51 protein-coding genes (1 of these 51 running past the window's edge) are annotated in these 57671 nt (G+C 43.1%); 29 read left to right on the top strand and 22 right to left on the bottom strand.

Annotated features, from left to right (window positions below):
• Positions 1-13 carry the 3' portion of an ABC transporter substrate-binding protein gene (locus tag ACOSVQ_RS12690; protein ID WP_165313217.1) on the top strand. Its footprint begins 761 nt before the window's first position, so 13 of the gene's 774 nt are visible here — the last part of the coding sequence; the start codon falls outside the window, past its left edge; its stop codon occupies positions 11-13.
• A 67-nt stretch (positions 14-80) separates the two neighbouring features.
• On the opposite strand, the gene ACOSVQ_RS12685 is transcribed toward ACOSVQ_RS12690, so the two are convergent.
• Complete coding sequence (locus ACOSVQ_RS12685) at positions 81-1295, bottom strand: cation:proton antiporter (protein WP_491982915.1); 1215 nt, start codon at positions 1293-1295, stop codon at positions 81-83.
• A 237-nt stretch (positions 1296-1532) separates the two neighbouring features.
• On the opposite strand from ACOSVQ_RS12685, the gene slyA reads away from it, so the two are divergent.
• The 5 genes from slyA (at position 1533) to ACOSVQ_RS12660 (ending at position 7472) form a co-directional block, all read left to right on the top strand.
• Entirely contained in the window at positions 1533-2006 is a 474-nt protein-coding gene (slyA, locus tag ACOSVQ_RS12680) for a transcriptional regulator SlyA (protein WP_171137073.1), read from the top strand.
• Between the two features lie 17 nt (positions 2007-2023).
• On the top strand, positions 2024-3082 hold the full coding sequence (locus tag ACOSVQ_RS12675) for an HlyD family secretion protein (protein ID WP_491982914.1): 1059 nt from the start codon (positions 2024-2026) through the stop codon (positions 3080-3082).
• Between the two features lie 12 nt (positions 3083-3094).
• Positions 3095-4138 carry a DUF2955 domain-containing protein gene (locus ACOSVQ_RS12670; protein WP_392477279.1) on the top strand — a complete coding sequence of 348 codons (1044 nt, stop codon included), beginning with the start codon at positions 3095-3097 and terminating at the stop codon, positions 4136-4138.
• Between the two features lie 244 nt (positions 4139-4382).
• Positions 4383-5696: an alpha/beta fold hydrolase gene (locus ACOSVQ_RS12665; protein ID WP_491982913.1), complete on the top strand. Its 1314-nt coding sequence runs from the start codon at positions 4383-4385 to the stop codon at positions 5694-5696.
• 480 nt (positions 5697-6176) lie between these two features.
• The gene (locus tag ACOSVQ_RS12660) at positions 6177-7472 is read left to right on the top strand and encodes a dicarboxylate/amino acid:cation symporter (protein WP_491982912.1); all 1296 of its coding nucleotides are present in this window, start codon (positions 6177-6179) and stop codon (positions 7470-7472) included.
• 83 nt (positions 7473-7555) lie between these two features.
• On the opposite strand, the gene ACOSVQ_RS12655 is transcribed toward ACOSVQ_RS12660, so the two are convergent.
• Both ACOSVQ_RS12655 and ACOSVQ_RS12650 read right to left on the bottom strand, forming a co-directional pair.
• The gene (locus tag ACOSVQ_RS12655) at positions 7556-8233 is read right to left on the bottom strand and encodes a response regulator (protein ID WP_491982911.1); all 678 of its coding nucleotides are present in this window, start codon (positions 8231-8233) and stop codon (positions 7556-7558) included.
• Positions 8227-9819, bottom strand: a complete 1593-nt coding sequence (locus ACOSVQ_RS12650; RefSeq protein ID WP_491982910.1) for an ATP-binding protein — start codon at positions 9817-9819, stop codon at positions 8227-8229. Before ACOSVQ_RS12650 ends, ACOSVQ_RS12655 begins: the two co-directional genes overlap by 7 nt.
• Positions 9820-10076: 257 nt before the next feature.
• Between ACOSVQ_RS12650 and ACOSVQ_RS12645 the strand changes: the two genes are divergently transcribed.
• Both ACOSVQ_RS12645 and nhaD read left to right on the top strand, forming a co-directional pair.
• A complete protein-coding gene (locus ACOSVQ_RS12645) occupies positions 10077-11483 on the top strand; it encodes an anion permease (RefSeq protein ID WP_491982909.1) in 1407 nt (468 codons plus the stop codon).
• A gap of 238 nt (positions 11484-11721) precedes the next feature.
• Positions 11722-13173: a sodium:proton antiporter NhaD gene (gene nhaD, locus ACOSVQ_RS12640; protein WP_491983005.1), complete on the top strand. Its 1452-nt coding sequence runs from the start codon at positions 11722-11724 to the stop codon at positions 13171-13173.
• A gap of 53 nt (positions 13174-13226) precedes the next feature.
• On the opposite strand, the gene ACOSVQ_RS12635 is transcribed toward nhaD, so the two are convergent.
• On the bottom strand, positions 13227-13703 hold the full coding sequence (locus ACOSVQ_RS12635; RefSeq protein WP_491982908.1) for a methylated-DNA--[protein]-cysteine S-methyltransferase: 477 nt from the start codon (positions 13701-13703) through the stop codon (positions 13227-13229).
• 1 nt (position 13704) lies between these two features.
• On the bottom strand, positions 13705-15072 hold the full coding sequence (locus ACOSVQ_RS12630; RefSeq protein WP_491982907.1) for a DNA-3-methyladenine glycosylase 2 family protein: 1368 nt from the start codon (positions 15070-15072) through the stop codon (positions 13705-13707).
• Positions 15073-15325: 253 nt separating this feature from the next.
• Here ACOSVQ_RS12630 and ACOSVQ_RS12625 point away from each other — a divergent pair, with 253 nt between their 5' ends.
• Positions 15326-15763: a DoxX family protein gene (locus tag ACOSVQ_RS12625; protein WP_491982906.1), complete on the top strand. Its 438-nt coding sequence runs from the start codon at positions 15326-15328 to the stop codon at positions 15761-15763.
• A 114-nt stretch (positions 15764-15877) separates the two neighbouring features.
• On the opposite strand, the gene ACOSVQ_RS12620 is transcribed toward ACOSVQ_RS12625, so the two are convergent.
• Positions 15878-16765: a LysR family transcriptional regulator gene (locus ACOSVQ_RS12620; RefSeq protein ID WP_491982905.1), complete on the bottom strand. Its 888-nt coding sequence runs from the start codon at positions 16763-16765 to the stop codon at positions 15878-15880.
• A gap of 150 nt (positions 16766-16915) precedes the next feature.
• On the opposite strand from ACOSVQ_RS12620, the gene ACOSVQ_RS12615 reads away from it, so the two are divergent.
• The gene (locus ACOSVQ_RS12615; protein WP_491982904.1) at positions 16916-17284 is read left to right on the top strand and encodes a MaoP family protein; all 369 of its coding nucleotides are present in this window, start codon (positions 16916-16918) and stop codon (positions 17282-17284) included.
• Between the two features lie 270 nt (positions 17285-17554).
• On the opposite strand, the gene ACOSVQ_RS12610 is transcribed toward ACOSVQ_RS12615, so the two are convergent.
• On the bottom strand, positions 17555-17806 hold the full coding sequence (locus ACOSVQ_RS12610) for a DUF3081 domain-containing protein (protein WP_165313243.1): 252 nt from the start codon (positions 17804-17806) through the stop codon (positions 17555-17557).
• A gap of 387 nt (positions 17807-18193) precedes the next feature.
• On the opposite strand from ACOSVQ_RS12610, the gene nagB reads away from it, so the two are divergent.
• Positions 18194-18994 carry a glucosamine-6-phosphate deaminase gene (gene nagB, locus ACOSVQ_RS12605; RefSeq protein WP_491982903.1) on the top strand — a complete coding sequence of 267 codons (801 nt, stop codon included), beginning with the start codon at positions 18194-18196 and terminating at the stop codon, positions 18992-18994.
• 85 nt (positions 18995-19079) lie between these two features.
• On the opposite strand, the gene ACOSVQ_RS12600 is transcribed toward nagB, so the two are convergent.
• The gene (locus ACOSVQ_RS12600) at positions 19080-20282 is read right to left on the bottom strand and encodes a tetratricopeptide repeat protein (RefSeq protein WP_491982902.1); all 1203 of its coding nucleotides are present in this window, start codon (positions 20280-20282) and stop codon (positions 19080-19082) included.
• A gap of 332 nt (positions 20283-20614) precedes the next feature.
• On the bottom strand, positions 20615-21196 hold the full coding sequence (locus ACOSVQ_RS12595; protein WP_491982901.1) for a class I SAM-dependent DNA methyltransferase: 582 nt from the start codon (positions 21194-21196) through the stop codon (positions 20615-20617).
• Positions 21197-21453: 257 nt separating this feature from the next.
• On the opposite strand from ACOSVQ_RS12595, the gene ACOSVQ_RS12590 reads away from it, so the two are divergent.
• The gene (locus ACOSVQ_RS12590; protein ID WP_491982900.1) at positions 21454-22332 is read left to right on the top strand and encodes a LysR family transcriptional regulator; all 879 of its coding nucleotides are present in this window, start codon (positions 21454-21456) and stop codon (positions 22330-22332) included.
• 183 nt (positions 22333-22515) lie between these two features.
• Complete coding sequence (locus ACOSVQ_RS12585; protein WP_491982899.1) at positions 22516-23409, top strand: cation diffusion facilitator family transporter; 894 nt, start codon at positions 22516-22518, stop codon at positions 23407-23409.
• Positions 23410-23476: 67 nt separating this feature from the next.
• On the opposite strand, the gene yddG is transcribed toward ACOSVQ_RS12585, so the two are convergent.
• From yddG to ACOSVQ_RS12560, 5 genes are all read right to left on the bottom strand, one after another.
• On the bottom strand, positions 23477-24421 hold the full coding sequence (gene yddG / locus ACOSVQ_RS12580; RefSeq protein ID WP_491982898.1) for an aromatic amino acid DMT transporter YddG: 945 nt from the start codon (positions 24419-24421) through the stop codon (positions 23477-23479).
• A gap of 125 nt (positions 24422-24546) precedes the next feature.
• Positions 24547-25098, bottom strand: a complete 552-nt coding sequence (locus ACOSVQ_RS12575; RefSeq protein ID WP_491982897.1) for a sugar O-acetyltransferase — start codon at positions 25096-25098, stop codon at positions 24547-24549.
• Between the two features lie 97 nt (positions 25099-25195).
• Positions 25196-25813 carry a DUF1294 domain-containing protein gene (locus tag ACOSVQ_RS12570; protein ID WP_491982896.1) on the bottom strand — a complete coding sequence of 206 codons (618 nt, stop codon included), beginning with the start codon at positions 25811-25813 and terminating at the stop codon, positions 25196-25198.
• A gap of 125 nt (positions 25814-25938) precedes the next feature.
• Positions 25939-26343: an OsmC family protein gene (locus ACOSVQ_RS12565; RefSeq protein ID WP_491982895.1), complete on the bottom strand. Its 405-nt coding sequence runs from the start codon at positions 26341-26343 to the stop codon at positions 25939-25941.
• A gap of 36 nt (positions 26344-26379) precedes the next feature.
• Positions 26380-26958, bottom strand: a complete 579-nt coding sequence (locus tag ACOSVQ_RS12560; RefSeq protein ID WP_491982894.1) for an exopolysaccharide biosynthesis protein — start codon at positions 26956-26958, stop codon at positions 26380-26382.
• 926 nt (positions 26959-27884) lie between these two features.
• On the opposite strand from ACOSVQ_RS12560, the gene ACOSVQ_RS12555 reads away from it, so the two are divergent.
• The 5 genes from ACOSVQ_RS12555 (at position 27885) to ACOSVQ_RS12535 (ending at position 35937) form a co-directional block, all read left to right on the top strand.
• On the top strand, positions 27885-28355 hold the full coding sequence (locus ACOSVQ_RS12555; protein WP_491982893.1) for a dCMP deaminase family protein: 471 nt from the start codon (positions 27885-27887) through the stop codon (positions 28353-28355).
• A 196-nt stretch (positions 28356-28551) separates the two neighbouring features.
• Positions 28552-30375: a putative bifunctional diguanylate cyclase/phosphodiesterase gene (locus ACOSVQ_RS12550; protein WP_491982892.1), complete on the top strand. Its 1824-nt coding sequence runs from the start codon at positions 28552-28554 to the stop codon at positions 30373-30375.
• A 390-nt stretch (positions 30376-30765) separates the two neighbouring features.
• On the top strand, positions 30766-32202 hold the full coding sequence (locus ACOSVQ_RS12545) for a glyceraldehyde-3-phosphate dehydrogenase (protein WP_491982891.1): 1437 nt from the start codon (positions 30766-30768) through the stop codon (positions 32200-32202).
• 242 nt (positions 32203-32444) lie between these two features.
• Positions 32445-35579, top strand: a complete 3135-nt coding sequence (locus tag ACOSVQ_RS12540) for a DUF748 domain-containing protein (protein WP_491982890.1) — start codon at positions 32445-32447, stop codon at positions 35577-35579.
• Between the two features lie 136 nt (positions 35580-35715).
• Entirely contained in the window at positions 35716-35937 is a 222-nt protein-coding gene (locus ACOSVQ_RS12535; RefSeq protein ID WP_491982889.1) for an FxsA family protein, read from the top strand.
• 41 nt (positions 35938-35978) lie between these two features.
• On the opposite strand, the gene ACOSVQ_RS12530 is transcribed toward ACOSVQ_RS12535, so the two are convergent.
• Positions 35979-36440, bottom strand: coding sequence for a TetR family transcriptional regulator (locus tag ACOSVQ_RS12530; protein ID WP_491982888.1), 462 nt, complete (start codon positions 36438-36440; stop codon positions 35979-35981).
• 405 nt (positions 36441-36845) lie between these two features.
• Between ACOSVQ_RS12530 and ACOSVQ_RS12525 the strand changes: the two genes are divergently transcribed.
• Positions 36846-37148 (top strand): DUF406 family protein, encoded by a 303-nt coding sequence (locus tag ACOSVQ_RS12525; RefSeq protein ID WP_491982887.1) that lies wholly within the window; start codon positions 36846-36848, stop codon positions 37146-37148.
• Between the two features lie 142 nt (positions 37149-37290).
• On the top strand, positions 37291-37905 hold the full coding sequence (locus ACOSVQ_RS12520; RefSeq protein WP_491982886.1) for a leucine-rich repeat domain-containing protein: 615 nt from the start codon (positions 37291-37293) through the stop codon (positions 37903-37905).
• Between the two features lie 57 nt (positions 37906-37962).
• Here ACOSVQ_RS12520 and ACOSVQ_RS12515 read toward each other — a convergent pair whose 3' ends face one another.
• A complete protein-coding gene (locus ACOSVQ_RS12515; protein WP_491982885.1) occupies positions 37963-39066 on the bottom strand; it encodes a 1-acyl-sn-glycerol-3-phosphate acyltransferase in 1104 nt (367 codons plus the stop codon).
• A 202-nt stretch (positions 39067-39268) separates the two neighbouring features.
• Here ACOSVQ_RS12515 and ACOSVQ_RS12510 point away from each other — a divergent pair, with 202 nt between their 5' ends.
• Positions 39269-39877 (top strand): AraC family transcriptional regulator, encoded by a 609-nt coding sequence (locus ACOSVQ_RS12510; RefSeq protein ID WP_491982884.1) that lies wholly within the window; start codon positions 39269-39271, stop codon positions 39875-39877.
• A gap of 84 nt (positions 39878-39961) precedes the next feature.
• Here the strand turns inward: ACOSVQ_RS12510 and ACOSVQ_RS12505 are convergent, their stop codons facing one another.
• Complete coding sequence (locus tag ACOSVQ_RS12505; protein WP_491982883.1) at positions 39962-41782, bottom strand: MOSC N-terminal beta barrel domain-containing protein; 1821 nt, start codon at positions 41780-41782, stop codon at positions 39962-39964.
• 316 nt (positions 41783-42098) lie between these two features.
• On the opposite strand from ACOSVQ_RS12505, the gene pyrC reads away from it, so the two are divergent.
• On the top strand, positions 42099-43127 hold the full coding sequence (gene pyrC / locus ACOSVQ_RS12500) for a dihydroorotase (protein ID WP_491982882.1): 1029 nt from the start codon (positions 42099-42101) through the stop codon (positions 43125-43127).
• 79 nt (positions 43128-43206) lie between these two features.
• On the opposite strand, the gene ACOSVQ_RS12495 is transcribed toward pyrC, so the two are convergent.
• From ACOSVQ_RS12495 to ACOSVQ_RS12480, 4 genes are read right to left on the bottom strand one after another with little or no spacing between them, the layout of a single operon-like run.
• Entirely contained in the window at positions 43207-44121 is a 915-nt protein-coding gene (locus ACOSVQ_RS12495; RefSeq protein WP_491982881.1) for a L,D-transpeptidase family protein, read from the bottom strand.
• A complete protein-coding gene (gene phrB, locus ACOSVQ_RS12490) occupies positions 44111-45538 on the bottom strand; it encodes a deoxyribodipyrimidine photo-lyase (RefSeq protein ID WP_491982880.1) in 1428 nt (475 codons plus the stop codon). The genes ACOSVQ_RS12495 and phrB overlap by 11 nt, the downstream gene beginning before the upstream one ends.
• On the bottom strand, positions 45535-46341 hold the full coding sequence (locus ACOSVQ_RS12485; protein ID WP_491982879.1) for a MerR family transcriptional regulator: 807 nt from the start codon (positions 46339-46341) through the stop codon (positions 45535-45537). Before ACOSVQ_RS12485 ends, phrB begins: the two co-directional genes overlap by 4 nt.
• Positions 46331-47284 carry a YbgA family protein gene (locus tag ACOSVQ_RS12480; RefSeq protein ID WP_491982878.1) on the bottom strand — a complete coding sequence of 318 codons (954 nt, stop codon included), beginning with the start codon at positions 47282-47284 and terminating at the stop codon, positions 46331-46333. The genes ACOSVQ_RS12485 and ACOSVQ_RS12480 overlap by 11 nt, the downstream gene beginning before the upstream one ends.
• A gap of 329 nt (positions 47285-47613) precedes the next feature.
• Between ACOSVQ_RS12480 and deoD the strand changes: the two genes are divergently transcribed.
• From deoD to ACOSVQ_RS12450, 6 genes are all read left to right on the top strand, one after another.
• Positions 47614-48324, top strand: a complete 711-nt coding sequence (deoD, locus tag ACOSVQ_RS12475) for a purine-nucleoside phosphorylase (RefSeq protein WP_491982877.1) — start codon at positions 47614-47616, stop codon at positions 48322-48324.
• Positions 48325-48391: 67 nt separating this feature from the next.
• Positions 48392-49861, top strand: a complete 1470-nt coding sequence (locus tag ACOSVQ_RS12470) for a transposase (protein ID WP_491982876.1) — start codon at positions 48392-48394, stop codon at positions 49859-49861.
• 175 nt (positions 49862-50036) lie between these two features.
• Positions 50037-51500 (top strand): hypothetical protein, encoded by a 1464-nt coding sequence (locus ACOSVQ_RS12465; RefSeq protein WP_491983004.1) that lies wholly within the window; start codon positions 50037-50039, stop codon positions 51498-51500.
• A gap of 3 nt (positions 51501-51503) precedes the next feature.
• Positions 51504-53081: a diguanylate cyclase domain-containing protein gene (locus ACOSVQ_RS12460; RefSeq protein WP_491982875.1), complete on the top strand. Its 1578-nt coding sequence runs from the start codon at positions 51504-51506 to the stop codon at positions 53079-53081.
• A gap of 252 nt (positions 53082-53333) precedes the next feature.
• Complete coding sequence (locus tag ACOSVQ_RS12455) at positions 53334-53714, top strand: DUF3302 domain-containing protein (protein ID WP_491982874.1); 381 nt, start codon at positions 53334-53336, stop codon at positions 53712-53714.
• The gene (locus ACOSVQ_RS12450) at positions 53714-54844 is read left to right on the top strand and encodes an HlyD family secretion protein (protein WP_491982873.1); all 1131 of its coding nucleotides are present in this window, start codon (positions 53714-53716) and stop codon (positions 54842-54844) included. The genes ACOSVQ_RS12455 and ACOSVQ_RS12450 overlap by 1 nt, the downstream gene beginning before the upstream one ends.
• Before the next feature lie 81 nt (positions 54845-54925).
• Here ACOSVQ_RS12450 and ACOSVQ_RS12445 read toward each other — a convergent pair whose 3' ends face one another.
• Entirely contained in the window at positions 54926-55831 is a 906-nt protein-coding gene (locus ACOSVQ_RS12445; protein ID WP_491982872.1) for a LysR family transcriptional regulator, read from the bottom strand.
• A 197-nt stretch (positions 55832-56028) separates the two neighbouring features.
• On the opposite strand from ACOSVQ_RS12445, the gene ACOSVQ_RS12440 reads away from it, so the two are divergent.
• Positions 56029-57660, top strand: a complete 1632-nt coding sequence (locus ACOSVQ_RS12440) for a glycoside hydrolase family 13 protein (RefSeq protein ID WP_491982871.1) — start codon at positions 56029-56031, stop codon at positions 57658-57660.
• Positions 57661-57671 lie beyond the last annotated feature (11 nt).

Genomic DNA, 57671 nt, shown 5'->3' with positions numbered 1-57671 from the left:
TGAAAACCTTTAATTGAGTTCACCCTCATTAAACATAATTGAGTGAAAACAGAGCCGGCGACCATGCCGGCTTTGTTGTTTCATGACGATGATTTCGCCACATGTTTGCTGTACCAATTCGCAAGAGGCTGTGCAGAAAATCCGTGGGCAAAAATACTCATCAGAACGGTTAGTGTCACTACCGCGAACAGCTTCTCATAACCTTGAATCGATCCAAATTCATGAGCAACCAGCAACGCATACAATATAGAGGCAATGCCTCTAGGACCAAACCAAGCGATAAAACTCATGGTAGAAAAATCCAATTTGCTACCCAGTAAACTTAAAATCACAGGCAGCATTCTTAATACCGTCAAACTCAATAACGCATAGACAACCACAGGGACGGTAATGTAATCCCAAGTGACTGGCACAAAGGCAAAACCAAAAACAAAGAAGCTGATCAATACCAATAACTCCCCTTCGCTTTCAGCAAAATCTTCAATGTGGTCTCGAACACTCTCACTGGTGTTGCCCGCATATAAACCCGCAAAAAAGGCTGCAATAAAGCCGTTACCAGAAACCACTTCAGCGCTGTAGTAAGCGAGAATGGCTAACGCTATCGGCACCAAGTTTCGATAAGTATCGACCATCCACTCTTTTTTCAAACAGAGCAGCTGTGCTCGCGCGCCCAAATAACCAATCGCAGCACCCGCTAATCCACCGAAGACAATCTGCTTAGCAACATAAATCATCCAGTTACCTTGCGGTTCATGGTTAATACCCGCACTGATTGCAGCAACTACCGTAATCAGAATAGGGAAAATAATTCCATCATTTAAGCCACTCTCCACATTGATGGTAGAGCGTACGGTCTTAGGCACAATAGGGTCAGAGACAACAGCCTTACCAAGTGCTGCATCGGTTGGCGTCAAGATCAAAGCCAGCAGCAGTAAATCGAGAAATGGCATATCAGGGAAAATGATTTTTCCCGCTATCGTTCCTGCGACCACAGTGATAGGCAGACCAATAAATAGAAGCCGAGCAGGGATTTTCCAAGATTGTTTTAGTAACCCTAGGTCCAACAAAGCCGCATCACTGAACAACACCAGTACTAAGGCAATTTCAACCAGTACAGTCACCATGTTGGCGTCAATATTGAGTTCAGCAAAATGCAAACCTAGTGGTGAAAACAGTAAACCCAAGCCAGTAAACACCATGGGGCCGGATATGTCGTATCGAGCGAGAAAGTTTGAAATATATCCATAGCTCAAGATCACTAATGCGATAACGAGAATAATAATGTGTTCTTCCACAAGCTCATGCCTTTAGAGAGTTGAAAGCTTTTAATTGTTTGATTTAACGACCGAACAATTTACGTAACCCTCTAAGAATAGACGATAAATTAAGTGATCCCTTATCCTTCGCTTCAATTACTTAGACTTACGAGCATGTGTCACAAATAAAAATGACTGTGATTTTCATCACATCTATTTACTTAGCGTGCTAACTAAATTATATTACTTAGCACGCTAAGTAAATAAGAGTTAATCATGGTGCACGACATAGCAAGCCTTAAAGAATTGTCTCTCGCTGAGCAGTTAGCCCGCGTATCACGCCTTTGGAAAATGGTAGCAGATCGCGAATTAGCTCCGCTCGGTCTTACACACCCACGCTGGACTGCCTTATGGAAACTAAGACGTCTAGGTGACAACGTAAGTCAGAAGAGTCTCGCTGAAGCGCTTGAAATTGAACTGCCATCATTAATGCGCACTTTAAATCAATTAGAAGAGCAATCTCTCGTCACTCGTTATAGCTGTAAAAGTGACAAACGCGCTCGAATAGTACGACTGACCGAAGACGGAAAATCTCTGCTCAAACAGATGGAAGAAAAAATCGTCGAAGTTCGTAGCCAGATACTGAATAACATCAGTGATGAAGAGATAAAAATGCTTTCATCGATACTCGACAGAGTCTCACAAAGCGCGCTTGAAGCACTTAGTCAAAAGTCAGAAACCTTAGAATAAAAGAGAAGTTTTAAATCATGACCCCAGATCAAAAATTCGCTCGCTGGATTAAATACTCCTGCTTCGGGTTTGTGTTTGTGTTCGCCTATTTTCTCGTAGCGGACCTTTCGATGCCATTGACACCTCAAGCAATGGCAACCCGTGTCGTCACCAAAATCGCCCCTCAAGTAGGCGGTCAAATTGCCAACGTCTATGTCAAAAACAACCAAGCCGTGCATAAAGGTGATGTACTGTTTGAAATCAACCCTGAAACTTACCAACTAGCGGTTGAACAAGCTGAACTCAATCTCAAACAAGTCATGCAAAACAACGATCAATTAGACGCATCCATTGCCGCTGCACAAGCAGATTTGAAAGCAAGCGTTATCGTTGCAGAACAAAAACATCGCGAAGCAAACCGTCTGAGTACTCTTTTCCTTCGTAACGGCACATCACAGCAGCTGAAAGATGATGCGCAAAGTGCAGCAGTTGCCGCACAAGCGAACGTATCAGCAGCGCAAGCTCGCTTGAAGCAACTGCAAGTTAATCGTGGCGAGGCCGGTGACAACAACGTTAGCGTTCGCGTTGCTCAAAACCAGTTAGATAAAGCTAAGCTAAACCTTTCATACACTCGAGTGGTTGCTGAACATGATGGGATTGTCACTAACCTACAATTGGAAAACGGTACTTACGCGAGTGCTGGTAGCCCACTAGTAGCGCTAGTGGCTGATGAAGTGGATGTGATTGCTGATTTCCGTGAAAAAAGCTTACGTCACTTTGCATCAGACAGCCGCGCGTTGATTGCTTTCGATAGCAAACCAGGGCAAGTGTTTGAAGCTCAGCTCAGCACATTAGACGCAGGTGTGAGTGCAGGTCAGTTCGCCGCTGACGGTAGTCTTGCTACGCCAACCACATCCAGCCGTTGGGTTCGTGATGCACAACGTATGCGCGTTCACCTAGCGATTGATAATAATCTGGTAGAGAAATTGCCTTCTGGCGCACGTGCGACGGTACAGTTGATTCCGGAAAACTCACTCTTTGCATTACTAGCGAGAGCACAAATCCACTTCCTTAGTGCACTCCACTATATCTATTAATTAGGAGGTGGCATGAGATTATGGGATCACCCACTGTCTGCGAACGACCTCAGACAGTGCCTGCGTATTGCCACTGGTGCAACTCTTGGTTTTACCATCAGTAAGATCTTTGGCTGGGATAACGGCGTATTCTTCACTGTTACACCCATGCTGCTTTTGGGTATGGTGCCAGTGATGAGCGCTCACGCCGCGCGCCAGCTTGTCGCGGCGGCAGTAGTCTGTGGTTTGGAAATTGGCATTTTGGGCGGACTGTTCGGTGCTCATCCGGGCATGATGACTATCATCGCGTTCGGTCTGTTCTTAGTGAAATTTGCTTGTATGTCAAAGGGCAGCCTGTTTCTGTTTGGCGCAAACAGCATCATTAGTTTGAGTATCATGCTGCACTTTGCCAGCTACCCAACGACAGACATTAACAATTTAGTTTTTACCAACTTACTGGCAAGTGTGCTTTCTGTTGTCATCGCATACTTAATGACATTTTTGATTCCCGATGTTGAGCCAAGACAGCCACCACCAAGACCAACGGAACCAAAGAAAAGTCATCGCATGCGCCACGAAGCAATCATGGGAGCGACGATTGCCACCTTGTCATTTATTGTCTTTCAGGTGTTCAATTTAAGTGACTCTCTATCCGCGCAAGCTACAACGGTATTGCTGCTATTTCCTATGAACTGGAATGGCGCTATGGGTTATGCGCGTAAACGTGCGATGGGAACATTGATGGGCGTAACCTTCGGTTTGCTTGGGCAGATACTGCTGTATGACTGGTCAGATTTACTACTATTCGTTGTTCCTCTGCTCTGGATCGGTTCCATGATCTTCAGTTACATGCACGTAAAAGAATCCAGCGGTTCAGGTGCAGGCTTTGGCGGCTTAACTACGCTTGGGATTTTATTTGGACAGTATCTTTCTCCAGGCGGTGACTTGGTTTACAGTGCTCTTTACCGTGTAAGCAGCATTCTTTTTGCGATTGTTGTGACACTACTGGTGACTTACTTTGTCCATCGATTATTAAACCGTTTTGAATCAACACGATTCAGCCATGAGATGGCATAGTTCGATTATTGAAGACCAGTAAAAAGAAAATTAAATAGATAAAAGGCGCCCACGAATACAAAACGTATTCATGGGCGTCTTTTTTATATAGAAGCGAACTATCAGTTGAAACAAGTAATCAGTTGAAACAAGTAGTCAGTTAAAACAAATAGCCAGTTAAACCCGAAAGTCTGTTGGGCAGTTATGCTAATGCTTGAGTTGTGCTAAGGTGCGGAAAAACAAATCCATAGGATAACTCTCAGCCATGTCTCTACTCGCTCAAAGCTTTATTGATAGCGGTGTTCGCTATACCCCACATACCTTTTCTGTACCACTGGATTACCAACATCCTGATCAGCAAACTATCGAGGTTTTTGCTCGCTCGGTAACATCAGCTCGTGGGGATGATGAACATAAACCTTGGCTTGTTTATTTTCAGGGCGGGCCGGGATTTCCTTCTCCTCGTGCCGTAGCAACCAGCGGTTGGATGAAACGTGCACTTCAACAGTTTCGTATTTTGCTGCTCGATCAGCGTGGCACGGGAAACAGCACCGTTATCAATCATCAGACACTGGCAGGAATGAGCCCTGAGCAGCAAGCGCACTACCTAAGCCATTTCAGAGCAGACAACATCGTTCGCGATGCAGAGTTTATTCGCCAGCAATGGAACATTGATAAGTGGGCAATTCTAGGTCAAAGCTTTGGTGGTTTCTGTTCGTTAACGTATCTGTCGCTCTTTCCTGAAAGTTTACTGCGTTCATACATTACTGGCGGGGTGCCTTCGATTTCTCGTCATGCGGACGATGTGTATCATGCCACCTATCAGCGCACATTGGATAAAAACGCCGCTTTCTTTGGGCAATTTCCACAAGCACAAGAGCTTTGCCAACGAATCGCCGATCACCTATTAACCCATGAGGTACTTTTACCAACAGGTCAGCGCTTCACGGTTGAACAGTTCCAGCAAATTGGTATTAATTTCGGTGTTAGCGACAGCTTTGTTCCAACCTATTTCACCTTGGAAAACGCCTTTATTACCGTAGAAGGTAAAGAAACGCTACGTTACGAGTTTTTGCAATCCATGATGATGGAGCAGAACTTCCAAACCAATCCTATTTATGCACTGTTGCACGAGTCTATCTACTGTCAGGGCTTTGCGTCGCTGTGGTCTGCTCATCGAGTCAGACAAAAGTTTCCTCAATTCAATTATCAAAGCGGTCAACCTTTCCTTTTCACTGGCGAAATGGTTTTTCCTTGGATGTTTGACAGCTACACCAACCTCAAGCCTTTGCAAAAAGCTGCGCAGATATTGGCAGAAAAAAACGATTGGACAGATCTCTATGACGCTAAAGTGCTTGGCAAGAACACCGTACCCGTAAGTTGCGCCGTTTATGCTGACGACATGTTTGTAGAGATGGACATTAGCCGCGAAACCCTCAAGCAAATTCCAAACAGCAAAGCGTGGATCACGAACCAGTACGAACATAATGGTCTGCGTGCAGACGGCGAACACATTTTGGATACGCTAATTGGAATGGGTGAGCAAACTGCAGCGAATTTAAACCTAGCTCTGCTTTAATATTCCGCCGTTAATTTACGGCTAAACAAGTGAAGTGTTGATTGTTGTCACTTCACTTGCTTCTCTTTTTTAAGGTTATTAAAACACCTCGTTATTCAAACGATTATCTTCAATAACGTGTCAGACACCCTGCCCATACCTCTACCGAAATTGCATATAAAATCACCAAACCGTTATTCATATGATTACCTATTCACCAGCTAATAACTGAACCAAATAGTCCATTTATAAACTTAACATTCGCTAGAATTTTGCACTCTTTTTACTCAATCAGCATTTTATGCTTAATTAATAATCACATTTGTTTCTAAAATCTAAATAAATGTTAATGAATAGTAATTACACCCACAAACAAAGTGACCGTGATCACACTCGCAAATTTCACACCCTTAATTGATTTTTGATTTTCGTGCTTGGCTGATACCCTGCCGCCCACTTCAAAATGAATGTTGAAGTGCATAACTATAAGGAGTGTTCTCAATGGATACCAAAAAGCCGTTATCCTTAACCAGCCGAGTTATCATCGGTATGGTCACCGGTATTTTGACCGGGTTTATCATTCGCGCCCTGTTTGAAGGCAATGGATTCGTCGACGCTTATATCGTCAACGGACTGTTTGAAGTTGGTGGCAAGATCTTCATCGCCAGCTTAAAAATGCTTGTTGTTCCACTGGTGTTTGTATCACTTGTGTGTGGCACAAGCTCTCTAAAAGACATCACGACTCTAGGTCGTATGGGTGGTAAAACTTTAGCGTTCTACATCATTACCACTGCTGTCGCTATTACACTTGCTCTGTTCATGGGTACTGTTTTCCAACCAGGAGCAGGTGCGGATCTAACCGCTGCCAGCACGTTCGCTGCAACTGAAGCGCCGTCATTGGGCAAAGTGATCATTGATATGTTCCCAACCAACCCAATCAGCTCGATGGCTGAAGGCAAAACGCTACAAATCATCGTATTTGCATTGTTGTTTGGTATCGCTATCAGTGCGGCTGGTGAAGCTGGCGAGCGAGTAGCTGCGATGTTCAACGACCTAAACGAAGTCATCATGAAGCTGGTTGCTTTGCTGATGAACATTGCACCTTACGGCGTGTTCTTCCTAATGGCGAAGCTGTTCACTGGCCTTGGTCTCAGTGCCATTGTGAACTTGGCAGAGTACTTCCTAGTGCTTTCTGCTGCGCTGCTGATCCACGGTTTAGTGACTTACAGCGTTATGTTGAAAGGTTTCGCAGGTCTAAGCCCAATTACTTTCCTACGTAAAATGGAAGATGCGGTGATGTTTGCCTTCTCTACGGCATCATCAAACGCAACGATTCCAGTAACCATGGAAACAGCTAAATACCGCTTGGGTGTGGACAACAAAGTGGCGTCTTTCACTATTCCGCTTGGCGCTACCGTTAACATGGACGGTACAGCGATCATGCAAGGTGTAGCGACTGCGTTTATTGCTCAGGCATTCAACATCGATCTGACAATGGGTGATTACCTAACCGTTATCCTGACTGCAACGCTGGCTTCAATCGGTACAGCAGGTGTTCCGGGCGTAGGTCTTATCATGCTAGCCATGGTTCTGAACCAAGTTGGTCTGCCATTAGAAGGTATTGCTTTGATCATGGGTGTTGACCGTCTGCTCGATATGATTCGTACTGCGGTAAACATTACAGGCGACTGTTGTGTTAGTTGTATCGTTGCGAAATCTGAAAATGCATTGGATATCGAAAGATTTAACGACCCAGCGGCTGGCGAGAAAGAAGAAGAAGTTCATCTTCATAAATAAGGTTGTGTGAAAACGAAAAGCCCCAAGTAGCTATAGTCAAGTAACTATAGCGCTTGGGGCTTTTATGTATCTAACTTTTGGTATTACTTTTTAATACCAATAGGGCGGCAATAAACACGCGTCGGTCGACCAACTTTTCCGTGTTCAAGAAATGCAGTTAATTCGCCTCGCTCTACTGCTTTATCCAGATATCGTCGCGCCGTACTTTTACTGATATTCATCATTTCGGCAACACTACTGGCTGTCTGCTCCACATGAGCATGAGTAAACTGGGCAACGACCTGATTCAACGTAAATTCGTCGGTACTGTTACCAGATTCCACCACCGAAGGTGCTTGGTGGAAAAGACTATCGAGTTCACTTTGATGCAATTTATTTGCTTGAGAGACATGCTGACGCACCTGAATAAACTTATTGAGACTTAGAGACAGTCGCTGGTAATCCACAGGTTTGACTAAGTAATCAAATGCGCCATAACGATGAGCCAAATTAACCGTTTGAGCATCGTTTGCGGCGGTAATTAAAATGCACTCAGGTTTGTGTTCTAGTTTGAGCCAGTCATACACCAAATCAACTCCGCGTCCGTCTGGCAAATAGTTGTCAACGATAACCAAATCAGGCTTGGCGATAGCCATCATCTCCCTTGCCATTTCAAAGGACACCGCAATACCGACAAGCTTGAGAGCAGGCTCTTTGGCAATAAAGTGGGCATGTAACGCTGCGATTTCGCTGTCATCTTCAACGATCATCACTTTCAGCATTGTGGCTCCTCATGCTTTGGGAAGTAGAGAGTAAACGACGTTTCTTGGGCGTCACTGTCCAGCTCAATGTGTCCATTAGCAGCTTCAATAATGGATTGAGTGAGATACAACCCAATCCCATGTTCTGCTGAATTAGATTTGGTGGTGTAGCCCAATGCCGTCAGCTCATCGAGTTGCTTAGTGATTTCAGTACCGTTATTAGTTACGGATAAACCAAACTCAAGCGACGATTCCCACATTTCCAATTCTATTTTTCCGTGGCTTTGCCCTTGCAGCGCATCCATGCTGTTATCCAATAAATTACCAACGACTGCACACAACAGGTCCTGATTGAGCTTATTTGGCAGCTTCTGCCAGTGCTCTTCATTGGGCAATAACAGCTCAACCTGACGTTCCTTTGCTTTCATCAACTTCGCCAGCAATAAAGCTGACAGTTGGGGAAAGCGATCAAACGATTTCAGTTGATCAAGCACCTGTTGATCTGCTCTGGATTGATTCAACACCACATTCAGAGCCTGCTCATACTGACCAAGCTGAAGCAAACCTGCAAGGATGGAAAGTTGGTTCTGATACTCATGTCGAGTCACCCTCAAACTATCGATGTATTGCCCGACCTGACTCAGAGTTTCAGACAGTGCCTGTAACTCTTCTGAAGCACGCAGACTAAAAACTGCACCTTCTTCGCTAGTTCTCGACATTGGTAGAGTCACACGTGTCATTACGCAGTTTTGACCATTAATTCGAACAAGCTTATCGAGAAAGTCATCACCACTTAATGAGAAAGCTTCGCTGTCATCGACCCAATCTTTAATGTGTGTGGAAAGGATATTGCGGTGAATACCCAACAACTTCTTCGCCGAATCATTAGCAACATAAATTCGACCATCGCTGTTCACTGCAAGCAGACCTTCGTGGGTCGCTTGCAATACACCTTGCTGTGTCACTAACGTCTGTTTTAATTCCCAAGGCTCCATATGTTGCATGTTCTTTTTCACATAAGTAGAAAAACGAACCGCAACGCCAATTGACACAACGATGATAAACAGCCCGAACATCAACAGTCCTGCTAAACGTTTACTGTTTAGCATCTCTAGCGTATTGAGTAGGTAGCCTACTTTGATCATGCCGATGATCTGCTGATCAGCATTAACAATGGGCGAGATATAACGCACCGAAGGACCAAGCGAGCCAGAGGCATAAGAAAGATAGGACTTACCGTGAAGCAACGCATCGTCAATATCGCCACCGGTGACAGGCAGCCCAATACGTTCTTCAACTGGGTGAGTCATACGAATACCCTGCTTATTACTTACCGTAATAAAATCCGCGTCACTAACTTGCTCAAGGGTTTTAATTAACGAATGAACGGCTGTGATGTCTTGTGCTTCTACTGCGGAAATTAAGCTTGGCATCTTCGCTAATTGTTGCGATTGAACCTGAGCCCGCAGGGAAATTTGCTTGGTCAAAACATCATGTAACTGATGCGCACTGTACACCCACCAGCCAGCAGCAACCAACAGCAAGGCTGCGCTTAACAACCAGAAGAGATGTTTGGTAAATGTGTCGGAGATAAAGCGTACTGTCATTGTGCACATCCAATTTAAAACGGGAGACCATAGCCTATTCGCGTATTGGCTCGGAATACGATTCGTGAGCTAACTCACCGTGGTGAATTTAATGATTTTTATGATTTTAAAACCGTTAATTTCACTGTGTTTACAAGGCAAATCAGAACCAACACCCACGCTGAAAGTTAAGCAAAAAACGAATGACTAGAAATTGATTTTACACAGTAAATGCCTCGGTTGAAGCGATATATATAGGGAAAACCTAGGAGGTAATTATGATTTCTTCAGCCAACTCAAGATTGCTTTTATTAGCATTACTCGGAGTCATTTTATGGTTCTTTCCTGTGCCAGATGGCTTAACAGATAACGCTTGGCAAATGATGGTTATTTTCGTTGTAACCGTTCTGAGCCTGATACTTGCTCCACTGCCTTTGGGCGCAATGGCCCTAATAGGACTTGTCGCTTGTACCATTTTAGGTGTGTTACCGATTAAAACGGCACTAAGCGGCTTTGCTAACCCAACGATTTGGATGATCGCAGCGGCATTCTTTATTTCACGCGGTTTTATCAGCACAGGTTTTGGTCGCCGTGTTGGTTACTGGTTTATCTCTAAACTTGGTCACAATTCACTTGGTTTGGCATACGGTTTGGTTCTGACAGATCTTCTTTTTGCTCCAGCAACACCAAGTACAACGGCACGTTGTGGCGGCATTATTTCCCCTCTTTTCCGCTCTGTCGCCGCAGCCTATGATTCCGATCCTGAAAAAGGAACCGAAAACAAAATTGGCGCTTTCCTTGTTCAATGTATCTTCCAATGTAACGCCATCACTTGTGCCATGTTCCTGACTTCTATGGCGGGTAACCCTCTGGCAGCCAACTTCGCAAAAGAGCAAGGCGTTGAAATCACATGGGCTGGTTGGGCATTAGCAGCGATTGTTCCAAGTGCATTGTGTCTATTCTTAATCCCTCTAGTGATGTACTACGTTTTCCCGCCAGAGTTGAAAAAGACACCTGAAATGCGCGCGTTAGCGAAAAAGCACCTTGCAGAAATGGGCGCAATGAGCCGCGCTGAATGGATGGTTGGTTTAACCTTCATTGGCATGGTAACTCTTTGGGTACTTGGTCCGACGTTAGGTTTACACGCAACTGTAACCGCACTATTAGGTCTGGTATTCCTGCTTATTACTCGCACCATTACTTGGGATGCAGTGCTTGGTGAAAAAGAAGCGTGGCACACCATCACTTGGTTTGCGGTATTGGTGATGATGGCAGCTCAACTTAACAGCCTTGGCTTTATCAAATGGTTTGGCGACTACGTGAGCAGCTCTTTATCTGGCTTTGGATGGGTAACCACTATCGCGATTTTGCTGCTGGTTTACTACTACAGCCACTATTTAATGGCGAGTGCGATGGCGCACATCAGCGCGATGTATTCGGCGTTCCTTGCAATTGCGATTTCAGCAGGTGCACCTCCAATGCTGGCAGCAATTGTTCTGGGCATTTTCAGTAACCTTTATATGTCTACAACCCACTACTCTTCAGGCCCTGCTCCTATTCTGTTTGGTGCGGGTTACCATTCACTACAAAACTGGTGGAAGATTGGTTTCGTGTTCTCACTCATCGTTATCCCTATCTTCTTCTTCGTAGGTGGCGCATGGTGGAAAATTCTGGGCATGTGGTAAGCCATACTTTGAGAAATTAAATTTCACACTATTTTTAGCCCATCTTCGGATGGGCTATTTCGTTTTCAGTTAACTGAATTCACTCAATATTTGCCCAAGCTCACACTCCAGCGATTAAATAAATTTATCTGCAACCAGAACCTACCAAGTTCACACTCTGAGCAAATTTTCCTTCCTAAACTGATGCATATCCTTTCCACAACGCTGCAAGAAAGTCTGAGGATTCATAATGAAAAGAATGCGTTACTTTCCTCATTGGGTATTTGCCCTTTTATTTATCGTGATTTCCTCACCAAGCTTTGCCTCCGGTAGCGCAACCCACGGCTTAAATTTAACCCAATCATTGGTTGGCTATACGGCGGTATTCATCTTTATCTTTGCTTATGTGTTAGTAACTCTCGAAGAGTACCTAAAGCTTCGAAAATCCAAACCTGTATTACTGGCCGCGGGTCTGATTTGGGCAATGATTGGCTATGTCTACCAACAGCAAGGCGCAACTGAAATTGCTCGCGAAGCACTTGAATACAACCTATTAGAATACGCAGAGCTGTTACTGTTCTTACTCGTCGCTATGACCTATATCAGTGCTATGGAGGAACGAAGACTTTTTGATGCTTTGCAAGCATGGATGGTCAGTAAAGGGTTTAATTATCGCACCCTGTTTTGGATAACAGGATTACTCGCTTTCTTCATTTCTCCCATCGCGGACAACTTAACTACAGCACTTTTAATGTGTGCTGTGGTGATGAAGGTGGGAGGTAAACACAATCAATTTATTAATATCGCCTGTATTAACATCGTCATTGCCGCCAACGCAGGCGGCGCTTTCAGTCCTTTTGGCGATATTACGACACTGATGGTGTGGCAAGCTGGGCATGTGAACTTTACTGAGTTCTTAAGCCTGTTTATTCCAGCCATATCTAACTACATGGTTCCCGCGCTGATTATGACCTTCTTTGTACCGAAAGAGACACCTGACACGGTAAACGAACATGTTGAATTAAAACGCGGTGCAAGACGTATCGTGCTGCTGTTTATTCTTACCATTGTTACGGCAGTTAGCTTCCACGCCTTATTCCATTTCCCACCAGTAATGGGAATGATGATGGGCTTGGCCTATTTGCAATTCTTCGGCTATTTCTTGCGTAAAACTCTGGCAGGTTCTCTAGCAAAGAAAACTGCTTTGGCTATCGCCAACAACGATGAAGCCGCTCTGAAACGAATTGGTTCTGTGGTTCCTTTTGACGTATTTAGCCGAGTATCGCATGCAGAATGGGACACGCTTTTGTTCTTCTACGGGGTGGTTATGTGTGTGGGCGGGCTCAGTTTATTAGGCTATCTCACCCTGATTTCTGAAATTATCTACACCCAGTGGGATCCAATGTGGGCGAACGTCACTGTGGGTATCCTCTCTTCCATCATCGATAACATTCCAGTGATGTTTGCCGTTCTGTCGATGGAACCTTATATGTCTTTGGGTAACTGGTTGCTAGTAACACTGACCGCAGGTGTAGGTGGCAGCTTATTATCAATCGGTTCTGCCGCAGGTGTCGCGTTGATGGGAGCTGCCCACGGCAAATACACATTCTTCGGTCATTTGAAGTGGGCACCAGCGATTATATTGGGTTATGCGGTGAGTATTGTTTTGCATCTGATGCTTAACCACGCATCGTTCAATGTCTTCTTTTAACTTGGGCATTTTATGAGTAGCAACTGGTGGCAAATGGTATAACGTTTTTATTGTTACGCTTTGGTTTGTTCCAGTTGCAATAGCTTCTCTTTGGTTTCTACACCGCCTGCATATCCCGTTAGCTTACCGTTTTTACCAATGACTCGGTGACACGGCACTATGATGGATATCGGGTTTTTCCCGTTAGCTAAGCCGACCGCTCGCACGGCTTTTGGATTGCCAATTTCATCCGCCAGTTGTTGATAGCTCCAAGTTTCACCGTAAGGGATACGGCACAGCGCCTGCCAAACTGACTGCTGAAAATCGGTTCCCTTTGCGGCTAATGGCAAATCAAACTGGGTACGTTGACCTGAGAAATATTCCTCTAGCTGACTCTTAGTCCGATTCAAAATTTCATGGGTTTCACTGTAAATACCCAATTCTTTGGGCTGTGTCGTCTGTGTTTCAAACCAAGCGCCAAGCAAACCGCTGTCGTTTGCTTGAAGAGTCATTTGCCCATGCGGACTCTGGAAAAAGGCGTAGTAATTCATATTATTGGTTCCAACAGTGGAAAGTTGCGTAGCTACCCCATGGCGCTACTTTTTGTTTGTTCAGTTGTGGGTAATGAACAAGAGCCTTCTTAACCACCAAATCGGTGTCCAGAAAACAGTCGCTATCTGATAAGCCTCTTAAGCGCGCGTAGTTCACTGTCCAAGGTCCAACGCCTTTCAAGTTAAGCCATTGGTCAACGTCTTCATCAAAATGCTCGAGCATATATTGAGCAAAACGGCTCAACGTATCTTTGCGACTTTGTGGCATACGTAAAAAGGACAGATCAGCCTTTGCGACTTGATCAGGCGAAGGAAATGCCACATCTTCACCAAGTGGAGTGAGTGTTTCTGTCAGTAGATTAAGCTGCCCTATCGCCGCTTTAATCGATACCTGCTGTCCTAATATCGCTCTCACTCCCGCTTCCCAAGCATTCCATACACCAGGTATACGAATTCCAGAGTTTTTTACTAAACCCGGAGCAGCTTGTTCCAATTGGTTTTCTACCGCAACAATATCGACATCTAAATCGAACAATCGCCTTAGTTTAACCACCAGCTGGCGTAAATCAGCCATCGACTCTAACTCAAACTCAATATCTAAATGAGTACTGGAGTTCTTAGTGGCTTTAAACCAACCTTTGCCTTGGCTTAATCTAACGTGTCGAGCATAGCTGTTGTCATCAACGGCTTCGAGACCATGAATCGCTCTTAGGCGGAAAAAAGCGAGCATATGTGACCAATCAAAAGGTCCTCGGAAAGCCAAAGACAACTGATTCTTTGCCGTCACTTGAGCTTGCTCTTTGCGCACTTGAGAAGGCGTTAATTGTAATACCTTCTGAAAAGCGTCGTTAAAACGCCGTGTGCTGTTAAATCCACAGGCAAAGCCAATATCCGTGATTGCCATTTGGCTATTGTGAAGAAGCTGCTTAGCAAACATAAGCTGATGATATTGAGCGTATTGTTTCGGCGACATGCCAAGGTGAGTTTGAAATAGCTGACGCAGATAGCGATCAGAAATACCAAGTCGCTCTGCAAGTTCGCTAAGTGAATGGCTTTGCAACTCGCCGCTGTCAATCATCGACAGGGCGCGAATAAAAGTCGTCTCAACCCCTTTCCACGCCCAAGAACTAGGCGCACTGTCTGGTCTGCAACGCAAACACGGGCGATAACCTGCTTGAAGTGCTTGAGCTTGGTTTAAGAAGTATTCGACATTCTCTTCTTTTGGAAGATTGGCTGGGCAGATAGGACGACAGAATATGCCGGTTGTTTTTACCGCCACATAAAACTGTCCGTCAAAACGCGCATCTCTGCTTAGGCGCGCTTTTTGACACTGCTCATGAGTGAGCCTAGCTTCCGCTTGAATCGCCATGATCTATCCTTAAACGATGAAATTAACTTTAGTTTACGTTGCTTGCACCATAACACTAGCCATTTTCGGAACTGAATGATTGGCAATGTGCGAAATGATGCCAGTTTAACGCCAAAGTTCATTCGAATTTTTCAAACAACAAAGTCAATCAATATAGATTATCAATTCTTCATTCGTCTTCTAAACTTTATTCCAACAGTAACAGACAACATCAAAACTTATTCGAAAGTTTTGAATTTTGAGGAATCTAAATATGTCAGCTCTTAAAAAACTCCTTGCATCAAATGCAGGTTTTGCTCCACTCGCTTTGCGTCTTCCTATCAGTATCATTTTTATGGCGCACGGTTCTCAGAAACTTTTTGGCTGGTTTGGCGGCTACGGTCTTCAAGGCACTGGTCAATGGATGGCATCAATTGGTTTAGAACCAGGCGTGCTGATGGCCTTCCTAGCAGGTAGCGGTGAGTTCTTCGGAGGTCTATTCATCCTAATCGGCTTGCTAACTCGTCCAGCAGCAGCGGTTCTTGCTTTCACTATGGTGGTTGCAATCCTGAGCACACACATTAGCAATGGTTTGTTCCTGTCTAATGGTGGTTACGAATTTGGTCTAGCACTTCTCGCGGCAGCAGTATCACTTGCTATCTCTGGTGCAGGCAAACTGAGTGTGGACAGCGTACTAAGCCAATCAAAGTAATCTGGCTGCACAACACTTTCAGTGAGTTTAAATATGTAAAAGGCGAGCATCTGCTCGCCTTTTGCTTTTCGATAAAATTCTACGGCTATCTATATAGATGGATAACGTCAAAAGCTACAAACTTGCTTCCCCAGCACGCTGAATACTGTAGGCGGTAAGAGGATCAATTTTCTTCACTAACTCTTCAACATGGCCTATCGCCTCTATAGTCGAGCTGTTTTTTCGATAGCTCAGGAACACTGGTCGATGCCACTCTTCAACACCCGGTACAAGATACAGTTCACCAGAGGCAATAAATGGCTCTACAATCGACGTTGGCAGATAAGCACTACCTCCTTTCTCCAAAATGAAGTCTAAGGCAATACGCGCCGTAGAGGTGCGTAAAAACGGCGCTGGCGCTTTTGGATGTCTATCAGCATGCTCTGCGGCAAATCGAGACCCCCAATCAACGTAAACATAGCGATTCTGAAATACCGACTCTAATGTGTCATCTTGTGTAGAAACGAGCACGAGCACTAAATCTGCCACTTTCTTGCAATTAAGCTCTTCAGCTTTAATCTGATCAAAGGCAAAGGCCATATCTAGAGTACGCTCTAACAGTTGTCGGCTTAATTGCTCGCGCCCCATTACTTCCGCCATGAACGCATAGCCACTAAACGCATCGGTCACCACGCTCAAGCAGTTTTGTAAATACGCATCCCATACGTTTGGCGTGCCACCAATCGTCAGTTGTAATGCTTGACCATTTTCTAAAGAAAGTTCAAATTTAGCCTGCTGCAAAGTGGTCACCATCACCTCTGCATAACTAACCAAACGTTCCCCTGCTGACGTCAACTTAATGTTGTTACGATCACGAGTGAAAAGTTGCGTGTCAAAATAGCTTTCTAATTGTTTAATACGTGCACTTACAGCCGCTTGAGTTAAATATAGGTTTTCAGCAGCACGACCAAAATGGCGTACCTGAGCCAACTCAAGAAAAGTACGAAAGACTTTTACGTCCATATAGAATCCTCTGAATTTACAGTCGAAGATTAACAAGGAAGTACAATTATGACGATAAAAAATTTTTGTTTTTCTTTTATATAATTTGCGCCTAACTTTCGCGGTGAACCAAAGCTACATAGTAGCAGCTCATATTTACACGAGGTTGATATGTTTGAGACTGCATTTCGTACAGGTAAAAAACGTTTTTACGACACGAAAAAGTTCCCACGCGGATTTGCGAAATCCGGTGATTTCACTCTTGCAGAAGAGGATATTCTTACACTTTACGGTGAAACTCTAAACGGCTTGGAAGCTGGTACTCTGCAACCTGAAAACGCTGAAGAACAACAATTTCTAAAAGTGTTAGAAAACCCAGATCTAGCATCAAGCAAAATCGAAAAAGCATGGTTGAAATACGTGCGTTTGGCTCGCGGTCGTAAACGCTTCCATACATTGAATGGCCGCAACAAACTTGACGCATCATCAGACGATTACACTGATACTGATGACGAGCCGAGCTTAACCGAAGAAGGTTAATAGAAAGCTTCAGCACACCCTCGTGCTGAAGCTATCGATGCTAAGGTGAGTAACTTGCCTCACATAGTGTGCCTTGCTCAATATCACAATTCTCTAAGATTAAACTTCAGCTTGATTTAAAAAAGATCTGAAGCATTTGCCGCTTCAACTTCTCTACTTATTCTCGATAGCGCTCTTTTAAGTCCAAACTGAGTCATTCTCAGCAATACCAAAAGACCTCTGATGTCTAATTTTTCCTCCAAATTTCCTGACCGCTATTTCGGCAAACTCTTATTTGGCTAGCATAGAAACTTTCTTCAAAAAGGTATCTTTCAAGTGCTCTTGGTCATACTCAAGATGATAGGTATTGTGGAATCCAACTTTAAGCTCAACGCCATTGCCACGTAGATAGATACTGTATCCGTCGTAATCCGAAAAGGCCTCTACACCCTCATATATTTTGCCATGCTCGGTCGGTGTACCGTGTTCTATAATTGCCTCATAAGCGTGTAAGATTTTGGTTGGATCAAGTTCGTTTTTCATTGGTTTACTCCTTAATCTTTCCTTGCACATTAATTATGGGTAACGAACTTTCTCTTCGCCAATTCGCTATGCGCTACGAATCAAAATTTCACTTAATTTTAAATGTAAATTTTGTCATTTATCTTTTCCGCATTTAGCTATAGAGAAAGCATGAATCAGCTGCAAAACCCACAAAATTTGCTTAACACAGACCACAATCAGGGTCATACAACTAAAGTTTGACATAAAACAATGGCAGATACGGAAAACTTATTTTATAATGCAAATTAATAAAGCAACCCAAGGTGTTTAAAGCGATGTTGTCATGAAACAGCAACATTCGCAGGCATCCAAATGTCACTTTAAGCATTAAGGGGAGAAGACAATTACCAATATTAAGGGCGAAACATGAGACTTATCCCACTGAACAACAAAGCACAAGTCGGCAAATGGGCAGCGGCGCACATTGTTAAGCGTATCAATGCATTCAAACCAACTGCAGAGCGTCCGTTTGTTCTAGGTCTACCAACTGGTAGTACTCCACTTGAAACTTACAAAGCCCTAATCGAGCTATACAATGCAGGTGAAGTGAGCTTCAAGCATGTTGTAACTTTCAACATGGATGAGTATGTAGGTCTACCAGCTGATCACCCTGAATCTTACCGTACATTCATGTACACCAATTTCTTTAACCATGTAGATATCCAAGAGCAAAACATTAACTTGCTTGATGGTATGTCTGATGATCACGACGCGGTATGTAAGCGTTACGAAGAGAAGATCAAATCTTACGGCAAAATCAACCTATTCATGGGTGGCGTAGGTAACGATGGTCATATCGCATTTAACGAACCAGCATCGTCACTATCTTCACGTACTCGTATCAAAACACTGACTGAAGATACTCGTATTGCTAACTCTCGTTTCTTTGGTGGCGATGTTAGTCAAGTGCCAAAATACGCACTAACTATCGGTGTAGGTACTCTACTTGACGCTGAAGAGCTTCTAATCCTTGCTATCGGTCATAACAAAGCACTTGCTGTTGAAGCGGCTGTTGAAGGCTGTGTTAACCACCTATGGACAGTAAGCGCTCTTCAACTGCATGCAAAAGCAATCATCGTGTGTGATGATCCAGCCACTCAAGAGCTAAAAGTGAAAACCGTTCGTTACTTTAACGAACTAGAAGCAGAAAACATCAAAGGCTTCTAATTTCCGATGAACAATTGAAAAGGCTCAGAGATATCTCTGAGCCTTTTTGTTTCTAAATCTTTTTTCAGGTAGTTAGCTGAAGTGTTTAAGAATGCTTGTCCATTGTTGTCTTAGTAAAGTCAGGTTTTACAGGCAACTCTGAAGTTTGAGGATCTGCAACGTCTCCAATCTGCTCTGGCAGTTCTAAGCTCAAGTCATCAAACTCGTCCATTGCGGCTAATTCCTCACGTAACGTCTCACTGGCGTTTTCCGCAATCTCACTATCATCTACAGCTTCGCCTTTCATTGGCACTGGTACTTGGCGCTTATAGAGCTTATTTAAAGCACGAATAATAGAATGTTTGTTCACTTTACCAGTGGCGATTTTTTTCTGCAGTGGCCTTGCAAGTGCTTGTAGACCGACAACAGAGTTAACGCCCATGTTGCTGCCTACTTTGTCGCGCAATGTTCTTGCAGGTTCATATCCAAAGTGAGCAGACAAGTATAACCATATATAGGCGATTGAATTGCCGTTTGCGCCGCGATCAGCCCACGCTTCCGCAGCATGGTACATGGACTCTGCATGACCTTTTTCTGATGCTCTCTCCAACCAGTAACAACCTTTGTTATGATCCGCCGGAACACCAACCCCTTTTAAGTAATTGATACCCAGTTTCATCATGCCTTCTAGGCTGTTTCTTTTCGCGGCTTTCGAATACCAGTAAGTGGAATCACCTGGCGACGGAGAAATATTATCTTTAGAGACACACCAATCACCCATAAAAATGATGGCATCAATGTGCTTACGCTCCGCCGCTTCTTGGATCATTCCCAAGCCTTTGACGACGTTCACTTCTATTCCACGACCAGAAATAAACGCACGGCCAGTTTCGTATTTCGCCTGCAAGTCGCCTTCTAAACCATCAATAAACAACTGCCAAAACCGACTTTTCTCGCGCAAGATCATATCGTCACGCATTTTATTGCAAAGACGCACAACACCATGCATACCGTTAATGTTGTCGAACTGCGCCGCTTTTTCATACCAAAACAACGCTTCTCTTAAGTTCTTTCTTTCTGCTTCTTTTGCTAAATACAAAATGGTTGGGATATGACCAGACTCCGCTTGAAACAAACGTTCTTTACGCTCTTCTTCTCGCGTACGTTCAAGCGCCTTTCGATAGGCTTCTTCGCGCTCTCTTTTTTCTTCTTCCAGCCTTTTTCTTCGCACCGAAAGAGAAATCATCCATATAAAGATCAGGATGAAAGACAGGCCTAATGCGCCGATGGCCATACCAATAATATTCATATGTTCTCTGTTTTAATTATCCTATTGGATTCTATACACCCTATTTCGGCAGAATCACAACTAATTGAAGCATTTTAATCACATTCGCACGTCGTTAGTTATCTAATCAAACGAAATTGAGCTATTAGCATCGATTATTGAGTAAATTATTACATTTGCCACAAAGAAAATATCTAACCTGATGAAGAAACAGTTGTAACTGGAAATATCAGCGCAGATATCCTGAACTAGCCTCACACATATACTCTTTGTTGTTCTGCGGTAACAGAGATAAAAAAACCGCAGTGACAATACACTACGGTTCTTTACAGCTTTAAGGAAAGTGGTAGAAATTACTTGCGACCTACTCCCATGATGACCGGTTTTGATCCTTGTGGAGTACTTAGTTCAAAAGCGATACGAGTTTCAACGTCGGTAAATCCTGCTTTAGACAAAGTACTTTCGATATCTGATTGGCTTAGACCGTATTCAGGATCAGCGTCATCAACTAGCCAATCCCAATGAACAAACAGCCCTTTATCATCTAGTAAAGAGTGAATGATGACGGCAACTTCCTGAAAATCAGAAACAAAGCCGCAAACTGATGAAGCCACAATTAAATCAAACTGTTTACGAAACGCTGGGTGCTGAGCAACTAAACCACGAGTTAAATGGTCAACAACGGGCTCTACATTTCTCAATTCTTTTTTATCAAGTTCTTCAATCATGGCTTCTGAGCCATCCAAAGCGACGATATCTTTTGCCAATGGAGAAATCAGTTGCGTCAGCAATCCTGTACCACAACCAAAATCAAGCACATGCTTCCCTTCTACGCTTGTGATTTGTTGAAGTTGTTGGAATACGTTTTGTGCAAAAACGGTTGTCGATTCGTCTTTTTCCCAGTCAGGTGCGTATTCGTCCCAATCGTGTGCCATCATGGCCTCCGTGTTACTTCGTGTATTCGGCAATTACGTCAAGATTAAACCAAAACGCACTGTAGTTCCTAGCGTTAGAGTGCAATCTTATTGAAGAAATTGACATTCTTCCGCAATTCTTATTTTGCATGACTATTTTTGCCGCAATAATACAAAAAGTAACAAATCTATCAGCGAAATATATCTATAGCTCTGTGAATAGGCAGTCGCTTGTTTTTTGTATATGATTCCTTAACTTTCATTCGTTTGAGTCCATTATGAACCTGTCGCAAATCGAAGCTTTTTGTACCATCGCTGATACTGGCTCTGTTTCAGAAGCAGCACGACAGTTGGAATGCAATCGAACCAAATTAAGTATGGCGATTAAAGCGTTTGAAAAGGAACTTGGGGTTGAGCTCTTTCAACGCTCAGGAAACAATGTCACGCTTTCTGAGGCAGGAAAGGCCATTTACAAAGACTGTGAAAGCATTCTTATCACTTCCACACGCATTCGACGCACCTGTTCTCAGGTTTCCAGTGAATTTGCCGCTGAAATGTGGATAGCCCGTGATGACTCATTACCGGATTCTTTGTGGCAAGATCTTGCGCATAAACTCAATAACTTGTTTCCAAACACCTCTTTCAATCTATTTCTAGCGTCGAGTGGTGACTTAGCCAACATGGTTGCAACTCAACAAGTAGACTTTGCTTTTGGTGTTGATTACGAGCGTTTGGATGACCCTCGAATTACTTACCAACCACTAGGTAAGATTCGAATGATGTCTGTGTGCACAACCTCACATCCTCTCGCTAAGCTCAAACGAGTTGCGGATGAAGAACTACGCAAGTCAATGCAGGCCGTCATGGTGTATCTAAACGAAAAAGATAACCCAAGCCTAGAACCGTTTTCACGCCGATATATAGGTTTCTCTAGTTTTGAGTACATTCTCAATACCATCTTGACTGAAAACGCTTGGGGTGTTCTGCCCGAGCCACTTATTCGCAATTATCTCCGTGAGCAGCGCCTGTCTGTTATCAAGCACACCTACGGATTGACTCAAGAAGACTACTGTATGTTTACCGCGTCAGGTATTGCTGAAAATCCTGCGATGGTTTGGTTAGCAGATAAAATCAGTGATTATCTGTTTGATTTCTAGCCTTTATGCCACTAAACCAGTCAGAGTCAAATATATTGACACCAAAATAACAACACAACATATTGATTAATATAAATAAAAATAAAATTCCCGATTCATCAGTCATCTAGAAACCAAATAGACATTGTCAAAGCTTATTTAAAAGCCAGAATAGCAACAGATTTTCAACTGGTATTCCCCCAAATGTGTGCTAAAACAAACTTCAACGAAAAACGTATTCTAACGCTATCAGCCCTTATTTCTTCGGGCTTTGCTATGGGTGGTTTGGTTGTTGGCTTATTGGTTAGCTCACTTGTTATCTTGTTTGACGGTATGTACTCACTAGTAAGCTTACTGTTAACTATTTTGTCGCTAATTGCTTCTCGATACATTCAGAAACCGTCAGATGACGAATTCCAGTTTGGCCGTGCGGCGCTAGAGCCTGCCGTCATTGCCATTAAAGGTGCGGTGATCCTAGCCTTAGTATGTTCTTCTTTATACAACGCTGTTGTTGCAATGTTTACTGGTGGTCGTGAGGTCGATGTGTCTATCGCAACTCTGTTCGGTATTGTCAACGTGATTGGTTGCGGTATCGCATGGTTCTACATGACTAAACTGCACAAACGTACGTCATCCGACCTAATTGATGCTGAAGTTAAACAATGGAAAATGGATACGCTATTAAGTGTTGCAGTAACCGTAGGTTTTATCTCAGCATGGTTACTGACACTATCGCCACTTGCAGAATATGCAGTTTATACCGACCCAATGATGATGCTAGCAATGTCGTTCTACTTCTTGAAAGTACCATTCGAAATGCTGAAATCTTCACTGCGAGAGATTTTCATGATGGCGCCAAGCGAAGAGATTTGTAACACAGTCGACCAAGGTGTTATCGCCGCTAGTGAAGAATCAGAGCAGCTAGTTGAACTTGCAGCTGTAACTAAAATTGGTCGCGAATTGTGGGTGGATGTTGATATCAGATCTGAAGACAGCATCATCGCAGTGGAAGACATCGAACACACACGCCGTACACTACATAAAAAACTGTCGAAGTTGCCGTTTAATCTACAACTTAGTGTAAACATCGCCACGTAGAATTGAATAAAAAGAACCCTCGTATTTAGCGAGGGTTCTTTTTATGTGAGATCAGAAATTCGAATTGTTAGGCTTCTCTTTCACTCTTCTGCGGTTCATAGCCAATAACCTCTTCACTCGAATGAGAGTCCTGTTTGCTGCGTGTTACCCACCAACAGATCAAAGAGCCAATCGTCACCATTATTACGCCCTGCCAAAATGACGCCCCTAAAGCAACACCCAATATGCTGGAAGAGAGCAAGGTAGAGAATACAGGCGTAAAATAAGACAGCGTCGCAAGCAACATCATATTTCCACGTAAAATAGCAACATTCCAAAGCGCATAGCCGCTACCCATCACGATGCCAGTTAATATCAAGTTAAAAGAAGAGTCGGTTGTAAATTGCAGTGCACCTTCATCACTGATGGCGTACTTCACCCACAAAGATATTGCCGTCATGATAAAGAAAACGGTAATCGCGTTTTGCCCATTGGCTAAACTCTTCGTTACGTTACAGTAGACAGCCCAGATAATTGCACCGATAAACGCCATTGAATAAGTCACTGGGTTAGTGGCGACATTCGCCGCGATTGACGATACAGATAAACCTTGTTCACCAGTGATCGTCCAAGCAACGCCAACAAACGCGAGAGCAACACTCGGATAAACAAGGATACTGACCGCTTTTCTACTCATCAACACTGCGAGTAACACCGTTAAAGCTGGCCAGAGGTAGTTCACTACCGCCATTTGCAAAGCTTGATGTCGGTCATTAGCCATGCCCAAAGCCAATGCTAAGCAAATCTCGTAACTCACGAAGAGCCCACCGCCAATAACTAAATACTTTAGCGAGAAAGACTTAAATTTTGGCACACCCATGACCATAACTAAAAATACGGAAGCGGTGGTATAGATAAGTGCAGCCCCACCTATTGGGCCAAATTGTTCTGCAACAGTTCGAGTCAACCCCATTAAACAGGCCCATAGCAAGATAGCTGCAACACCAAATAGAGTGTGTTTATGACGAGACAATGACTTTCTCCAAATACGACGTAAGCTCGCACTGTAATGCAAATACTGGTGCGAGAGAAGATAACAGTTCTCGATTCAAATCAGGCACAAAGGAAAAACTGCGAAAATGATTAAGAATTAGTTAGTTATTCAACATGCAGTTTGCGAATGATTCTTGCGGGAGTTCCCCCCACCAAGGTATCTGGCGATACATCCTGATTGACAACAGAGTTTGCAGCAACAACCGAACGTGCTCCAACGGTCACTCCTTGATTAATGACAACATTGCCACCAATCCACACATCATCTTCCACAACAATTGGCTTGCAGGTGGTTTCCCAGCGTCTTCTCGCTTTATAGTCCAAAGGATGCGTAGGTGTATAAAACTGTGCATTTGGACCGATCAATACGTTGTTGCCAATGGTAATTGGGGCATTGTCCAACATCACGACATTCATATTGATAAACGTTTCTTCACCGATCGATATTGTTTTGCCAAATTCACAATGAAAAGGTGTTTGAACCAGACTTCTGCCTATCTTGCCAAACAGTTTTGCTTGCAATAGAAGACGCTCTTCTTCATCAATGCACTGATTGATGTCCAGTTTAAGTTGCGCAGCTGTTCTACGTAGCTCTACGACTTCAGGATCGAATCCATCAAAATCGAGACCATTCATCATTTTTTCTAATTCTGTCATTTTACTGCCTATGTGCTTGAGCACCTTTCTGACGGGAATCGAAATCTTAAACTTTTTTCAACAGAGAAAAACAGAAAATTATGTTGGTTCGATTTCCTCAATTAAGAGACAAAGGAAATGAATTAGAAATGAGCCATTGTCGTAGATGTGTTCCACCATCAGGCGTAAGAGTCCACACCAAAAAAGCGATATGTATTGCCATTACGATGAAAAACAGTAGTTGAAAAGTGAAAGATTTAGGTTGCAAGTTGAAGGTGTATTGTCCAATGACCGCACCTGGCCAACCACCTAAAAGAGAAAGAAACAACAGTGCGGATTCTCCAGTAACAGGTTTTGTACGCTTCTCATTGTGCTTATCAAGCAAGTATACAAAAAGCACAATTACCGTTGCGACTAGGTAGTAAAAAACAATACTCAGCGGATACTGCCAAAAGTAGACACATCCGCCCAACGTTGCAGCAAACCAAACCACGATGAGCGTTGCCCAAGGAAAAGCTCTTGTACCTTCGACATGAGTGGCTCTCCGGTTACCGTTTTCGTCTTGAACAATAACAAAACGGACTGACTGTTTTAATTCACCCAGATTCACTGAATTTTTAACGTCAGAAACCAAAAACTTGATTCTCAATGCTCCTGAATCTGGAATGATATACCCGTAACCCCGGTCAATATACCACTCAGAAATTGTCCCTTTTAACGCCATGGTGTTCTTCAAATCGTGATTCGTTATTTAATCATAGCCAAGCGACAAGCAACTGCGGAAAACTATTGCAACATTTTGAAGCGGATACAAAAAAGGCCAAGCACATTGCTTAGCCTTTTCACATTTCACGATGTGGATTAAGCCGGAACAATTTCCCAGCTATGTGACATATCTACTGCCTCACCCAACATCAAACACACAGAACAATATTTCTCTAATGAATCTGTAGTTACACGCTCAACAATCTTTTCATCAAGGTTTTCACCTGTAACAACAAAGTGAATATTTACTTTGGTAAAGATACGTGGCGCTGTTTCGCGACGTTCTGCTGATAATTTAGCAACACAAGCCGTTACTTTTTGGTCCGCTTTCTTTAGACCATCAACAACATCGACAGAGCTACAACCACCAGCTCCAAGTAAAACCATTTCCATCGGGCTAGGGGCAGTTGCGCCACCGTTACCGTCCATCACAATAGAATGGCCCGAGTTAGATTGACCCAAAAACTTAAAATCTTCGACCCACTTTACTTTTGCTTCCATTTTCTTACTCATTCTTAATTGTTTCAGTACCCGATTCTACAACGCTAGCATCAGAGAATTCCACGCCATTCTAACCATAATATGGCTGATCCACATGGCCATCAGTGCAATCCCACAGCCAATGATAAGACATAAACCATCGCGCTCAATAATCCCTAATGCCAAACAGATTATCGCGAAGTTTGGCAAAAAATTAATGAATGGTAGTGGAAGAATAGCAATGAACGCTAAAACACAAATAATCGCACCAATCATTCGACGAGGATTAGAACTGGATAAAGGCTCCCAACGCGGTTTAACGTACTCTTCCATGCGCTCCAGCCAAGGCATAACTTCTTCAGTAAACTTAAGCGTTTTTTCGCGGTGGATACGCTGCTTTTGAATGATATTAGGTAGCCTTGGCGCATGAAAACCCAAAGCGATTTGCAACCCTAATAAAAAGTCTGCCACCGCTGCAAAAAAAGAGATACCGGGAATAAGCCCTGCCAAACTCAACATAATCAGCAAAGCACCGTATGAGCGACGTCTAAGTAGCTCTAAAAGCTCACCAATAGTTAAGTACTGCTCAGGATGAGACTTAAGCGTATTGATGAGAAACTGCGAGGTTTTTTCCAAAAGGTCACCAAAGTTTTCGAAGTAGCGACTAAAGCAAGGTACTTAATACCTAGTGCTAAGCGATGTGAAGAAACATTATCAAATTTGTAATCAAAAGACGCAATAGACTTTGAGCAACAACGAAAAAATGAACAAAGATTTAACTTCAAAAGCAGAGTATTGAGTCGAAAAGAGCAGTAAAACTGCAAAAGAAAACCCCGCTAAGCTTTCACTTAGCGGGGCTCTATTCTCTTCGCAGCAATCCGGCTACTAATAGGTGCTCCCTGCATCTATTCCTTGATTATCTGCTGGTTCCTTCAGCGCATTCCATTTCATCGCCATCCTAGCGGTGTCCTGTCTCTGTCATCCTGACAGACGCTTAGTCCCTTAAGTTGTCTATTAACCGTTCTAAATAACCATCCTAGCTATTCTAAACTTAACGTTAACATCCTTCGCTTTCCTTGCCGATCATTCTTCCTGAACAACCGAATCTTCTTCCTGAAGATGCCCTATCCCTGAGCGTTTCCATTTCCGTGTTAGCATCCTGCCAACGCATTCAGATTACGACATCGGCGTTTAGGAACAAGTACGCTAGACTATAAATAATTTAATCGTTATTGTTTAAATTTTAAAAATTCTTTACTTTACATAATGTTATTAATATCGCCATCGCAAAATCTCAGTAATAAAAATCAAATATCTTACGCACCCTGTAAGAGATCTCTTACAAAAACACCTGAGCAATATCTCTATAAACGCTGACACTCTCTTGGCAATACAGTGCAAGCAAAAGGAAATGCTTGGAGATTAATATCTTTTCCTAGACTAAAAGAGACAAAATCAGGATATTATTAGCGCCAAACTTGGTACAACTGCACTCAACTCAGTTGTCACTACAACTAAGAAATTTCCAGCGTCACTCATGATTTTTGAAAGGAAACCTGACTATGATTTCGAAATGGGCACAACGTTTTTACCAGATGGCAGAACTTGTTGGCTCTTGGAGTAAAGACCCTTCTACTCAAGTAGGAGCCGTTATTACAAAACAAAATCGAATTGTTTCTGTGGGATTTAATGGATACCCACATGGTATATCGGACAGCGCGAACACAGACGATCGCGATATGAAGTACCTCAAAACTCTGCACGCTGAAGAAAATGCAATTTTGTTCGCAAAACGTGATTTGGACGGATGTGAAGTCTACGTGACCCATTTCCCTTGCCCAAACTGTGCAGCAAAGATCATTCAAACAGGTATTTCTGCAGTTCACTGCCCAGAGCAAACGGCAGATTTTCTATCTCGCTGGGGAGATAAAATAAAAGTTAGCCAAGAAATGTTCCTGCAAGCAGGTGTCAAGGTTAACTGGCTACCTCTCAATGAGTTAAAACCCATCAGTGAGATACACAAAGAATTCTAAAATAGCCCTCGTCTTTGAGGGCTATTTTTTTATTTCCAGCCAATTTTGTCTCAAAAGTGAAACCTATACGCAACTTTGAACCTTTCTGTACATTTTTTCTGTATGGCACTCAATGTTCAACTTTAACAGTGGCTACACTGAACTTCAGGTATTCAAATTCGTTTATCTAGTGGTAATAAAAAGAAAAGGATAGTCCATGAATTCCACTACAGCTGCGAGCATTAATCCAAACCAAAAACACTTTCTCGTTACGATTTTATTTCTAATCGCAGTAAGTGCCGTTAGCTACACCTTACTCACCGAACATCATTCCCTTGCTCGCTACTACTTTATATACCCGCTTTGTATGCTAGCGGCTTATTTCATGAATAATATTTGGTTTAAGCGCGTATTAGCCGTAGTAACATTCGCTTTATTGCTGGTAGGTAGCTATTTGGAACCACTCAGTATCAGTGTGCTCTCTCAAGCTTTTATATTGGTTCCACTGTGTTACATCGCGATCTTCCCAGGCTCGTTGTGGCCAGTAGCGGTAGCACTAAGCCTTATTGGGATTTATACCCCTCATATCACAAGCGCCCAAATGCCGGAATTTGCAGAGGCAGCAATCGAACTTTCAGCTATCGCGATATTCGCAACTGGTGGCACTTTTTATAAGCAGAAACTAAGTCGACAAGTTGAACGCTATCGCAAAGACAGCCTTACAGATTTTCTAACCAAAGTCTCGAATCGGAAAGCTTTCAATCAAGATTTGGAGGCAGTAGCAAAAATCGCAGATGAGACCAGTAAAACTAAGTTTGCTCTACTACTAATAGACCTTGATGATTTTAAACAAATCAATGATTCATTGGGACATCAGCAAGGTGATCTTCTTCTGATTCAATTTGCAAAACGACTTAGTGGCCTCGATTTTAATCGCATCAACATTTACAGACTCAGTGGGGATGAATTCGCGGTGTTACTGCAAGACAAGTACGATGTGAATTTCTACTCGCAACAAGTGGCAAACTATATTTTGGAAGCGAGTCAGTCCGAGTATCATCTCGACAAGCGTAGCTACACCATAACAATTAGTATTGGCATCGCAGCATTAGACGATGCGTTGTATGACACCGATATTTGGTGCCGTAACGTTGATATTGCGCTTAAACGAGCGAAACAGGCAGGCAAGAACAGCATTCAATGGTTTGATGAAGATTTGATTGGAGAAACTATCCGTAGCTATCAGATCGAACGTGAACTCAGTGATGCTATAGAGAAAGGTCAGCTAACACTTTACTACCAACCTAAAGTCGACGTTAAAACCAACAGCGTACACGGCGCGGAAGCCTTAATCCGCTGGAAACATCCAGATTTGGGTATCATATCGCCCGATGAATTTGTTGGGGTAGCCGAACGCAGCCAACAAATTATTCCTATTGGCCGTTGGGTCATTGAAACAGCCTGCCAGCAGGCAAAAGCTTGGGATCAACTGGGTCACCCTATTTGCGTGGCGGTCAATGTCTCAACAGTTCAGTTCCTTTACGATGACATATTCCACGTGGTGACCAAAGCACTAAGAGATTCCCAATTAAATCCACAGCTATTGCAGCTTGAAATCACCGAAACCACATTGATGCAACAGCCTGAACGCGTGGTTGATGCTTGCCACGATTTGAGAACCTTGGGCATACGTGTTGCCATCGACGATTTTGGTGTTGCTTACTCATCTTTGAACTATTTGAAACAGTTGCCGATCGATGTGTTGAAGATCGATAAATCATTTATTGATGAGTGCTGCTCAAATCACAATGACCATATGCTTGTACGTACCATCATTCAACTTGGTCACAATATGGGTAAGATCGTTACAGCGGAAGGTGTGGTCAATGACGAACAGCTTTACCTATTAGCGAAAGAAGAGTGCGATGAGTATCAGGGCTATCTATATTCAAGACCACTCCCTCCCTATGAATTTATGGCCTTACTATCGAGCAGAAGAGACGTCTCAATTCCTCGGCCTCAAGTAGCCGCTCACGGCTAGTCTTCACTTTCACCACTATATCTATTTTAAAGGGGCCACTCAGCCCCTTTAATGTTTACTTTTTTCGTAGATAGAATGATACATGCCTAAGAAATAAGTGAAACGAAAGAAAGGCTTAAACTAGAAAATAGGACATTTTTACAGATAATCGCAAAATAAGTAGTGTGGATAGCATTCTGTCAATACGTACTAATACTTAAAAAATCCTTTCAAAACACTATTAATGATCAAGTTAACAGATAAAAGTGTCGGCTTTATTTTTCCTAGCAGAATAACCTATCAGACATTACAATCCTGCCACATAAAAATAACAATACTTATCCCCCCAAATACCAAACGCAGTAGAAACTGCGGGTATTAGCTCAACCATAACGTGAAAGGTTTATAGCAATGAGTCCAGAAAAACATCTACTCGATTGGCAAACCAGCCAAACAATCGCAGAATCGATGTCACCAATTATCGGCCAGCTCTATCGTGTAAAAGGTGTTGAAATCATTTTGTACGGAAAGACACTCATCAACGCCGCTACTATCGACATAATCAAAACACACCGTATTGCCCGCCGTTACACTGGAACTGCACTTTCTCTCGAACAAACCATGCCAATTTTGCAACGTTTAGCAAAGCTAGACTTGTCACCATGTCGCATCGATATCGGTCAGTTAGCTCATCAATTTTGGCAACAGCATTCAGATGAACATGGTTTAGATGATTTTCTTCATACAGCACTTCTTAGCAGCCTAAACGGTAGCACTATCACTCAACCAAAAGACGTTGTTTTATATGGCTTTGGCCGTATCGGCCGTCTATTGGCTCGACTACTTATTGAAAAAAGTGGTCCTGGCTACCCACTAAGACTTCGTGCAATCGTTGTACGCGGCGGTAAGCATGGCGATTTAGAGAAGCGTGCAAGCTTGCTACGACGCGATTCCGTACATGGTCAATTTAACGGTAGCATTATTGTCGACAATGAACATAAGGCGCTGATTGTAAATGGAAATTTCATTCAAGTAATTTATGCTAATTCACCTGAAGAAATTGATTACACTAACTACGACATTCATAACGCATTAGTGGTTGATAATACGGGTGTATGGCGTGACAGCGAAGGTCTAAGCAAACATTTAAGTTCAAAAGGCGCAAGCAAAGTTCTACTAACAGCGCCAGGCAAAGGCGACATTAAAAACGTAGTATTCGGTGTTAACGAATCGGTTATTCAACCTGAAGACACCATTATTTCTGCAGCTAGCTGTACCACTAATGCTATAACGCCGATTTTAAAAGCGATAAATGATAAGTTTGGCGTCGTATCTGGTCATATTGAAACGGTGCATTCATTCACCAATGACCAAAACCTAATTGATAACTTCCACAGTGGTGATCGCCGTGGTCGTTCAGCGTCGCTTAACATGGTACTTACTGAAACAGGTGCTGCGAAAGCTGTTGCAAAAGCGTTACCTGAACTCGCAGGTAAGCTAACCGGTAACTCGATCCGTGTACCAACACCAAACGTTTCTATGGCGATTGCCAACCTGAACTTAGCACAAGGCACAGATAAAGAATCACTCAATGCTTACCTAAGAGATATGGCACTGAAATCTGCACTTTCTGCGCAAATTGATTACACGGAATCTACGGAAATCGTCTCATCTGATCTTGTTGGTTCACGTTACGCTGGCGTAGTCGATGGTGCCGCAACTATTGCTCAAGATAGTCGATGTGTTCTGTACGTTTGGTACGACAATGAATTTGGCTACAGCTGCCAAGTTGTTCATTGTATGGAACAGATGATGGGTGTTCGTTACAAAACCTACCCACAAAAATAAAGAATTAACCTCCACAACATAATAATAACCGATACTGACGAAGTCGCTTCTGTACTGTCCAGTCGTAACTTCTGAAGACATACCCCCGATTCGCCGCTCTATCCCTGATAAGAGCGGCTTTTTTTCATCGTTTTTACAAACAAATTTGCACCGTTACTCTTATGTTTTTTGGGAAAATATAGTTAAACTAACGTACTAAATTGTTAAGAAACTTATGTACAGGTAAGAGGCTATTATTACTTATGAAACAAGCAGTATCTGCAGTTAATGCTCGTTTTAAATCGGCGCCTAAATGGGTACGAATCTCTACATATCTTACGCTTGCTTATGCCGCCTACACAGCTACTCTTGGCCTGATCACACCTGCTGTTCTAGAATCTCAAGCGCCCAAGCAGTTAAGCCATTTACTCGGTCGTGATGTCCGATTGGAAAAAGTCTCAATCAACCCTTTCCTACTTAGAGCACGTGTAGAGAACTTTTCTATCCTTGAGAAAGATAAACAACAGACATTTAGCCAATTTAAATTGCTTGAGGTAGAGGTTAATTTTTGGCAAAGCTTGCTTACACTGACACCAACCGTAAATCATGTTCTTCTTATAGAGCCGAAAGTCCAGCTTCAGCGTCTAAACGAGAATAATACGCTTAACTTGAGTGACATTCTCGAAACCCTTGCGAGCAATAAAGACACGGATACACCAGAAAATAATGTTTCTGAAGATGCTGCCAAAAACACCATTCCTGCTTTTAAAACAAATATCTTATCTATTGAAAATGGTGAACTTCACTTCATAGATTCAGTCACAAACGCCGATTTAGCCTATCAAAGTATCAGCTTCAAACTTAGTGATCTTGATAGCCGCGCGTACACTCTGAGCATTCCTAAAAGCACTGACGAGAAGCTGACTCTGAGTCAGGGAGCAAACCAGTTTCAATTTGAGTTAACCAGTGCGGATCAAAGCCCATTAAATCTCAATGGGCAATTCCAACTATCGCCATTTGAAGTTAAAGGTAATGTGTCCCTAAAAGGCCTAACTTTGAAACCTTATTGGCCATTTTCCAAAGAGCTCATAGAAGCTCATCTGAGCAATGGCTCAATGGATTTTTCAACTGACTATCATGCTAAACAGGTTGAAGAGTCCTTGTCGTATCAAACTAGTAACGGTCAATTTGCACTGTCTAATCTCACTTTTAGTGGCAAAGACTCAGAGAAAGTAAAAGTACCATCATTAATTGTTAGCGATATTGAAATAGTTGGTGATGACAAGTCCGTCAATATTTCAGATATCGCCATCAATGGCTTGTGGTTTGACGCGTTACTCGACAAAAAAGGGCTGGACTTAGCGTCGTTATTTACGCCTAAAGCGGCTAAACAGTCGACTACATCAACGTACACTGCACCAAAAAAAAACCAGACCGATAATCAAGCTACAGCATCTCCAGACTGGAAGGTAAGACTTGAACATTTTTCTATGTCTGAAGCCGACTTTAATGTACTAGAAAAAACACAGTCACACGGTGTGCACTGGCGAATCTACCCTATGTCAGTTTCGACCAAAGCAGTTCAGAGTGACTTCATCGATCCTATCGACTATGAGATAAGCCTTGATGTCAGCTCCAATAGCAAGCAGCAACCTGACAATACTAGGGGGTCATTCGCGACGGCAGGCAGTGTTGATGTTAAAACGCTCAAAGTCGATGGTAACTTATCCATTGAAGCTCTCGACCTTACACAAATGCAGCCTTACCTCACCCCATACCTCAATATTCGCTTAACTAAAGGGGCTTTAAACACCAAAGGAAACTACAAAGTCAGTGGCTCCGATGACATTAATTTCGATGGTTCTCTAAGCATCAATAACCTGTTGATGCGCGACACTATCGATCGTGAACCATTAGTAAAATGGCAAAAAATGTCAGTCGATTCCCTACGCTTTAATTCAAAGCAGAATCAGTTGCTCATCAAAACCGTATTACTGGATGCACCTTATGCCAAAGTAATCATTACGGAGGATCAACGCACAAATATTGGCGATATTGTTGTCAGCAAGGAAAGTGACAACACACAAAGCGAGCCGAGCGTTAAATCCTCATCTACCTCATCAAGTGAAACCAAAGTAACGGTTGCTGCAAAAGATAAAAACAGCAAACCAATGTCGGTCATTGTCCAACAAATTAAGTTTGCTAATGGTTCTGCATTCTTTGCTGATAACTCCCTAACGCCTAACTTCGCATCGGGAATTGAATTACTTGAAGGTTCTATTAAAAACCTTTCATCGACACCGGGAACCAAAGCAAGTGTCGATATTGCGGGCAAAATTGATAAATATGCGCCTGTGACGTTGAAAGGAGAAATTAACCCACTGATTGAGAAACCATATTTAGACCTCGCATTAATATTTAAAAGTGTCGAGTTGACTTCCGTTAACCCTTATTCAGGCACGTATGCGGGCTATTACATCGACAAAGGTCAGCTATCACTTGATCTCAACTACAAGCTAGATGATAACCAACTTCAAGGAACGAACCATCTTGTGATCGACCAATTGCAGTTGGGCAAACCAAGTGATTCAAGCCTTGCGACGAGTCTGCCTATCACTTTGGCTATCGCCATACTGCAAGATCGTCACGGTGTGATTGATTTAGGTGTCGACGTATCAGGCGAAGTTGACGACCCAGATTTCAGTTTTGGTAGTGTGATTTTGAAAGCATTCGTGAACATCATAACCAAAGCCGTGACCGCTCCATTCTCGTTATTGGCAGATTTAGTCGGTTCGGATGAAGAGCTTAACCAGATTAGCTTCCAAGCTGGTCTTTCGACACTAGACGAAGAAGAAAAACAACGTGTAGGTAAATTAGCACAAGCTCTGCAAGAGAGACCGATTCTGAAAGTGAGTATTGAAGGTTCTGTCTCTGCACCTGACGACAGCTTTGCTTTGGCAGAACAAAGAGTGCAAGCAGCACTGCTTGATAACAGTGGACTAGAATCGTTACCAGAACCTTTCAGTGCTAGCCGTATTACTGAATCTGAACCATTAGTCGATGCACTTGAAGAACTGGCAGAGAAGCAGCTGAAACTAGATCTAAGCCAAGAAAGAGACAACGTTGAACAACAGCTCACTGAAAAAGCACAAGGTGCAGAAGTGACTAAAGAACAGATTGAAACCGTTGTTCATATGGGCCTGTACAACCAGTTGGTCAAAGCTACTAACATCGACAAAAACAGTTTAAGTAATCTTGCCGCTGAACGAGCAAAAGCCATCAAAGCGTATTTGGTGGAAGAACAGCAAATCAGCCCTGACCGCGTATTCTTGCTCGATAGTAAAACAAATTTGAAAACAGAGAAAAGCGGCGCTGAACTAACAGTAGGTGCTGAGTAACTCTCACTCCAAACAAGCCAAGCCCAACCATCTTAAAATTAAGTGGTTGGGCTTTTCACATTTAGAAAAACCATCTGTTCATGTTTAATTCATCTGAGCTGGCTTAAGATAACTGCAACTGAAACAGGAGCAGACAATGAATAGATTTATTATTACCGCACTGACGCTCATTACTGGATTTTTCGCAATCGCATTTAGTTTACTGCTGGCAATTCCGCTGACCATTGCCGCGCTGATCACGGGTAAAAGGTTGCAAAATCAAATGCAACGCCGTCCATTCTATCAAGCCCAAAACAATCGCTCCCACGGAAATACGATTGATGGCGAGTTTGAAGAAGTGAATACTGGCACAAAATAAAAAAGGCTTGCGAATGCAAGCCCTTCGAAAAATATAAACAATTATTTACTCATTTCGATCAGTGATTTACCAATTAACCACTCAACATGCTTATCACTGCCTTCTCCGAACTTTTCATGTGCAAGCTTGTACATACGCCCCACACCTTTATAGGAGAACTCTTCTGCTTTGTCTGCAGCCACTATGTGATGGAAGAACAAACGCAAAATAGCGAGAAACTCTGAATTGTCTAGCGACTTCAGCCACGAATTTGCGAATGAATCAACACCGTGATCAAAATCCAAATGAGCAACAAATAGATTGAAAATTTGCCCGTCAAGCGCAAGTACAAAATCGGTCTTTTTCGGGAAGTGGTGGCTAATTCCGGTACGAGATACACCCGTTTGCTGACTTAGTGTGGTGTATGACATTTTGTCATAGCCTAACCTTAACAGTTGGTCGACAACAGCATCCATAATCGTTTGAATGGTCACTTCTGTATCTTCTTTACTACGCTTCGGCATCGTTATAGCTCTTTGTGTACAAATTCATCAAAAATAAAATGAATCAAATGTTGCTGAATCGCTCCAGTAACCAATCCACCTTTGTAAGAAAATATCTCTTCATTCACATTGAATGAATAAAATATCCTTTAAAATTTTATCTCAGTATGGAAATAATCCATAAACCACCTCAATTTCTGCTACAGAATCATCTTACAAACAAATAGGTATGACAATGCGTCAAACGCCCTAATGACAAAAAAATGTCACTATAACGTCTAATTTTCGACTATTATCACACTCCAATTTCTGTTAACTAGGTCAACAATATTAATCAGCATTCATACATTGTTACATTATGATTTGTCTGGAACACCTCTTTATAGAGGGTTAGAATGTCCTTAAATTTTGTAAGAGGATTTAGAGATGAGTAATGAAAGCTGTGAAGTGAACCAAGTTTGTGAAGCTTGTGGCTGTTCTGCTGAAATGGGCTTTTTTATTAAAGAAGGTGACGAAGTTGCAGAAGTCACTATTTTCGCTTCAAACCAAGACCAACTGAAAACTGAATTAGATAAGTATATCGCTCTAGCGAAAGAAGTTTGTGCCGCAGTAGAGTTTGAATCAACATCTATTGATGAGAGCACAACTGAACTGAATGCACGCTTTAAATTTGAAGTCAGTGCTGAAAAACTTATCTTTGAACTTAAGTCGCGTTCACTGATGCGATAACTTCCTTTCAAAAGCGAGCTTCTAGCTCGCTTTTGTGATCTTATCCTTGCTGCTTTGTTGTTGATTGAATCTGTTCTTCATTGAAGACAATGCCGATCCTGCCGATACTATCGTTATAACCGTTAAGCAACTTAGGAAAAACATGTCTGTTTCAAAATGGCGTTTGTCGGCTTGGTCGCTTTGTATAGCTGTTTGCGCTTTACCGTTAAATGCAGCGCCTCTTGATCAGTACCGAATACTGAATCATTTGGATAATTACGGTAACCTCGATTTGAGAAATAAACCTTACACCAGTCTGCCTGACGGATTAGAGATCAAAGGAAATCTCAACATCGCCAAGACATCAATCAAGTCACTGCCAAAAAGCTTAAACGTAATGGGAAGTCTCGACGCATCAAATAGCCAGCTCGAACGAATTCAACGAGGCACAAAAATTCGCGGCTATGCCAATTTCCTCGGCTCACAAATAAAAACTTGGCCTGCACGCATTCAAGTTGGTGGGTATCTCAATTTTACCGATACACCTTTAGAAAAGTTGCCACCAAACATGACAGTAAAAGGCGATTTGAGTGTTGCTCGAACTCAATTATCGGAATTGCCTGAAGGTATTGTAGTCGAGGGGAGCCTATATATAGGTGGCTCAAAGATAACCACTTTCCCAGATACAATGACCGTAAAAGGCAACATTTATCTGGGTGGGAATGTCATTACAAAATGGCCTACTAATTTAACCTTGGGCGGCGCAGTGGCTCGTTGAGTCACGGACTCAAAAAAAGAGAAGCTCATAAGCTTCTCTTTTTTGTCAGATTAAATCCTAGCGGTTACGTACCGGGTTGGCGTAGCTATCGAGTAAAAACTGATGGGCGTTGAGTGGCAACTGCGCTAGTTTTTGTTCTAATTTCGCTTTGACTGCTGGCGTAATATCCGCGTCTTTCTTACCCGCTGCTAACAAGTTAATAGGGAACAACTTATAGTTAGCGTGAATTTGGCGGTCTATCTCTTGAGCGAGTTCTTCGGGTGTTTCGTAGGTTTCAGTAATGACATTACCGAACGCAACGTGTACACGACCTTTGTCGCCAACGATACCCTGAATGATACTCTCGATATCTTCGAACTCGCCTTTTTCATATTTACCATGCGTTGCTTTTTCATAAAGTTCTTTGGCTTTGGCAATATCACATGGATCGTTTTCGTAAGAAATGGAAACTGGAACAATCTTTAGAGATTTGATGTATTCCGGAAATTCGACCTTCTGTTTACGTCCTTCAACGTTAAACATTTTGAGAATCGCAGGGTCGGTAAAATCATTGCCGTCTTTAGCACGACCTTCTTTTTGAGCAATCCAGATCGAATGACCAGTATCCAAAGAGTGTTTAATGTACGCCGACAGTGTGCCAAGAGCCTTCATCATTTCACGAGGCGCTTTCGCCGAACGTTTTACAATGAAGCTTTTGTTTAGGCGCATCAACTCAGTAGCACATGGCTTTTTGAGTAAGTTATCACCGATTGCGATACGAACGGTACGGTGCCCCGACTCATACAAACCATAGTTAACTAAAGCAGGATCCATCGCGATATCACGGTGGTTAGACACAAACAAATACGCAGTGTTCTTATCTAGCTTACTCAAGCCACTGTATGTCACGCCTTTAGTGGTGTGTTCGAGTGCTTTCTCTAAATATTTTTTCACTTCAAATTGAATGGCATCAACGGAAGTGAATTTTGCCCACTTAAACTTAAGATAAACTTTTACAAAAGGGCCCATCATTGCTTTTAGCCATGACGGTTGACGCTCAAAGCGATGGTCTATGATCGCTGTGATAAATTCTTCATCATTGATTAGACGTTCGATGGCGGCAGGAATTTCGTCATCATTATAAGGACGAATCTCTTGATACGGGTCGGTGGTTGAAGTCATATTCTCGTACATCAAATAAAAAACTGGGCTATTCTACGCGCACTCGCATTGGCTCGCAGCTATCATAAGCACATAAATTACAAGGTCAGACCAGAAAACAGCAAATTAGTTTCTGTCTGATTTACTTCTATCGCCTAGACGATATTTGGCTTTTCAGAAGATAAACGTTAATCTTAGCGCCCTTAAATTAATGAGGCCTTGTATGAACTACGCTATTCAATCTGAAATCTGCTTATTTCCATATTTGGAAGTTACGCCACGCAAGCGTGCCACTAAGCATAGTTTAGTCAAAGTTAACAGCGGTCTTGCTTTATTAAAGTTAGGTAAACAAGAGTATGCCATTGAAGCCGGACAGGCGATTTGGATACCTATCGAATGTTTATGCTCGCTGACATTTCTGCCAAATACTCACATAACTCGCGTCGATTTTTCTGTTCGCCTAAAAGATGAGTTTCCACACCAATCTGGTTTTATAAAACTGACCGAGCTGAGTTCCGCGCTGCTTAATCGGATACAGGCGACGAAAACAAGTGACGAAGTTTACCCGCATTTACTGCAGGTGCTTAAAGATGAAGTTAAAAAACTTGAGCCAAAGCTCGTAGAAAATGACTTAACTAAGCGGCTTAACCTTTGGCAACCAAATCAAGCAGATAACCTAAGTAGAGAATATCACGTTGCGTTGCTGATTCGTGAGGCCATGAAACGCAAACTATCTGGAATGAAATTGCAGACAGTTATTGATGAGCTTTTCTCTGGCAATGCTTCGCAATTTGATCAGATGTGTCAGCTTGTACTAGGAAAATCACTCTAAAAGAACATAAAAAAGCCGCCAGCAATAAATGAGTTGCTGGCGGCTTTTTACATCCGAACTATCATGTTTGAAAGTGATTACACTCTAGTTAACCACTTCAATATCCGTTTCAGGAACACAGCAACAAGCTAGAGCCATCCCCATATTGCGTTCATGTTCTTGCAATGCTGGGACATCTGGTTGGTGTACCTTGCCCGATTCAACTTTCACTTTGCACGCACCACAGAAACCAGCACGACAGCTGTTTGCAATCGGAATCCCCGCTGCTTCAGCTTGTTCTAACAAAGTAGCCTGATTGTCCCCCTCAAACAGATTACCGTTGACACTCAGTTGCAACGTTTTGAACTCTTTTACCGTTTGCTGCGCTACACCAAATGCCTCTTGGTGATAGGCATTTTCAGCTACACCTTGCTTGAGCAGTAAGTTTTTCGCTTTTTGCATAAATCCATCAGGTCCACAAACAAACACTTGACGCGCTGCTACGTCTTTAACTTGCTTGATATGTGAAAGCGACAGACGGCCTTTCAAGCCAAACCAATCGACAGGTGGTTGAGTCAGTGAAATGAAAACCTTCAGATCAGGGTGTTCCATTTCAATCTCTTCTAACTCTTCACGACATGGAATATCTTCAATCGTTCGACACTGATGATAGAAGACCACATCGCGAATCTGTTTGTTATCTGCTAAATAACGAAGCATGGACAGCATAGGCGTCACACCACTTCCAGCAGAAAGCAGCAACAATGGCTGGTTTTGGTGTTCTGCAGATAAATGGAAACTGCCGTCTGGCGTTTGTGTGGTAAGAGTGTCACCAACTTGCAGATTATCCAGCAGCCAGTTGGATACACGTCCACCATCAATTCGTTTTACTGAAACAGCCAATCGTCCCGGACGCGAAGGACTAGAAGAGAGTGTGTAGAAGCGAGCGACATTTTCCCCATCAACGACGATTTCGATAGGTAAATGCTGACCCGGTTGATAATTGGGTATCACACCATGTTGTGGTTCAAGCCAAAAGGTCACGAAATCGCGGGCTATCTCTTCACGCTCTACGCAAGTCATGAGGTAGTGGCGTTGACCTAAATCTGGGTAATACTCTTTTTCTTTGTATTCAAGAACTTCAACTTTGTCTCCGGCATGAATCATACCTTCGTTTCTCGCAACAAGGTTCTGCCCAAAGAACACGCCTCCTCTTTCATTTGCACGAAATTGAGACAGAGTACGTAGTGGCTCTTTGGTTGGACGATATTGACCTTTTTCAAGATCAACAGTTGTCATGATACAGCGCTCACAAGGCTTGAGTGCTTCAAATTCCACTTCTCCAATACGAATGCGTTTCCAACCATCTTCAGCAAAAGGCTCAGTACCCGAAACCACCAAATTCGTTCGAAATTGATCCATGCTATGACGCTCTGGGCTGCGGCGATTGAGTTCATCTAGCGAACCTTGGCTGATGATGAGTAGCGGGTAGCCGTCAGCAAAACTGACATTGTGACCGAATTTCTCACGTACACGGTTCGATTGTTGCCCCGTAAACAAAAGTTCAACTCGTTGCCCCATAATTTCACTGAACCAATCGTCTGCATGGTCTGTCGTTGTGTAAGCGATAAAGCTGTCATCCCAAACCGTTGCAGGTGACTCTTGCATTTTGAACTCGGCATAACGAATAGTCAGCGGTGATTTACCCTGTGCGGTAAAAATCAGACCATCAGGAGTCAGGGTAGATCGAATCTTAACCATTTGCGGATACTTCCGAGCCGTCACCATACTGCCGTCCGCTAACGCCAGCATGAATCGTCGGTCAAACATCAAACCTTGTTTTTCAACCCATGCAGTAGATAAGGAAAGCCCACCCACAGATTTCACTGGATAAACATTGATTTGAGAGAGTACCGCTGACGACATGACGCACATCCTTACGTGAAGTTAGAAAACCTATAGCTAGAAAATAATTACGTATAGTTAGAAAAATAATATCTCCATTCACTGAACATTGTGAATTCTAGTGAAAGAGAGCAAGGCTATGAATGACACAAATGCGTTATCGTTTCAATCAATTAGCCAACAGAAAATGCTCTAAATAAGCAGATGACACAAATTAAAAGATGAAATGGAAAGCCATTTACTCTATCATCCTGTCGCCTAAACGGAAGCGTTTGCGCGATGCAAATTTCCCCTTTAGGCTCCAATCATTCTAATGACTTCATGGTGGGAGCAATTCATGACAACACTTACGATCACTCGTCCTGACGACTGGCACGTTCACCTTCGCGATGGCGAAGTTCTTGCAGATACCGTGCGTGATATCAGCCGCTATAACGGGCGTGCTCTTATTATGCCAAACACAGTCCCACCAGTAACCAATACAGAAATGGCGCTTGCTTATCGTGAACGCATCATGGCGCAAAATCCAAGTGTGACTTTCCAGCCGCTAATGTCTCTGTATTTAACGGATAACACGTCTCCTGAAGACATTCGCCAAGCTAAAGCTTCTGGTGCAGTTGTTGCTGCAAAGCTCTACCCAGCGGGTGCAACCACGAACTCGGATTCAGGCGTGACCAATGCAAAAAATATCTACCCTGTTTTGCAAGCCATGCAAGAAGAAGGCATGTTACTGCTTGTTCACGGTGAAGTGACCACTCACGAAGTTGACATCTTTGACCGTGAGAAGACGTTCTTGGAAACGGTTCTTGCTCCAATCGTGAATGATTTCCCGAACCTTAAAATCGTGTTGGAACACATTACAACAGCAGAAGCGGTTAGCTTTGTGAATAAAGCTTCAGATAATGTGGCAGCAACCATTACTGCGCACCATCTGCTGTTTAACCGTAACCACATGTTGGTTGGCGGTATTCGCCCTCACTTGTTCTGTCTACCGATCCTAAAACGTGCAACTCACCAACATGCGCTTGTGGCTGCTGCGACATCAGGTAGCAAGAAATTCTTCCTAGGTACAGATTCTGCACCTCACGCAAAAGGTAAGAAAGAAGCAGCTTGTGGCTGTGCGGGGTCATATACCGCTCACGCAGCTTTAGAACTTTATGCAGAAGTATTCGATCAAGAAGGCAAGTTAGAGAATCTAGAAGCGTTTGCGAGCCACAATGGTCCAGACTTCTACGGTATTGCTCGCAATACTGACACAGTAACTCTAACTAAAGCGTCATGGAACGTCCCTGCAAGCATGCCATTCGGCGGTGAAACAGTGGTTCCTATTCGCGCTGGTGAAACTGTTCAATGGCAAGTTGCTTAATCGCTTTCCACTGAGATGAAAAAGCCGCCCTATCTGGCGGCTTTTTGTTGTTCAATTCAAAAGTTACACAACACGATATTTAATCGAATTCTGGCGCGACCACTTCCACTGGAACACCATTTTGCGCCAGTATTACCGCTTTCGCTTTCACTTCAGATTTATCAAACTCGTCCAGCCACCATTTAAGTTCAACAGGCAGAACGAGATCTTTTTTGCTGCCATCACTGCGAGTTAATGGCTCGTGCGCCTCGACAAATACGCTTCTATCAGGTTCCAGAGCCACTTTTACCGGCTCGTCAATGATGCGAACTTTCTCGCCTCTCTCAACTTGGGTAAACAACCACTCGATATCTTTTGGCTCCATTCGAATGCAACCAGAGCTTACACGTAAACCAATACCAAAATCTTTGTTGGTTCCATGGATCAAGTAGTCTCCATTGCCAAACGCCAAACGAAGTGCGTAGTCACCTAATGGGTTTTCAGGACCTGAAGGAACGACTTCTGGCAACTCGATACCCTTTTGGCGATATTCCTTACGGATTGACTCTGGTGGCGTCCATGTCGGATTTGGGCGCTTCTGACTGATCTTGGTTTCCATTTCAGGCGTATCGCGCCCAATTCGGCCTATACCAACGGGGAAGATGTGTACTTTTCGTTCTTCTGGTTTGAAGTAGTAGAGACGCAATTCTGCAAGGTTAACCACAATACCTTCATAAGGCACCATGGGTAGGATGATTTGAGACGGAATGGTGAGCACGTAACCTTCTTGTGGAAGGAAAGGATCTACACCTTTATTGGCAGCCATCAGACCTAAAAATCCGATGTCATATCGCTTCGCGATTTGCGCCAGTGTTTCGCCTTTTTCAACAACATGGTATTGGGCATTTCCAACCATGCTGCTTCCTTCCATCGGGAAGTCATAAGTGGCTGCAAAAACTTTTGTCATAACACTAGATGCAAATATGCAACCAATTACCAGTAACTTACGCAACATGTATCTCTTTATCCCTTGCTTGCTTATACATGTCTAAGGTTACTTCTCTTTCTGCTTTATGATCAACTATTGGTGTAGGATATAACACCGAGTTTACACCCGCCCATAACCAAGGTGCGTGAATGTACTTCTCAGGCACTGAACGCAATTCAGGTATCCAGTGGCGAATGAATGTTCCTTTTGCATCAAATTTCTCACCTTGTGTAATCGGGTTAAAGATACGGAAATAAGGCTGACCATCGCACCCAGTGGACGCACACCACTGCCATCCTCCGTTGTTTGCTGCGTAATCGCCATCAATCAGTTTACTCATGAAATAGCGCTCACCCCAACGCCAGTCAATGTGCAGATCTTTGGTCAGAAAGCTTGCAACTATCATTCTTAAGCGGTTGTGCATCCAGCCAGTTTGGTTGAGCTGTTTCATTGCAGCGTCGACAATTGGGTAGCCCGTTTCGCCACGGCACCAACGATCAAACTTGTCACTGTCTTGCCACCAAATGACATAGCGCCCCCAATCGAGGAAATCTCTGCCTTTGCATAACTTAGGTTCAAAAGTCAGCAAATGTTGGTAAAACTCTCGCCATATCAGCTCACTGAGCCAAGTTTGTGCTCCTTGAGACAAGTTTCCCATATCTGACTCAGCATACAGCCTCGCCATACATTGTCTGGCAGATAAAGCACCTATCGCCAGATAAGGTGACAAACTACTGGTACCATCGATAGCAGGAAAATCTCGATTCTCCTGATAATCATCCACACGCTCTTGGCAAAATGCTCGTAGCTGCGCGCGAATCGTTTCAAAATTCGCAGCCCACAATGAACTGTCTTCCCTTGGGTAACTAAATTGCTGGTCTTTGCTCCAGATGAGTTGCTTTACTTCATCTGGTAGCGCCATATCTGGTGCACTTTGAGTAGGCTGGATTTTCGGAATACTGGCGATAGAAAGCCAAGCTTTCTTAAACGGTGTAAAGACTTTGAAGTATTGTCCCTGCTTATTCAGCAGACTGCCTGCGGGAATAATGCATTTATCGTGTAGAGATAACCAATCAATACCTTGCTCAGCCAAAGCGATGCGAGCAAGCTCATCTCGATGCTGCTCATTCACTTCATATTCCTGATTAGACAACACTTCATTGGCATCACACAGCTTTGCTATTTCGGAAATTCGCTGTGCAGAATGCGAAAAGTCGGAAACTTCAGAATAGAGCAGAGGTATGTTTAGAGCCTGAAGCTCCTTTTGAAGTTCATCAAGGCGTCGATAGATCAGATCAGCCTGACGAGGTGCCATGTGATGCTCTTGCCACTGCTCTGGTGTTGCAATGAAAGCCGCAGTAACGGCTTCTCCACTCGCAATCGCATGGTTAAGAGCCGTGTTATCAACGGCTCTTAAGTCTCTTCGCAACCAAACCAGTTTCACGAGCTCAATCCGCTTAACGTGTTAAGAACATCAGATAAGTAGCATTGATCTTTAAAATGCTCTCGTAGCTTTCCAATCGCATTCATCTGCGAATCCGCTAACGATTTGTGAGAAAACAGAGCCAATGCACTGTAGGCGTCAACTGCCTCATGCCCAACAAGGCCAGCAACATCCTCGACACCATCAAGGAAGGTCACGTTATAACCCTTTTCAGACCAAGTCACAGCCCACAGCCAAGCAAGTAAACTGCCTACAGGGTCATAACTGACACAAAGACATTTACCTTTGTGAGCTGCCTTATTTTCAGCTTCAAGAATGGATGAAAGCTTATTGATCATGAGTGATTGAAACAGGCCTTTTTGTAAAGATCGCCATGGCCCTTTCACACGCTCTAAAGCATCAATAACAGGAAAGACAAACTGAGTTTCCACAATATCCAGCGGATATTCTTTCATTACGGTAGCGATAAGGTTTTCAGATTTACCACGATTAAGCTGTGACAGAGCAGTCAGTAGCTGTTCACACTCTTCAAGTTGTAAACGCGCATCTTCCTGCAATTCAGCTGAAGCAACACCACCTTTCAGCAGTTCACTCACTTTACCAATGGAAACGCCTTTAGCTAACCAGCCCTGAATTTCTTTAATGCTATCGATATTTTCTTGATTAAACAGGCGGTGGCCTTTTTCCGTTCTTTGCGGCTGAACCAAGTTGTAACGTCGCTGCCAAGCACGCAATGTGACGGGCTTAACTCCGGTTAATTCTGCTACTTCACGAATAGCGTATAGCTTTTGTTCATAAGCCATAGCGTAACTTCAACTCCTGTGGATATGGATCCAGATAACGTTGTTGAATGAGGTACGAATCTGGATACAAGGACAAATAATGTTTGATAAGGGTTATAGGCGCCAAAAGTGGCAAAATACCCTTTCTATAATCATGAATAATTTCTGTCAGCTCTTTTTTCTGAGACTTATCAAGCGAACGCTTAAAATAACCTTGAAGGTGCATCAACACATTGGTGTGATTTTTTCTGCTCGCCCTTATTTTCAGAGCTTGCATAAGCCCCAAACGGTAAAGTTCTATAAACTCATCGGTGGTGTAGTTTGTCACATTGGCCACTAGTCTTCCCAGTTCTCGATAAGAAAGTGGATGATGCGCCATCAACGTGAGTTTGTAACGGGAATGAAAGGCCACAACTTTACCTGCGGTCGGTTCCTGACCAAGAGTCTGGTAAAAATCATGCAAGCAATAGACGCGAGTAATAAAGTTTTCTTTCAAAACAGCGTCATTGAGCCTTCCATCTTCCTCAATAGGAAGCCATGGCATTTTTTCCATTAACTTTTGAGTGTACAGGCCAATACCACTTTTCTCAGCTTCGTGGGATTTGTACACCTTAACTTTTTCCATGCCACAAGAAGGCGACTTGGCACAAACAATATAACCACACAACGGCTGTTGCATGAGCTGATCTATTTTTTGCTCTGAATATTGTAACAAGCCTGCGGTGTGATCTTTTGAAGGATCCTTTGTTTCAACCAGAGCTATACGCTCTTCATTTGAAACTAAGCGAATTGGTGGCCGTGGTACGGGTAATCCCATTCCAACTTCAGGGCAAACTGGAACAAACTCAAAGTACGGCGAAAGTTCTTTAATCACAAACTGACTGGCTTTATGGCCAGAATCAAAACGCACTTTTTGCCCAAGAACACATGCACTAATGCCCAATAAAATAGGTGACTCAGCCATATTAGTCCCCTTCTACTCGCAGAAGAATAACAAAATTATACAAAACCAAACTTTGTACAATTTATAGCACACCTATCACAAGTTATACAATTTTAAATTTCGTACAAATAAAGCCAACGTTTTCCCGAATCGATTGCTTTATCACTTTCAACATAATTCGTTATTAATATTTAACCGAGGTTATGCTCTCGCCTTTTTTGTGACCAAAATCGCAAGAAACCCTACTATTACTCACTAATATTGCCTCAACAGACAAATCCTCAGTCAACAGAAATAGTAATTTGATATGCAATACTGTTTAATTGGCTGAACATTTTTGGAGAACAATTATGGCAACCCCACACATTAACGCACAACCTGGTGATTTCGCTGAAACAGTACTAATGCCTGGTGACCCACTTCGCGCAAAATTCATCGCGGAAACTTTCCTTGAAGACGTGAAGCAAGTGTGTGACGTACGTAATATGTTCGGTTACACAGGCACTTACAAAGGCAAAAAAGTTTCTGTAATGGGTCACGGTATGGGTATTCCTTCATGCTGTATCTACGTTCACGAACTGATTGCAGAATACGGCGTGAAAAACGTTATTCGTGTAGGTAGCTGTGGTGCAGTACGTGACGACGTAAAACTTATGGACGTTGTTATCGGCATGGGTGCGTCAACAGACTCAAAAGTTAACCGCATTCGTTTTAGCAACCACGATTTCGCGGCAATCGCTGACTTCGATCTACTAGAGACAGCAGTAGCTCAAGCTCGTGCTCAAAACGTAAACGTAAAAGTAGGTAACATTTTCTCTGCTGATCTGTTCTACACTCCAGAGCCAGAAATCTTCGAAAAAATGAAGAAACTTGGCATTCTAGGCGTAGATATGGAAGCTGCGGGTATCTACGGCGTAGCTGCAGATTTAGGTGCACGTGCACTAACAATTCTAACGGTTTCTGACCACATTCTACGCGGAGAGAAACTCAGCGCTGAAGACCGTCAAAAATCTTTCCACGAAATGATGCAAGTAGCACTTGAAACTGCTATCAACATGTAATTTCAAACTTATCAAAAGGTTGCCAAGTAGCGCGCTTGGCAACCTCAATATTCCCGAGGGGGAGATCGTGTCGACCGACCAATTACCTGCGGACGCTGATGGCTTGCAGCTCAACTTTTGTAAAACATTGGCGTGTGACAACTTTGGTTTGAGTGATGCAGAACGGTATGTTTTGCAACGCGCAAATCCTAAGCGTCCAACGATGGTTTGTCGTGAATGCGGTGCCTTCCCCCCCTTACTTAATAATAAAGAAGTGTTAAACGAGCTGGTTCGTTTACGTCAACTTCACAGCGACGGCTTACCTGCATGTCGTAATCTAGAATGTGAAAACGCTGGGCTTTCTGTCCATACTCACAAACATCTCTATCATGCCTTTGGCTATAGCGGTGATCGTCAACGATATCGCTGCAAATCTTGCCACTCTACCTTCGTCGATAAATGGTCTGGATCGAACAAGAAATTGTTGTTCCAAGAAACACTATTCGGATTGCTGTTTATGGGTTATTCGGTGCGAGAAATATGCCGTAAGCTCAATATCAATCCAAAAACCTTTTATGACCACATCGAACACATTGCGAGCCGCTGCCGCAGAAAGCTAGCGATGATTGACGCACGTTGGGTAAACCACGCGAAAAGTTTTCAGTTCTCTTCGCACTACATGCCGTTGCAACCTAAAAGCAACAATGGCGTGTTGTGGATTGCCACTGGCGAGGCAAACACGGGTTATATTCTTTGTCAGCACGTTAACTATTCAGCCAAAGAAGAGCCTGTAGGCTCTGTTGATCACAACCCTTATGAATTTCCGGCTCGTTTCGTCTCTAGAGAACATTCTTCGGAAGCGAACGTACCACAGCCAGCGCCTTCTCCCATCTTGAGGGAGAGAATTGATCAGCAATATCAGACCATTCTTGCTCGCGGGAACGTCGAAGATCCGATGGGGAATCTATCCACTTTCAACTATCCATCAAAAGGGGCATTGATTCGTCCGCCATACACTTCGTATGCGCACTACCTGCATGTGCTAGATATGTGCGATATCGATAAACATGTCTCTATCTTTATGCCTCAGGACCCGATTCTGCGCTCAGCAGCTTTGAGTGTGTGCTTGTCGAGAATTAGACGTCAAAACGTTGACTTAATGTATGTGGAAGAAGATACAAGCTGGCAAGATGCTCAATCTTTTGACAAAGTTGATATTGTTCTTATGGGATGGTGGCGTGACAGATGGGCGATTGCGCATCAAGAAAATGGGTCTAAAGGTATCTGCTATCTGGCAGGTGCTAATCCAGAACCTGAAGCTTGGTTACAAAAGGCTTCAGTAAAACAAACTGCATTTTATCAACAGCGTTTTCAGTTGCTGTTTGAATCCTTCATCAACGAACCAAGACGTAAGTTGCGTCCCGGTGGCTTACAACCATTACTCGATATTTATCGAGCTTGGCACAATCTATGCTATCAAGATAAACATGGAAATACTGCTGCACAAAACCTAGGATTAACTCAGAAGCCATTGACGCTAAAAGAGCTTTTGTCCTAAGTAATTAGCAGTGGAGTGTGAGGAAGCACAAATTTATACACGAGCAAAATCATAAACATTTCCGATTTGCAGTGTAGTTAGTGCTAAATGGCATCGATACTCAGACGACGCATTATGGAGAAATGCAACAAATTGCATCTAGCTAAGTGCGTCGTATAGCCAGGAAGTAATGGATTTGGATCAAAGCCAGTACCTATTATTATCAGAACTCAAAAAGCTTAGATTTCGTATAGAATCTGAGCCAGCAGACGTATTGGCGATTGCTGAAAAAGCACTTACCCAAGCGAAACAATCCCTTTTTCACGATGGCATCATTCAAGCGCTCATCATCATGTCCCGTTGTGCTTGGTGTGAAATGGATTACCGCAAGGGATTGAAATACATTAAAGAAGCTCATCAGTATCAAAATAGCCTCGACACCGACGAATTCCTTCCAGAAATACTTCATGTTCATGCGCTCCAGTTTTGGGGACAAGCTAAATACTATACCGCGCAGCAATTTTGGATTAATGCTTTAGAACAGTCTGCTTTAGTGGACGAAAATGAAGTCCTAATTGAAAGCCTCATTGGTTTGGGCAATATCTGGCGCATAACCAAACAATATGAGCAAGCTTGTTCAACCCACCAGCTCGCCGCGAAAGTTGCCCACAATATGGACATCTCATGGTTAGAAGGCAAAGCTAGAATCCTATGGGCTTGGGATCTGTATCTGTTAGAGCAGTACGTCGATATGCTCACTGTACTCGATGGCGCTGATGAAGCACTCGTTGGTCATCCAGATAAAACTTGGCAGGCTGAAGTTTGGGATTTTCGAGGCTTGGCACTGCTAGGTTTAGAACGTATTGAAGATGCTCAGCAAGCCACTCAAAAGGCACATAAGCTAGCGGTCGCTCATAACCTATCTTGGATGAAAGCGCACTCATACATCAGCCGAGCAAGAATTGAGTTGTTGAGGAAAAATCTTGCTCAAGCGGCAAAACTTCTCATCTCGGCTGAAGAAACTGCACGTGGTTTTGATAATGGCGAACTGTTGTCACAAATTTGCTATCAACAATCTCTCGTCGCTGAAGAAAATGGTGATGACCACACGGCACTGGAAGCGTTTAAAAAGTATCGTAAATACTCACTACAAATGTTGCATGAACAGACGATGAGACTGGGCTCGGACAAAGCTCGTACATCAAAACGGCAACTTGATCAGCGAGCTCGCAAGCTTCTAAATCGAATTCGAAACCAGCACGACTATCACCCAGAAAAACATTTATCCAATGTAGTTCCAGAGAATTACTGGTGGGAACAAATGGTCTTGCATAAAGTTGACCTGATGAATTCGTCCCATTCTGTGATTTCTATTTATCATACTAATCCGTTGTTTTTGGATGCCTGTACCGAACTGGTTCACTCATTGTGTGGCTCCAAAGATCTGCTTTCACGTTTGAGCGCCAATTATTTGGGGCTACTCGTGTGCGAACGGGGCGAAGCAGCAAAACGGGTATTTGACGTCATTGAGAAGATGATTGAAATTTATCCTTGGGAGCGTAAGAGACTTCACGGGTCTCTACCACAAGCAACGCTTCACACCATAGTCAGCTTCCCTTTCACTCTTGAGCTGCTTGAACTCATGAGCTTGGAGGAATAATTGATGGAAGCACTACTTAACAGAGTTCAAGAAGCCGGATTAGACGCTACCTCAGTCAGCGGTGAAGACGCAGTTATCTTCTGGAACAAGGTTCGCAAGACGATTGCTACCACCAATGAAGAAAAAGCCATCTGTTTTATTGTAAGCGCAGAGTTCCACGCCGAAATGCGCCAACTGCAAAGCAGCATTAATGAGCTTAGATCAGCACTAAAGCTATTAGATACTGACCAAGCAGAACTCATTCTGTCAGTAAAAAACAGCCTTGCTGAACTACTAATTGAAAATGGCGACTATGTAGAAGCACTGCAAGAACACATCACCTCTTCCGGATTAGCCGTTGAATATCGCTACATCGATGATTATGTACTTGCCATATTAGGCATGGGTAACTTGTGTGACGCTTATGGTGATCACCGACGCGCGATGAGTTACTACCTTAAAATAGACAGTCTTGACCATGCAATTAGCAGCCGTGCGTTAAGACTAAGATACAAACTGTACATGCTCGCCTGTTATGTCAATCTAGGGCGCTTTGATGAAGCAGACGAATTAGTCAAAGAGTGTGAAGAGCTAAGTATTCTGGTCAGCGACAAAATTTTAGCCGGACAAACCATCTTGTATGAAGCCAAGATATATCGTCATCAAGGCAATATACAACAAGCATTACGCACTCTGTCGACTGTTCAGTTTTCACCTGGCAACATCCATTCCTACTGGCTGGCGAACATGGTTCGAGTGGAACGAGCTAAATGCTTCCTTGAACTCGGCAAGCCTGATATTTCAAATATGCTGCTGTTTGGTACTGAAAAGCGTCTGAAACGCTTTCCCTCTCCTGTCCTTGAAAAAGGCTTATACCAAACATTCAGTCGCATATTCGAGCGCCAAGGTCTTTATAAAGAAGCTTTGCGTTATGAGCGAGAAGCGTTCGAAATTGAGTCTGACCTAATTCAAAAAATACCGATTGCTGAGTTAGGAGCGACCCAATTACGCCGATTGTCGCGCTTTGAGCTGCAACTCAAACTCATTGTTTCTGAGCTTGAGAATCAAGAGCTAAAAGAAACCACTGAACACCATAAAAACGCGGTTGCGCGCCTGCAACAGGACGTGTTTACCGACCCACTGACTAAGCTACATAACCGCCGCTGGTTGGATGGCAAACTGAAAGATCTGCTACACAACGAAACTCATTTTGCTTTCTTGGTGGTGGATATTGACCACTTTAAATCTATTAACGATGAACTAAGTCATCTTGTTGGTGACAAAGCTATTGTTAACGTTTCTAGCGAGCTGGCGGATCACTTCAACTACCCTCAAGCGTCTTGTGTACGTTATGGTGGCGAAGAGTTCTTAGTCATACTCGAAAGTATGACGCTAGAACAAGCACAAGCAGCTGCAGAAGAGTTCCGCGAGCGAATCTTTAAATTCCAATGGCAGGATATTCTTGGCGAACGCGGCTTAACCGTCAGTATCGGGATTACTTTGAATATCGCTGGTGAGAACACACAAAGAACCTTCTATCGTGCTGATAAAGCTTTGTATCGAGCCAAGGCAAACGGACGCAACCAAGTGTGTTCAGAATAATCCTTTGATTTATCAGAGAATACCGTTAAATATGCGTATGCAACTGGATTAATTCGCAAGTAGAATAGACCGCGATTTAAAAGAAAAACGTACTACGCTTTAAGAAACAAAAAACTCATCCACGTTTTTTCATACCTAATCGGCTTTGTGTGACGTCATCACCGAATATCGGCACACAGTTAGCTATGATTTTACTTAGGAAGAGTTTTGTTAATCACGACTATAAGTATTCAATTTATATAGGACCATTCTATGTTTTTAGATTATTTTGCCCTAGGTATGTTGGTATTTGTGTGTTTAGTGATTTTCTACGGCATCATCGTCATTCACGACATTCCGTACGAAATTGCTAAAGAGCGCAATCATCCTCATCAAGATGCCATTCATGTGGCAGGCTGGGTCAGCCTGTTTACTTTGCACGTGTTATGGCCATTCCTATGGATTTGGGCAACATTATGGCGCGAAGACCGAGGTTGGGGATTCCACAAACTTCAGGAAGAAACGCATGATATTCATGTCCGCGTTGACGAATTAACACAACAAGTCGCCATGCTAAAAACGGAAATCGCAAAACTAAGTCAAAGCCAAGCTCCTGTGGCTAAAGAGACCAATCAAGAAGAGGAGCAAAAATAATGGATTTGTTACTTATTCTGACTTATACCGCGATTTGCATTGCCATTTTTAAAGTCTTTAAAATTCCGCTAAACAAGTGGTCGGTACCGACAGCAGTCTTAGGTGGCGTAATACTCATTGGCACACTGATTCTTTTGATGAACTATAACCACCCATTTACCGCTATTGGTGGCCAAGCTTATAGCACTACTCCAATCGTTTCTGGTGTTCGCGGAAAGGTTATTGAAGTCGATGTTGTTGCCAACCAGCCACTGAGAAAAGGGGATACTTTATTTAAGATTGACCCAACCCCTTTTGAAGCAGAAGTTGTTCGTAAAGAAGCGGCTGTGGCAGAAGCTGAACAACAAGTGCTCCAGTTAGAGTCTGTTTACAAAGAAGCGGTATCAAATACCACTAAAGCAGAAGCAGCTCGCGATAAAGCGAAACGAGAGTACGAACGTTACGAGAAAGGCTTTAAACGCGGCGCATTTACGGCGCAACAAGTGGATACAACGAATCAGGCTTACAAGGGTGCTCAAGCCGCTCTAGAAGCAGCGCAAGCTAGCCAAGAGTCCGCTCGTCTAGGTTACGAATCTGAAATTAACGGTGAGAATACAACCGTTGCTCGTGTTCAAGCTGAACTTGTCCAAGCACAATTTAACCTTGAGCAAACCGTTGTCACAGCGCCAACAGATGGCTTTGTAACACAGTTAGCACTTCGTCCGGGCATGATGGCGGTTCCACTCCCATTAGCACCTGTAATGACGTTCGTTCACACAGAAGACGTTTATTTCTACGGTGCTTTCCGTCAAAACTCGATGCAACGACTAAAATCAGGTTTTGAAGCGGAATTTGTATTCCGTTCGATTCCGGGCAAGGTGTTTAAAGGTGAGGTGGTGGACGTCATCCCTGCTATTGCTGAAGGTCAAATTCAGGCAAGAGGCTCATTACTAGGCACGCAAGCTATCAACACGCAAGGCCGAGTAATGGTGAAACTGAAACTTACCGACGATATGAGCGAATACCATCTACCTTTGGGTTCAAGCGCTGAAGTCGCGGTATATTCAGATACCTTTGAACATGTCTCTATCATGCGTAAAGTACTGATCCGCATGAAGAGCTGGCAAAACTACCTATACCTCGATCATTAATTGCCTATCGTTGGGCTAAGATCGACACAAAAAAGGAGCAACTTCATTGCTCCTTTTCTATTTGAATACTTAGATAGGTTATCACCCGACTCGCTGCCGAATCCTTTCAATCATAGATAAAACCTTTTCATCATCACAACCTAACTTGTGGTATATCCCAACATTTCCAAGCTTATTGTGATCAACAAAAAGCGTGGCGAAACCTTTCTGTGACATCCAGTCTGAAAGTTCACTGCTGTAAGGCATGATGGCATCACTACTTCGTAAGATATCCAAACTGGCGGACAACGAGTCCACATTGTAAATTGTGTACCCTTCATCTCTTTGAGATGAGGTGCCTAATTGAACCTTAATATGGTCAGAAAGTACGGAACTGTGCCTTGTATGATCAGCAGTAACACGAATAACGGGATAATGGGTGTCTACATCCTTTAGGCTACTCATTTTACGTACTAACAAAGGGTGATTTTCTCGCACATAGATGGCTTCACGGTCTTGTAATAAAGGAACAAACTGGACACGACATCTTTCATGTAAATGGTGAATCTCATGTCCAATAAACAAGTCAATTTCACCCTGTACTAAATGATGCATAAGTGACAAATTGTTTCCAAACTCAAGCTCGATAGATGATTTAGGTGACTGCTGCAAATGTTGGTTTACAGCATCTCGAACAAAAAGCTCCCACCACGTATCTCCAGTGCCCAGTTTCAACTTACCGGCTTCGCGTTGATGCATATCATGCAGCCGATGTAACAGCTGGTTGTGCTGATCTTGCTGTTGCTGCACGTGTTCTTTGAGTAACTTGCCATATTCTGTCAGCTCCATGCCCTTAGAACGGCGATGAAACAAAGAAACACCAATATCACTTTCTAATTTCTGCATCGCTGAGGTCAGAGAAGGTTGGCTAATGTGCAGTTTTTCAGCGGCTTGTTTGATGCTTCCCACATGTGCCACCATAAGGAAATAACGGTAGTTTTTATGCATAGTCACCAACGAAATATATGAATATCACACTTTTAGTAATGGATTTCCCACCTAAGACCGCCATTAAAGCCGCAAACGCCGAAAAACTCAACATGATATAGCTAATACCTATATCACTAGCAAATTAATCGATTACTCTTTTCCACATGTTCACACTATATTGCACAGAGTCTCTTTTGATTTTGGAACAATGAAATATGAAAAAACAGTGGTGGCACAATGCCGTTGTCTATCAAATTTACCCTCGTAGCTTTTGCGACTCTAACCACGACGGTATTGGTGATTTACCCGGTATCATTAGTAAGCTTGATTACCTGCAGAAACTCGGCGTAAACGTCCTCTGGCTATCTCCAGTCTATCAATCACCAATGGATGATAATGGATATGACATTTCAGATTATCAAGCTATCGCAGAGGAATTTGGAACGATGGCGGATATGAAATGTTTGCTGCAAAAAGCCAATGAACGAGATATCAAAGTAGTGATGGATTTGGTGGTCAATCACACCTCTGATGAACATCCTTGGTTTATCTCGGCGAAATCCTCGAAAAGTAGCCCATATCGTGACTTTTACATTTGGCGAGATGCGAATGCCGATGGTTCTCCACCAAATGATCTCGGCTCTATTTTTGGTGGGGGAGCTTGGGAATGGGATGCAACTACTGAACAATATTACTTCCACCTGTTTTCTAAACGTCAGCCTGATCTCAATTGGGAAAACCCAAAGGTGCAGCAAGCAGTTCATGACATGATGAACTGGTGGATAGAGCAAGGTATTGGTGGTTTCCGCCTTGATGTGGTTGATCTTATCGGTAAGGAGATAGACAAAAAAATTACGGGCAATGGCCCTCGCTTGCACTCACTACTCCAAGCAATGAACAAAGCAACATTTGGCGATAAAGATCTTCTCACTGTAGGCGAAACTTGGGGAGCAACACCTGAAATTGCGAAACTGTATAGCGCTCCTGACCGCTACGAGTTATCGATGGTGTTTCAGTTTGAACATATTACGCTGACCTGGAAAGATGGTGACAAATGGCAACCAAAGCCGCTCAATCTGCCTGATTTCAAACGGGTATTGACGAAATGGCAAGTCGAACTTGAAAGCCAAGGCTGGAACTCGCTGTTTTGGAATAACCATGACTTACCTCGCGCAGTTTCAAAATATGGCGACGATGGAGAATATCGTGTTGAATCAGCCAAAATGCTGGCAACGACACTGCATTTTCTAAAAGGCACGCCTTACATCTATCAAGGTGAAGAGCTAGGCATGACCAATGTTGATTTCAACTCGCTCGACGAATATCAAGATATTGAGACACTCAATTTCTATAAAGTTAGAACCGAGTCCGGTGTTTCCCATGAAGATATGATGGCGGCACTGCATGAAAATAGTAGAGATAATGCACGTACACCAATGCAGTGGAATCGCCAAGATTACGCAGGATTCAGTACCGTGAAACCGTGGCTTAAGGTCAATCCAAACTACGTAGACATTAACGTAGAGCAAGCTCTCTCAGACGAGCACTCTATTTTTTATCACTATCAGAAACTGATTCAACTACGTAAAAATATGCCCGCTATTGTGTACGGTAACTTCACGTCAGTATGTGAATCCCACGAGTCTGTTTTTGCTTATCTTCGAGAACACGAAGGTGACAGAATTCTTGTTGTGAACAACTTTAGCAAAAAGCCACAACGTCTGTCTTTGGCAGAAGTGTCAGGGTTAGAACGTTTTGAATACTTGATTGGAAACTACCCAACAAGAGATGATCTCACGGGTGAAATGACTCTACTTCCATTCGAGTCATTTGCCGTCAAGTTATAGCGTTTGATAGC

Source organism: Vibrio sp. HM8-C (genome assembly GCF_058630515.1).
The sequence above is the reverse complement of the archived record's forward strand: the minus strand, read 5'-3'. Positions and strand labels throughout refer to the sequence as shown.

Coding starts and splice junctions, on each gene's coding strand:
- ACOSVQ_RS12485 (WP_491982879.1), bottom strand. CDS start 46,341: ATGGCTTATGAACAAAAGCTATACGCTATTCGTGAAGTAGCAGAATTA.
- ACOSVQ_RS12530 (WP_491982888.1), bottom strand. CDS start 36,440: ATGCCGAAGCGTAGTAAAGAAGATACAGAAGTGACCATTCAAACGATT.
- pyrC (WP_491982882.1), top strand. CDS start 42,099: ATGACAACACTTACGATCACTCGTCCTGACGACTGGCACGTTCACCTT.
- ACOSVQ_RS12625 (WP_491982906.1), top strand. CDS start 15,326: ATGTCAGCTCTTAAAAAACTCCTTGCATCAAATGCAGGTTTTGCTCCA.
- ACOSVQ_RS12595 (WP_491982901.1), bottom strand. CDS start 21,196: ATGGCACACGATTGGGACGAATACGCACCTGACTGGGAAAAAGACGAA.
- ACOSVQ_RS12635 (WP_491982908.1), bottom strand. CDS start 13,703: ATGAATTACTACGCCTTTTTCCAGAGTCCGCATGGGCAAATGACTCTT.
- ACOSVQ_RS12550 (WP_491982892.1), top strand. CDS start 28,552: ATGAATTCCACTACAGCTGCGAGCATTAATCCAAACCAAAAACACTTT.
- ACOSVQ_RS12515 (WP_491982885.1), bottom strand. CDS start 39,066: ATGACTTCAACCACCGACCCGTATCAAGAGATTCGTCCTTATAATGAT.
- ACOSVQ_RS12480 (WP_491982878.1), bottom strand. CDS start 47,284: ATGGCTGAGTCACCTATTTTATTGGGCATTAGTGCATGTGTTCTTGGG.
- nagB (WP_491982903.1), top strand. CDS start 18,194: ATGAGACTTATCCCACTGAACAACAAAGCACAAGTCGGCAAATGGGCA.
- ACOSVQ_RS12645 (WP_491982909.1), top strand. CDS start 10,077: ATGATTTCTTCAGCCAACTCAAGATTGCTTTTATTAGCATTACTCGGA.
- ACOSVQ_RS12585 (WP_491982899.1), top strand. CDS start 22,516: ATGTGTGCTAAAACAAACTTCAACGAAAAACGTATTCTAACGCTATCA.
- ACOSVQ_RS12505 (WP_491982883.1), bottom strand. CDS start 41,782: ATGTCGTCAGCGGTACTCTCTCAAATCAATGTTTATCCAGTGAAATCT.
- ACOSVQ_RS12670 (WP_392477279.1), top strand. CDS start 3,095: ATGAGATTATGGGATCACCCACTGTCTGCGAACGACCTCAGACAGTGC.
- ACOSVQ_RS12565 (WP_491982895.1), bottom strand. CDS start 26,343: ATGGAAGCAAAAGTAAAGTGGGTCGAAGATTTTAAGTTTTTGGGTCAA.
- ACOSVQ_RS12460 (WP_491982875.1), top strand. CDS start 51,504: ATGGAAGCACTACTTAACAGAGTTCAAGAAGCCGGATTAGACGCTACC.
- ACOSVQ_RS12520 (WP_491982886.1), top strand. CDS start 37,291: ATGTCTGTTTCAAAATGGCGTTTGTCGGCTTGGTCGCTTTGTATAGCT.
- nhaD (WP_491983005.1), top strand. CDS start 11,722: ATGCGTTACTTTCCTCATTGGGTATTTGCCCTTTTATTTATCGTGATT.
- ACOSVQ_RS12610 (WP_165313243.1), bottom strand. CDS start 17,806: ATGAAAAACGAACTTGATCCAACCAAAATCTTACACGCTTATGAGGCA.
- ACOSVQ_RS12620 (WP_491982905.1), bottom strand. CDS start 16,765: ATGGACGTAAAAGTCTTTCGTACTTTTCTTGAGTTGGCTCAGGTACGC.
- ACOSVQ_RS12665 (WP_491982913.1), top strand. CDS start 4,383: ATGTCTCTACTCGCTCAAAGCTTTATTGATAGCGGTGTTCGCTATACC.
- ACOSVQ_RS12495 (WP_491982881.1), bottom strand. CDS start 44,121: ATGTTGCGTAAGTTACTGGTAATTGGTTGCATATTTGCATCTAGTGTT.
- ACOSVQ_RS12575 (WP_491982897.1), bottom strand. CDS start 25,098: ATGACAGAATTAGAAAAAATGATGAATGGTCTCGATTTTGATGGATTC.
- ACOSVQ_RS12540 (WP_491982890.1), top strand. CDS start 32,445: ATGAAACAAGCAGTATCTGCAGTTAATGCTCGTTTTAAATCGGCGCCT.
- ACOSVQ_RS12545 (WP_491982891.1), top strand. CDS start 30,766: ATGAGTCCAGAAAAACATCTACTCGATTGGCAAACCAGCCAAACAATC.
- ACOSVQ_RS12615 (WP_491982904.1), top strand. CDS start 16,916: ATGTTTGAGACTGCATTTCGTACAGGTAAAAAACGTTTTTACGACACG.
- ACOSVQ_RS12445 (WP_491982872.1), bottom strand. CDS start 55,831: ATGCATAAAAACTACCGTTATTTCCTTATGGTGGCACATGTGGGAAGC.
- ACOSVQ_RS12630 (WP_491982907.1), bottom strand. CDS start 15,072: ATGGCGATTCAAGCGGAAGCTAGGCTCACTCATGAGCAGTGTCAAAAA.
- ACOSVQ_RS12600 (WP_491982902.1), bottom strand. CDS start 20,282: ATGAATATTATTGGTATGGCCATCGGCGCATTAGGCCTGTCTTTCATC.
- ACOSVQ_RS12450 (WP_491982873.1), top strand. CDS start 53,714: ATGGATTTGTTACTTATTCTGACTTATACCGCGATTTGCATTGCCATT.
- ACOSVQ_RS12675 (WP_491982914.1), top strand. CDS start 2,024: ATGACCCCAGATCAAAAATTCGCTCGCTGGATTAAATACTCCTGCTTC.
- ACOSVQ_RS12510 (WP_491982884.1), top strand. CDS start 39,269: ATGAACTACGCTATTCAATCTGAAATCTGCTTATTTCCATATTTGGAA.
- ACOSVQ_RS12455 (WP_491982874.1), top strand. CDS start 53,334: ATGTTTTTAGATTATTTTGCCCTAGGTATGTTGGTATTTGTGTGTTTA.
- deoD (WP_491982877.1), top strand. CDS start 47,614: ATGGCAACCCCACACATTAACGCACAACCTGGTGATTTCGCTGAAACA.
- ACOSVQ_RS12525 (WP_491982887.1), top strand. CDS start 36,846: ATGAGTAATGAAAGCTGTGAAGTGAACCAAGTTTGTGAAGCTTGTGGC.
- ACOSVQ_RS12590 (WP_491982900.1), top strand. CDS start 21,454: ATGAACCTGTCGCAAATCGAAGCTTTTTGTACCATCGCTGATACTGGC.
- ACOSVQ_RS12650 (WP_491982910.1), bottom strand. CDS start 9,819: ATGACAGTACGCTTTATCTCCGACACATTTACCAAACATCTCTTCTGG.
- ACOSVQ_RS12555 (WP_491982893.1), top strand. CDS start 27,885: ATGATTTCGAAATGGGCACAACGTTTTTACCAGATGGCAGAACTTGTT.
- slyA (WP_171137073.1), top strand. CDS start 1,533: ATGGTGCACGACATAGCAAGCCTTAAAGAATTGTCTCTCGCTGAGCAG.
- ACOSVQ_RS12655 (WP_491982911.1), bottom strand. CDS start 8,233: ATGCTGAAAGTGATGATCGTTGAAGATGACAGCGAAATCGCAGCGTTA.
- ACOSVQ_RS12535 (WP_491982889.1), top strand. CDS start 35,716: ATGAATAGATTTATTATTACCGCACTGACGCTCATTACTGGATTTTTC.
- ACOSVQ_RS12440 (WP_491982871.1), top strand. CDS start 56,029: ATGAAAAAACAGTGGTGGCACAATGCCGTTGTCTATCAAATTTACCCT.
- ACOSVQ_RS12660 (WP_491982912.1), top strand. CDS start 6,177: ATGGATACCAAAAAGCCGTTATCCTTAACCAGCCGAGTTATCATCGGT.